Below are 57,671 nucleotides of genomic sequence, written 5' to 3' on the forward strand. Positions count from 1 at the left end.
ATATCATTATTTTACTTAAAAATTATTTACATTTAAAATTAGTTTTATAACATTTAAAATATTCAAACATTATGACGAAAATCGAAAAATGAAAGGGGAAACTTATGGTAACAACGCAGGAAGAGAAATTAGAGGTACTTCAAGCAAAGTTGCAGGATTTCATTCAGGATGAATTGCTTCCATATGAACAGGAGCAAGGATTGAACGCTGAAGAGGATATCCCGATGGAAGCCATTAAATGGGCAAGAAAACGATCCAGTGAATTGGGTTTTTACGGAATTAACCTCCCTGAAAAGTATGGTGGACAAGATGTTAGCTTAAAAGGATTATGCATGTTCAAGGAAGAATTGGCCCGTTCCGGAGCAGTGTTATGGGGGCAGGTTATCGGCGAGATTGGCGGGCCGCTAAGAATTGGTCAGATGTTGGAAAGCTTTACACCGGAGCAAATAGAAAAATATGTGATGCCCGTCGTGAAGGGGGAAGCGAGCTGCTGCTTTGCCCTTACAGAACCAAATGCCGGATCGGACGCCTTTGCTATCGAAACAACAGCCGTTAAAGAAGGAAATGATTATATATTAAATGGAAAAAAACATTTTATCAGTGCTGCACCCTATGCTGATTTCGCCATTGTCATAGCGAAAGAATCTCAGGAAGGAGAAAAAGAAAGAATCACTGCTTTCTTAGTAGATAAAAAAACACCCCAACATTCGGGGTTCGAACTAGGAGATATTCAAGTTCCCCTATCAGGAGAGCGCATACATGCTGAATTGAATTTCAATCAATGTCGAGTGCCTGCCGCCAATATAATTGGAGAACCAGGAAAAGGGTTGCTGCTCGGATTGAAGAGAATAAACACAAATCGCGCTTCCCATGCGGCTGGCTTTATCGGAATGGCTCAACACCTTCTCACTTTATCTATTGAGCATGCTAAAACGCGAATCCAACACGGCCGGCCCATTTGTGATTTTCAGGCAATTCAGCATATGCTCGCAGAAATGGCGACGGAAATCTATGCAGCAAGGTGCATGGTCTATGATGTGGTAGAAAAAATTGATCAAGGAAAAGAGGATCGCGCCGGTACGTCCATGGCAAAGCTGTTTGCTTCAGAAGTAAATAGCCGTGTGGCTGACAAGGCCATCCAAATTTTTGGCTCCAAAGGCTTGGTAAAAGGTCATCCAGTAGAAAAAATGTACAGGAGCGCACGGATGTATCGGATATTGAGCGGAACCTCGGAAATTCAAAAAAATACAATTGCCAAAGCATTATTAAAAGGGTAAAACCTTTTTCGAAGGAGGAAAAAATGCATGCTGCATAAGTTGACATTTCAGTCACTGTTGAATAAAGGAATGAAACGATTCGGCGAACTGCCCGCAATTACTTTGTTGCCAACCGGTGAAACGATAACCTACGACGAGTTATGGAAGAAAACAAACCTTATCTCTTCTTATTTACTTCGCTTAGGTGCGGGAAGGGGTGTCCGCATAGCGACCATCATTCCAAACAGTTTGGAAAGTGTGATGTTTGGTTTGGCCATCCAGCAATGTGGAGCTACCTTAGTGCCATTAAGTGAAAAACTGGGGAAACGAGAAATACAATTCATCCTTAAGGAAGCAAAACCAGAAGTGGTCATAATAGCTACAAAGACGCACTTTGACACCTTCTTTGAGTATTTGGAAGAAATGAAGAAGGAAGATGTCCATATCATTGGGCTTCCTGGCTTTACTATTAATTATCCAGAGGAGTTTGAACGGTTTCAATGGCCCGATGAAATAAATAATTTAGACTTGCCTTTAGCTGAAGCGGAAGACATTGCCCTTCTGTCATATACAGGCGGGACAACGGGTACACCGAAAGGCGTCATGCATTCCCAGAAGGGACTCGGCGCCGCCATACTTTCTGCCGCTATCGAAGACCCACTTGACGACCGAGACCGAGTATTACTAAGTACGCCTATTGTGCATTCAGCCGGTTCATTACTTTGGAGATCCCTTGTTTCGGGCGTCCATGTCTATGTGATGAGATCATTCGACGCTGCAGAATTCATACGGGCGATAAAGGAACATGAAATTACGACGACATTCATGGTACCGACCATGTTATACAGACTACTTGATCAGACAAAGAAGATGGAATATGATATGAGCACCATGCGCAATATTTTCTACGGCGCGTCACCAATTTCACAAAAGCGCCTTAAAGAAGCCTTTGAAGTATTCGGGCCCATCATGCGCCAGCAATACGGCATGACAGAATGTAATATTGTCATTACAAGACTATCGAAAAGCGCTCATGTATGGGCTTATCATAATAATCCGGAAATTTTGAAAAGTTGTGGAAAACCGTGCATGCTTACCGAAGTTCGATTGATTGATGAAGAAGGAAATGATGTAAAACCTTCCGAGCTTGGCGAAATTATCGTAAAATCGCCAGCGATGATGACAGGCTATTATCAAAGACCTGATCTTACCCAGGAATCCATCCGTGATGGCTGGTTCTACACTGGTGATATTGGCAAATGGGATGAAAGCGGTTACCTTTTTATTGTGGATAGAAAGAAAGATATGATCATTTCAGGTGGGATGAACGTATATTCTTCAGAAGTTGAGCGGGTGATGAACCTCCACCCTTCTGTTGCATTAAGTGCTTGCATAGGTGTTCCCCATCCAGATTGGGGAGAAGTAGTGTGTGTCGTTGCATCACTGCAAGAAGGGGTGAACTGTACTAGTGAGGAATTAATTGATTTCTGCAAACAAAAAACCTCAAAGTATATGGTTCCTAAGGTAGTCTATTTTCTAGATAAGTTTCCATTAACGCCGATTGGAAAAATTGATAAGAAAGAATTAAGAAAGATGTTTGCACAAGGTATACTAACCATCTAGGAGAGGCAGAAAAAAGGATATCCTAAAAGATTTGATTTCAACATTGAGACCAACAGCTAACCAGAATATAAGAGAGAAAGGAATGCAAAATAAGCCTCGCACTTTATTCTGGAAACAGGTCGTGTGAGGCTTTGCTATATCCAGGTTGTTTTGATTAGGAATTTAAATAACGTTGCAGTGAATGTAAAATGAAGTGAGGAAGAAAGATTTTTATCCAAAGGAAATAATATCGAAATAGTATATATTTCGATAGATTACACTAATTCATGAATGAAAAAAATAGAGTGTTAGGATATAATATATAATTGTATTGGAGATTCATTACGGAATTTCCTTTTTTTTATGGCTTCATTTGTTTATCTCCCCAATGAATAGGGGAATAAATTATAGCTGTATATGTTTTTATAATAATAATTAGCGTGAAGTAGAGGGGTTTGTTTTAATGGAGATCTTAGAAAATTTTATTAGTGAGACAAATGATGTGTTATGGTCTTCCATATTGATCATCATGTTGATTGGATTGGGTCTTTATTTTTCCGTCCGCACGAAGTTTGTTCAATTCAGAATGATAAGGGAAATGTTCCGGCTATTGGGCGAAGGGGCCACTGCGGAAAAAAAAGGTGTGACATCCTTTCAGGCATTTTGTATTAGTACGGCTTCCCGGGTAGGAACGGGTAACCTTGCAGGTGTTGCCATAGCGATCACGACGGGCGGCCCTGGAGCCGTTTTCTGGATGTGGTTAATAGCACTGATCGGATCTGCTTCGGCTTTCATTGAAAGTACACTTGCTCAAATCTATAAGGTCAAGGATGGGGATGCATTCCGCGGCGGTCCTGCGTATTATATGGAAAAAGCATTGAATGCCCGCTGGATGGGCATCACTTTCGCTGTGTTGATTTCGCTGACATTTGGACTAGCTTTCAATTCGGTACAAGCCAATACTATTACAAGCGCATTCAACGAATCGTTTGGGATTGAAAAGTGGGTTACGGCTGTCATCCTGGCAATCGTCACGGCTGTCATCATTTTTGGCGGGATCAAATTGGTTGCAAAGGTCTCTGAGGTCATCGTTCCGATCATGGCAGGAGCCTATGTGATAGTGGCGTTGATTATCATCATCATGAATATTACCGAGTTACCGGGTGTTTTTGTTCTGATCTTTGAAAGTGCATTTAATGGCATAAAAGAAGTGGCTGGTGGAGTACTGGGAGCAGCCATGATGCAGGGAATCAAGCGCGGCCTATTTTCAAATGAAGCCGGGATGGGTAGTGCACCTAATGCTGGCGCGACGGCAGATGTCAGTCATCCCGTCAAGCAAGGGCTCATTCAGTCACTGGGTGTTTTTGTCGATACGCTCATCATTTGCAGTTCAACTGCCTTCATCATTTTGTTTTCAGGTCTTTATACATCGAAGGAAACGGATGGAATCGTCCTTACCCAGAATGCCCTTGGAACGGCATTGGGATCTTGGGCGGGTATTTTCCTTGCCATCATTGTACTGTTATTCGCTTTTAGCTCCATTGTGGGCAACTATTATTATGGAGAGTCGAACATTGGCTTCATCAATGAAAATAAGGTTTGGTTAAACATCTATCGCATCGCAGTCGTAGGGATGGTGATATTCGGTTCTCTAGCCTCACTGGATTTTGTTTGGGGATTGGCTGACTTGCTGATGGCCCTTATGGCCATTATCAACCTAATCGCCATAGCGTTACTAGGGAAGATTGCATTTGCTGCATTGGCGGATTATCAAAAGCAAAAGAAAAGTGGGAAAAATCCTGTCTTCCATGTGAACAATATTAAAGGCTTGAAGAATGTGGAATGTTGGGGTGACCCATCCGATAATGTGGATGTGAAGAAGGAAGCCTAAGCTCTCAATAGCTTACATGTAGAGCCCTTGAAAGGGGATTTTACTTGTAAGCTTTTTTTGCCTTTTTTTATCATTATTGAATATTGCTTCAGTTTTTACACAAAATACCTTTGTCTTAATACAGCTGTCAATGGATGATTGGACAATTTAAAACTAGGAGTGAAAAAAATGGATAGCAAGCAATCAAAAAATGAATCTTCAGAAATTGCCGGAAGAATATATGATGTTAGTGATTATAAACGGGAAGATCATTTATCTTCTGGACTGGCTACAACCCACGAACAAGTTTCGGATACTTATGCGGAAGGGGAGGTAAAAGCAGTCGTTGATGATGTGAACGGAAGAGATATTGAGCTTGCAAAAGAAAGAACCGAGGAAGAAAAGTAATAAATAATAAGATTTTTGGTTTTTAGGAACAAAAATGATCGCCTGCTATTTTAAAGACCCCCTAGCTTTTGGAAAGAGGAAACAATAGCTAGGGGATGCTTAATTAATAAATCCTTTCAGTCTCCAACATTTGAAGCAATTCTTCCTTCGTTCTTGGGAAAAGGTCCCGTACTAAAGGTTCCCTTGATTGAAGAAGGGCTTGAAACATTTCAAAAACCCACGGCTTCTCCAGATGTGCCTGCAGCAAAACGTCTTCATCATGGAAAACGGATACGAGATCCCCTTGGTATATGACCATACCATCGTTCATGACAACGACTTCATCAGCCCATTGATATGCTAAATTAACATCATGAGTTGATAGGATTATCGTTCTGTGATGGTGGTGGATACTGTCCAGCAGAGCCATGATCTGTCTTGAGAAATAAGGATCCAATCCAGCTGTAGGCTCATCCAAGAGCCAGACATCAGGTTCCATGGCGAGTACCCCTGCAATGGCGACACGTTTTTTTTGCCCAAGGCTCAAAAAATGGGTGGGTCTGTCTTTCAGTTCCGTTATTTCCGTTTCAGCCATCGCCCAATTTACTTTCTCCTGGACTGCATTTCTATCCCATCCTAAATTCATCGGTCCAAACGATATATCCTGTTGTACATTAGCGGAAAAGAGCTGCGAGTCGGGATCTTGAAAAACAATCCCCACTTGCTTTCGTAATGATAATAATGCTTTACGGTCATATTTCATTTTCTTGCCCTTAAATCTGATCTTTCCTGCCGTAGGTTGTAAAAGACCATTTAAATGGAGGAATAAAGTCGATTTGCCGGCACCATTATTGCCTAATAATGCTATCTTTTTACCGTGTTGGATCGTTAGCGAAAGATCGTTTAAAGCAAACGTTCCATCCGCGAATTGATGGGTGAGGCCTTCTATATGAAAAATATGCTCGTCCATTCTTGGGTTGCCTCCAATTTACAAATATCCATTAATAAAGATTAAGCTTCCTAGTATTACAATCGCGATCAGCCAATTGCGTGAGGAGTAAGTGTAAGTATCCTCGATATAGGAAAGGTTCTCCTGATAGCCTCTTGCGTTCATTGCCATCGTCAAATGTCCAGAGCGCTGCAATACTCCTAAAAATAATGATGAGGTTAGTAATCCGAGAGAGCGAATGCCTTTCCTTAACGAACCATACCCCAGCCGTGAAGCTTGTGATTGGTGAATGGCCAAAGCTGTTTCTAAAAAAATAAAGATGAAGCGATAGGTCAATTCTATTAAATCGACCAATAAGGAAGGCACTTTAAGTTTTCGCATCACCGATAGAATGACGGTAATGGGTGTAGTTAAGGTGAGAAAATATAAACAGCTGATGCTGCCTATTACGACAGTGATCAAATTGATCACTGTTCCTATGCTGTCATCGCTGATGAATATTTGCCAGTTCCCGACCTTCCAGGACCACCATATATTCGAAAACGAAGTAAATTTGCTTGTAAAAGAAAAAAGGATGGTAATGGTTCCTGATAGTATAAAAAATCCCGGTAATAGAAGTAATTTAAAATAATAAGAAACCGGGATTTTTGCCGCAAAAATGATTAAAGCGCTCATCACCGTAAAAGTGATGAGTGAAACGGTCATATCCCTTACCGTTAACGAAAATAGCAAAAGGGAGATTGCAAAAACCATCTTTTCTAACGGATGTACATCCTTTAGCCCATTGAAATAGGCATATTTATCAATGAGTAACATGCTTCGATTTTCCGGGAATTTCCTGTTTGGTTTGCTTATTCCTTTGTTTCGTTACACCTATGAAATAACCAATGAAACCGGCTCCGATTGCAGCTTGCAGCGCAAATAATAAACTTTCGGTTTCCGCACCTGGCGGCTCCCAAATACTGTTGAACCATGGCTTGTATTCCGGCTGGATTTTAGTGATGGCTTCTTCAGCTTCTCCATCGGCACCGCCAAATTCCGTTCCTTGTTGCGTGATTAACGGTATGGTAGCAAGAACGACCACCAGGAAAAGCAGCAGTAAACTTTTTTTCATGTTAACGGGCCTCCTTAGATAAAACTCGCAGCAACTTCAATTCGCCTAGATTGTATTTTTTTAAGAAATTCATCACGACGACTGTCAGTAGCCCCTCACTGATTGCCAAGGGAATTTGGGTCAGGGCAAAAATCCCTGCAAATTTACTGAAAGAGGCCATGAATCCTCCTACCTCGGATGGAAAAGCAAGAGCAAGTTGAATGGAAGTTACTACATAGGTTCCCAAATCTCCAAAAGCAGCAGCCAAGAACACGGCAAGTGAAAAGGACCAACCCAATTTAGTTGCGCCCTTGAAGACGAAGTAAGCAATGAGCGGTCCGCAAACGGCCATGGAAAATGCATTGGCCCCTAATGTCGTCAATCCTCCGTGAGCCAGTAAAACGGCTTGAAATAATAGAACGATGGAGCCAACGACACTCATGGCCAATGGACCGAATAAAATGGAGCCCAAACCAACTCCGGTAGGGTGTGAAGAACTTCCCGTAACAGAAGGAATCTTTAGGGCGGATAAAATGAATACAAATGCACCCGATAGGCCAAGCATCATTTTTGTTTCTGGGTTTTCCCTTACTTTGGTTCTAATGGACCGGTAACCTAGGATTAAAAATGGAAGCGTCACGGCCCACCAGAATATAGCCCATTCAATGGGTAAAAAGCCCTCCATGATATGCATGGCCATTGCCCGTTTTGGGACGAAAAGCAGTAAAATGACAAAATAAATGGTCTTCCAATTGGTTCTTTTCATTCTTTCTCCTTTCAAAACTTTTAATTTTTCTGAACAATCTTGAGAAGAAAGGCGGCCCAACATAAAAAGCACTTCTCTCAAAGGAAAGAAGTGCGTAATGAACAGGAATTTTGCAGCATAAACCAACCATGGGCCTTTCTGCCTGATCCGCACACCCATCCTCGTAGGTTGAAACAGTTTCACGCTTCATGGCAGGTCTCCTGGCTTTGGTTCATCATCCCATTACATCCTTCCCATCTCATTTGACAGTGGAATTGTTAAAGTAATAGGACTCCCCTTTACAGTGGCGGGACCGCTCCGGATTTTCACCGGCTTCCCTTTTAAGCTGAATTCCGAAAAATTCAACACCATAAAACTTATGTAATTATTTAGAAAATTCTCGTATAGTGTACCATAAAGAAATAATTCCAGCTATACTATCTTTTTTTTTTGACTAAGTTTGTTGCAAGGAAAGGCTTGTTGACAGGATATACACTATTAAACTTTTCTAAACAGTCGGAATAAACTATTGAATTTTGATAAAGTTGTTATATGATAGATAAAGTTAGTTAGAAATGTATAATAAAACCAAATATTTCATTTTAAAAGTGCCCTTGTGTGAATATGCAAGGGATAATAGGGAAATCGGTGAAAGTCCGATGCAGCCCCCGCTACTGTAAACGCTGATGAAATTGTCGATAGCCACTGGCATTGTTGCCGGGAAGGGACAAGGTAAAATGAAGCGTAAGCCAGGAAACCTGCTTTTAAAATTGCATGATACTTTTCGGAGGGAAAGGTAGAAGGACTATGACGATTTCGGGAGATTGGGCATTCTTGCCTGGGGCTCCTCATCCATATAGTTTTTTTAAACCTTGACTCTTATGTTAAGGTTTTTTATTTTGCCTTTTCCCTGAACGCAGGAGGAAGAAGATGACTACTTGGAACTTAATGGGTACAAATACACATCTGTTGATTTGTAATGGAAGCAGCTGTATGAAAAAGGGCGGGGAAGAAGTAACCCAGGCGATTCGCGATGAAATTACTTCCAAAGGACTGGACATGAAAATCCATACAACGAGGACACGGTGTAACGGAAGATGTAAGGATGCCTGCGTTGTGATTGCCTATCCTCAAGGAAACTGGTATCGAGTGGAGACGCCTGATTTCGGCCGCCAAATTGTCAGCCATATCGATGATGGGGAGTTTGTTCCACAAATGATCTACCAATTCAATGATGGGGAAATGGCACCCAATCCAAATTTTCCTGCTCATACGGGTATTTCAAAGAACAAAGCGTAAAAGGAGATGTCTTAATGAGTACAAACGGTAAATTATTCGTCGTGGGCTTTGGACCAGGGAATTTTGAACACATTACCAAACGTGCTGTCGAAGCCCTTCAAGAAAGTGACTACATCATTGGTTATAAAACTTATGTTGAACTCATTCAGGGACTGCTTACAGATCAAACGATTATTAGTACGGGGATGACTGAAGAGGTATCGCGTGCTCAGGAAGCAGTGAAACAAGCGGAGCTGGGTAAGAAAGTTGCGGTAATCTCCAGCGGGGATGCTGGGGTTTACGGGATGGCTGGGTTGGTTTATGAAGTATTGATTGAAAAAGGCTGGAAAGAAGAAACTGGAGTGGGTATTGAAGTCATTCCTGGCATTTCTGCAATCAACTCTTGTGCATCTTTACTTGGGGCACCAGTCATGCACGATTCGTGTACAATCAGCCTCAGTGATCATCTAACTCCTTGGGAACTGATCGCTAAAAGGGTTGAAGCAGCTGCAATGGCAGACTTTGTCATTGCCCTGTATAATCCGCGCAGCGGCAGGCGGACGAGGCAAATTGTTGAAACACAGAAGATTCTCCTTCGCTACCGTTCACCCGATACACCTGTCGGGTTGGTGAAAAGTGCCTATCGCGATAGGCAAGATATTGTCATAACCAATTTAAAAGAGATGTTGAACCACGATATTGGAATGTTGACCACTGTCATTATTGGTAATTCCTCCACCTTTTTATATGATGACAAAATCATTACACCAAGAGGCTATCAGAGGAAATATACTTTGAATTCGGAAAAGCAACCATTGAAGCCGCATCAGCGTCTGCAAAAAGAAGCGGAACCGTGGGCATTAGATCAAGAAGCCTTCACCGAATCCTCTGGAGGAGTTGGATTACTTACAAAAGCACCTGAAAAGAAGCCAGCTTCCTTTGAAATGGCAATGGAAGCACTGTCAAGAGTCAAAGGTCAAACCGTTCAGCAATCCATTGAGCCGATTGTTCAGCAAAAAATGGAGTCGGTATTCGAACTTGCCGTTAGTCCAGGTGTGGCGAATAAACAATTCACTCCCAAACAAATGATGACACTTGCGGAAGTTGTCGGGGAAAAGGGCACGATGGAATACACGCCAAATCATAAAATCGTATTAAAGATACCGACAATGGATCCGGAAGTCATTACGGGGAAATTGCAGTCAGCAAACTTTCTATTATCACCGATTGGAGATGTACTGACATTAAAAGCATGTGATTTCTGTGATGGCGAAAAAACCGAATCCATTCCTTATGCGGATGAAATACATCGGGTGCTTGGCGGAATGAAAATGCCAAAGGAACTAAACATCGGTTTTAATGGGTGTGGGATGGCTTGTTATAGTGCTGTGATGGATGATATCGGGATTGTCTTCCGAAAAGGGAAGTTTGACTTATTTCTTGGAGCTAAACCGGTTGGAAGAACAGCCCATCCAGGTCAGCCTGTTGCAGAAGGCATTGAACCGGAACAGCTTGTTGAACTGATTACGGACATTGTCGCGGAGTATAAGCAAAATGCCCATCCAAATGAGCGGCTTTTTAAATACTTCAAACGTTCGAAAAAGATACAGAATTTTTCTTATCAGGACATCGCTCCCAAAATAAACATAGAGCCTGCGCCTTGTGAAGACTAATCAAGAGGGGGAAAGTAAATGAAAGCAGTTTTGTTCGTAGGACACGGAAGCCGTTTGGCTTCGGGAAACGAAGAAGTCCTTCAATTTATTGAAAATATGGTTCCGGCATTGGATGGGCGCTTCCTTGTTGAAACGTGCTTCTTGGAATTTGCGGCACCGAATATATCCAAAGGCATTGATAATTGTGTAAAACGAGGGGCTTCTGAAGTTATCGTCATACCAATCATTTTGTTGCATGCAGGACATTCGAAATTACATATCCCAGCTGAAATAGAGGATGGGAAAACAAAGTATCCAGAAGTGAAATTCACATATGGCCAAACGATCGGGGTCCACCATGATATATTGACAATCCTGACAGACCGTCTTGAGGAAGCGGGATTCGATACAGCTTCTGAACAGGCAGAGACAGCAATATTGCTGATTGGCCGAGGTGGCAGTGATCCTGATGCAAATAGTGATATATATAAAATTTCACGATTATTATGGGAAAAATTGAACGTAAAATGGGTCGAAGCAGCTTTCATGGGTGTAACGGACCCGCACGTTGACGAAGGTATTGAACGATGCATCCGCTTAGGGGCAAAAAAAGTAGTGATGCTGCCATATTTCCTGTTCACAGGTGTGTTGATGGAAAGAATGGAGGATATGCTGAAAGGCTATCAAGAGCAATATCAAGATCAAGAATTCATTTTGGCTAAGTATTTTGGATATCATCCAACATTACAGAACATTCTGCAAGAACGTGTAATTGAAGCTAGTGAGGGCAGATCAAGCGGGGCACGTGATTTGGAAAACTATCGTAAACATGTCGAGAAATATGGACATGCCCACCATCATCACCATCATGACCACGATCACGACCATCATCACGATCACGTTGGGCAAGTGGTGGGGACGTCAAAATGATTTTGTTTTTGGCGGGTACAAGTGATGCAAGGGAATTAGCGATTGAGATGCAGCAGGTGGGATTCAAGGTTTTGGCAACTGTTGTAACCGGGTCGGCAGCTAAAAGTTTGCAAGATGCAGGCATAACCACCCGGATTGGCCGATTAACTGCAGAGGATATGACATCTTTAATCTCGGAAAAAGGTCTCCAGGCAGTAGTTGATGCAAGTCACCCATTTGCCGAAGAAGCATCCAAGAACGCCCTTAACGGAGCAAAGGCAGCAAATGTCCCTTATATTCGTTATGAGCGTGAAAGTCAACGGTTTCAGAATGATAAATTGATAGTTGTCCGTGATTATGAGGAAGCTGCTAAGCTTGCTGCTGTGAGACGGGGAGTCATCATGCTTACGACAGGAAGTAAAACCCTGGCGGTGTTCGCAAAAGAATTGGTAGGGCTAGAGAATACAAGAGTCATAGCGAGAATGCTGCCACGCATGGATAATATGGAAAAATGTGCTCAGCTGGGCATTGAGCAAAAAAATATCGTTGCGATTCAAGGGCCATTTTCCAAAGAATTAAATAAAGCTCTATATGAACAGTATGGGGTCACATTGATGATTACGAAAGAAAGTGGCAAGGTCGGTGCGGTTGATGAGAAATTGGAAGCAGCGTTGGAATGTGGAATAGAGACGATCATGATATCGCGACCGGATGTTGACTATCAAAATGTTCATTCCAGTTTTGATCATGTCATCGCCGAGTTGAATAAACAACTAAATGAAAAATAGGAGGAATGCAAGATGGATTTTAAAACGGATTTTAAACCACTAACGGTAGACCCAGACAAAATATATGATTATAGCTTCTCAATCATTGCTGAAGAAATGGGCAATCATGATTTTTCTGAAGATGAATGGAAGATCGTCCGCCGGGTCATTCATGCTTCAGCGGATTTTGAATTGGGAAGAAGTGTCATCATCCATCCAAATGCCATTCAAGCTGGTGTGGAAGCCATTCGCAAAGGTAGACATGTCATTGCGGATGTGCAAATGATCGAGAGCGGTACAGGCAAAAAAAGATTTCAAAAACACGGCGGGGACGTTCATTGCTATATTTCAGATCCGGATGTGATGGTCGAAGCAAAACGTTTGAATACGACAAGGGCGATCATTTCGATGCAAAAAGCCGTTAAGGAAAATGAAGGGGGCATTTATGCCATTGGCAATGCACCTACAGCTTTACTTGAGCTCATTCGCCTTATTAAAGAAGGGATTGCAAAACCGGACTTAATCATTGGAATGCCTGTTGGGTTTGTTTCTGCAGCGGAATCTAAAGAGGAACTCGCTAAGATCACGGAGGTTCCATTCATTACGAATATTGGCCGAAAAGGTGGAAGTACTGTCACTGTTGCTGCATTGAACGCGATTTCCCTTTTAGCTGATAGTTAAAATCATGGAAAAGAAAGTAAAAAAAGACCCCTCACAAATGCGTCATGGGTATACGACAGGGGCATGTTCGACTGCCGTGACTAAAGCGGCATTGACTGCATTGATCACGGGGGATGCACTTGAGGAAGCGACGATTTCCTTGCCCATCGGGCGAGATGCCACTTTCACTATTGAGAAATATGCTATTTCGGAAAATGCGGTTAGTGCTGAAACGATCAAAGATGCCGGAGATGATCCCGATGCTACCCATCTGGCACATATTATCTCTACGGTCAGCTGGTCGGAGGCACCTGGGATTATCCTGGATGGAGGGATAGGTGTGGGGCGTGTGACCAAACCCGGGCTTCCTGTCCCTGTAGGAGAAGCGGCCATTAATCCTGTACCGCGCAAAATGATTTTAACCACTGTGGAACAAACATTGGAAGAATTTAAGATCAATAGAGGAGTGAAAGTCGTCATCTCCGTGCCAGCAGGTGAAGAAATAGCGAAAAAAACATTAAATGGCCGCTTGGGGATTGTGGGGGGCATTTCCATTTTAGGAACAAGGGGCACTGTCGTCCCTTTTTCCAGTTCAGCCTATATGGCAAGCATCGTCCAGGCTATAAGTGTCGCCAAAGCGAGTGGCTGTGAGCATCTTGTCTTAACTACTGGCGGGCGCAGTGAAAAGTATGCGATGGGCCTTATCCAGGATTTGCCTGAGGAAGCCTTTATTGAAATGGGTGACTTTGTGGGCTTCTCACTTAAGCAATGTAAGAGACAGGGAATTAAAAAGGTATCATTGGTCGGCATGATGGGGAAATTCTCCAAAGTGGCCCAAGGTGTGATGATGGTGCATTCAAAAAGTGCCCCGGTCGACTTCGGTTTTCTATCGGAAATAGCCCAAAGCGTCGGAGCTGAAGATGATCTTGTTCTTGAAATCAAGAATGCAAACACGGCGTCCCAAGTCGGGGACATGATGTCAGCGATAAATAATGTTGATTTTTTTAATAAACTATGTGAATCCTGCTGTCACTCTGCCATAAAGCAAGTGAAGGGCGGAATTGAAATGGAAACGGCGATTTATTCGTTGAAGGGACAATTACTGGGAAGGGCTGTTGGAATTGAGTCAATCGATTAAATTAATCGGGATAGGGGATAACGGTCAGGAGAGCTTGCTGCCCCAATATGCCCAATGGATAGAAGAAAGTGAAGTGCTGGTCGGAGGTGAACGGGTCTTATCGTTTTTTCCGAACTATTCTGGCAAGAAGATTGTCATAAAGGGCGGTTTGAAAAAGGTGGTGGAACAACTGCGGGATGAAACTCATCCAACAGTTGTCTTAGCTTCCGGTGACCCATTGTTTTATGGGATGGGAGGCTATCTTTCAAGCAAAATCAACATAGAGGTTTACCCATATTTCAGTTCAATTCAGCTTGCTTTTGCAAAAATGGGTGAAAGCTGGCAAGATGCCTTCCTAGTCAGTGTTCATGGCCGCAGTATGAAAGGTCTGGCCCAAAGGATAGATGGGAAAGCGAAAGTAGCTTTGCTTACTGACATCGAAAATAGTCCCAATCAACTTGCTAAATATCTCATTTCATTCGGAATGACTGAATACCGGGCATTTGTGGCTGAAAATCTTCAAGGAGAAACCGAAGACTCTGGCTGGTATGAACTTGAAGAAATGGCGGAGCGGGAATTCTCGCCGTTGAATGTCGTCATTTTGAAAAGAAAATCAGAAGGTCCAAGCTGGTCCTTGGGGATAGAAGATGAAGAATTTTCGCAGCGGAAACCCGACAAAGGCCTCATAACCAAAAAGGAAATTCGGGTATTAAGCCTGCAAGCGTTGAAACTCAGGAAAAACAGCACCGTTTGGGATGTTGGGACGTGTACGGGCTCAATGGCAATTGAAGCGGCCAAGCTTGCATCCGAAGGCCAAATTTTCGCAATTGAAAAAAATGAGCCTGATTTAGAAAACTGTTATCAAAACCAGCGTAAATTCCGTACAGATATAACGGCCATTCATGGAAAAGCTCCGCAAGGACTGGAAACTTTTCCGGATCCTGATGCGATCTTCATTGGCGGGACCGGCGGCGAAATGGCAGATCTCATCCATACATGCTGCAAACGATTGAAAGAAGGCGGCAGAATCGTTCTGAATGCTGCGACGATTGAGAATCTTTACAGGGCTAATGAGGCATTTGCTGAAGCTGGTTTTCACACTTCCATCATGCATGCCCAAATCTCCAGAAGTAAGCCAATATTGGGAATGAACAGATTTGTTCCGCTTAATCCTGTGTATATCATTACTGCACAACGAAAGGAAGACATGAATGAGTAATCTTGGTACATTATTTGGCCTTGGCGTGGGCCCGGGCGATCCAGAGCTTATTACAGTAAAGGCATTTCGCGTGATTCAGGAATCTCCGGTCATTGCGTATCCAAAAAAAAGAAAAGGGAGTAAAAGCTACGCCCATCGCATTGTTGAAGTTTACATTCGTCCTGAAGAGAAGGATATGCTGGGGCTGGTTTTTCCGATGACGAAAGATCAAGCGATTTTGGATCGGGAATGGAAGGGAACGGTCGAAAAAGTTTGGCAAAAATTAAATGAAGGTAAAGATGTTGCTTTCGTTACGGAAGGCGATCCGCTTTTATATAGTACGTTCATACATATGATGAAATTGATGCAGGAGTTGCATCCCGAAGTCGAAATCAAGACAGTCCCGGGCATTTCTTCTTTTAATGGGTCAGCGTCAAGACTGGGCATCGCTTTGGCTGATGGTGATGACCATGTGGCGATAGTTCCTGCAAGGGATGACTATGAAGCGATGAAGAAGGCGATCGAAGATCATGATGCCGTGGTGTTCATAAAAGTGGCAAAGGTCATCGATTTAATGATTACCGTTTTAAAAGATTTGGACCTGCTTGAAAAGGCCTCGGTCGTAACCAAAGTCACTTCCGATGAAGAAGTGATTTGGAAAGTAAGTGAATTGGAAGGACTTGAACTAGAATACTTAACATTGATGGTGGTGAGAAAATGAAGATATATATTGTAGGTGCTGGCCCGGGTGACCCGGATTTGATAACTGTAAAAGGATTGAACATTCTCCAAACGGCTGATGTGATTTTATATACGGATTCATTAGTGAATGAAGAATTGATTGCTAAGGCAAAACCCGATGCCGAGGTGCTAAAAACGGCAGGTATGCATTTGGAGGAAATTGTTGGCATCATGGTTGAGCGTGTTAGAGAAGGAAAGATGGTTGCTAGAATCCATACAGGGGATCCTGCCATGTACGGTGCAATCATGGAACAAATTGTCCTTTTGAAGAAAGAGGGTATTGGTTATGAGGTGATCCCGGGCGTAAGTTCGGTTTTCGCCTCGGCAGCTGCAATAGGAGCAGAGCTGACTATCCCTGATTTAACTCAGACACTCATTTTGACGAGGGCTGAAGGACGTACGCCTGTTCCGGAATTTGAGAAGTTACGTGATTTGGCAAGTCACCACTGTACGATTGCCCTTTTCTTGAGTGCGACCTTGACTAAAAAAATCGTTAAAGAACTCCAGGAGGCCGGTTGGAAGGATGATACTCCGATAGCAGTCATTCAAAGGGCAACATGGCCGGACCAAAAAATCGTCCGTACCACGTTAGTGAACTTAGATGATGATATGCGTCGAAATGGTATCCGCAAGCATGCGATGATTTTGGCTGGATGGGCGTTGGACCCTGCCATCCATGATAAAGATGAATACCGATCCAAATTATATGATGCGAGTTTTACCCACGGTTTCAGAAAAGGTGTTAAGCCATGATCATTGAACTGAAAGAAGCGGAACTTGCTCCCATTAAACGGTCTCATACTTATGCAATCGTGGCGATTACAAAGCATGGTGTCGAGCTGGCACGAAAATTACATACCGTTTTTTCGAATTCCGATCTATATTACATGAGCAAGTTTGAAAAAGGGGACGAAGAGCATAAACAGGTCCAGCTTTTTTCGGGCAGTGTCCGTATGCTATTACCCGCTTTATTCAAGGAATATAAAGGAATCATATTAATTATTTCACTCGGTGCGGTAGTCAGAATGATTGCACCAATTTTGAAGGATAAGAAAACGGATCCGGGTGTCGTTGTCATTGACGATAAAGGGGAAAATGTCATCAGTGTACTGTCAGGGCATCTGGGAGGAGCGAATGAACTGACTAAGGAAGTTGCTGCAGCCCTTGACGCAAGAGCTATAATCACTACGGCTTCGGATGTTCAAAAAACGATTCCTGTCGACTTATTCGGACAGCGCTTCGGCTGGATTTGGGATTCTGCAGAAAAATTGACGCCAGTGAGTGCGTCCGTTGTCAATGAAGAGCATGTTGCCGTTGTACAGGAATCAGGTGAACGGAATTGGTGGACTTATGAAACGGCATTACCCGAACGCATAATCGTATACCCATCCATTGAAGAAGCGCTTCAAGCAAAGCCGCAAGCAGCGCTGGTCGTAACTCACCGTATTCTTAGCCAGTCGGAAAATGGGATCCTTGAAAATGGGATCGTATATCGGCCAAAAGTCATTGCCCTCGGTATCGGGTGCAATAGGGGAACAGCGGCAGCTGAAATTGAGCAGGTGATTGCAGAAACACTAGCGGAATTATCGTTTTCATTAAAAAGCGTTAAAGCGATCTGTACAATTTCCTTAAAGAAAGACGAAATCGGCTTGATTGAAGTAGTTGAAAAATACGGCTGGGAATTCGTGCATTATGAACCGGAGGAGCTTAATCAAGCCAAAATCGAAGCGCCATCGGAAACAGTATTTAAATACACGGGTGCATATGGAGTGAGTGAACCGGCTGTGAGGATTTATGCTAAAGCTGAACAATTGGAGCTGGTTAAGAAAAAATCGGGTAACGTAACCATTTCAGTTGGCATCATACCTTTTTAAGGAGGAGAAGCAAATATGAACGATAGAAGATTGGTAATTGCGGGTACCGGAAGCGGTGTCGGTAAAACAACGTTGACCATCGGAATCATGGCAGCCCTCCAGAAGAAAGGCTATACTGTCCAAGGGTTCAAATGTGGTCCTGACTATATTGACCCTACTTATCATACAGCGGTTACAGGACGGATTTCACGCAATCTTGACAGTTGGATGTTCGAACATGACACTGTCCGGGAAATTCTTACCAAAGCAGGTACCGGATCTGATATATCGATCATCGAAGGAGTCATGGGCTTCTTCGATGGCAAAAGTCCTTTATCCAATACAGGATCGACAGCTGAAATCAGCATCATCACGCAAAGTCCTGTCCTGTTGGTAGTCAACTGTGCCAGCATGGCACGGAGTGCAGCTGCCATTGTAAAAGGATTTCAGGCCTTTTCGACCGGTCCGAACATCATTGGTGTCATTGCCAATCAAGTGGGAAGTGCGGGGCATTACAAAATTGTCAAATCAGCCATTGAGCAAGAATGCGATGTACCGGTGCTTGGTTATATGAAGCGGGAAATGGATATAGATATTCCAAGCCGTCATTTGGGTTTAATTCCAGCTATTGAACGCGGGGAACTAAATCCGTTTTTCGATAAGCTTGAACAATTAGTCATGGAAACGATCGATATCGATCAGTTGTACCATTTATCCAAGACAAGCCCCGTTTCCAGTGGAAACTCAAATATATTTCAACCCCAAAATGAAAAGGAAGTGTGCATTGCCGTCGCAAAAGATGCAGCCTTCAATTTTTATTATCAGGAAAACCTTGAGTTGCTTGAAGCATTTGGGGCGACCATCAAGTATTTTTCTCCATTGAAAGGGGATGAAGTTCCATTGGATGCTGATGGTTTATACCTAGGAGGCGGTTTTCCTGAGGAGTTTGCAGCTGAACTTTCCGGTAATGTGGGTGCTATCAAATCCATCAGAAGCTCCATTGAAAAAGGGATGCCGACTCTAGCGGAATGTGGCGGTTTCATGTTTTTGAGCAAATCGATTGAAACGACTTCCGGAGAAACGCATCAGATGGCAGGTATTATTCCGGGCAGGATTAAAATGCAGAAAAAACTTGCAGCACTAGGGTATCGAGAAATTACAGGAACTCCAGTCAATTTTTTGATCAATGAAATGGAGCAGGCCAAAGGACATGAATTCCACTACTCGACATTTGAAGCGGATGATGAACTTACACATGCTTATGAAGCTAAAGGCAGATTCGGTTCGAAACAAGAGGGGTGTGTATTGGGTAACCTTGTTGCTGGGTATACGCACTTTCATTTTGCTTCCAATCCAACACTTGCAAAGAACTGGATCGATGCTTGCTTAAAACAAAAAAACAGATCTGCCCATGAAACTATCGACAAGTAAAAGATATTTTTTGAAGATTAAGAGGAGGCGCGAGCATGAAACCGGGAAAAGTTCATCTGGTCGGTGCGGGTCCCGGAGATCCGAAACTGATTACGGTATATGGACTGGAATGTATCCAAAAGGCGGATGTCATTGCATATGACAGGCTTGTCAATCCAGAATTATTAACGTATGCAAAAGAAGATGCAGAGCTGGTGTATTGCGGGAAATCACCAGGGAAACATCATCTCATTCAAAATGAAATACATGAACTTTTAGTGGAAAAAGCCTTACAGGGGAAAAACGTCACCCGTCTGAAGGGTGGAGATCCGTTTGTCTTTGGGCGGGGCGGTGAGGAAGCGGAGATACTGGCTGCTAATGGGATTGAATATGATATCGTCCCAGGAATCACAGCGGGAATCGCAGCACCGGCTTATGCGGGCATCCCGGTGACCCACCGTGATCATGCCTCAAGTTATGCGATTGTGACAGGCCATGGCCGTGATTACAAGGGGCAGGATAACTTGAATTGGCAGGCATTGGCTCAGGGCATCGATACCATCGCCTTTTATATGGGAATAGGTAATATGCCGTTTATCTGTGAAAAATTGATGGAGCATGGAAGGGACGGCAATACGCCAGTGGCTGTCATTGAATGGGGCACGACAGAAAATCAAAGGACGATTACCGGTACTTTGAGTTCGATTTCTATGAAGGCTATAAAAGAAGAAATTCAAAATCCATCAATCTTTCTAGTAGGGGATGTCGTCCAATTAAGAGAAAAAATCCAATGGTTTGAAAGAGTGATTGAATCAGAGTCCATTATTGAAGGGAATGAGTCGGAATGTCCATCATTCAAGAACTGAAGGAACGCCGGGCAATAAGGAATTACGAAGAAAAAGAAGTGGAAGACCAAAAAATCAGGCAGCTATTGGAAGCGGCTACCTATGCCCCTAACGATCGATTGCGTGAGCCTTGGAGTTTTTATGTAATCAAGGGAGAGGCGAAGCAGCGTTATGAAAGATTGGCAGAAAGGTATTTACATGAACGCTTCCCGACCAAACCGAAATTGATTGAAAGTTCACTGGAAGTTGTAAAGACGACACCGCTTATCATCGTCGTGACTTCCGATATTTTGCCTGATGATCCGGATTCATCCGAAGACAATGTATTCGCTTCTTGTTGTGCCGTCCATTCGATGTGGCTTGCCGCAAAAGAACTTGGTCTCGGATTCGTTTGGCGCACTAGAGGAGTGGGTCTTGTCAGGGATAAACGTCTGCACGAATTTATCGGTTCACCGGAAAACAAAAAAGTGATCGGCACCATTTTTGTCGGATACCCTAAAGGCGATCAACCGGTTCCTGCTACTAAAAGGACTTCATACATAGAAAAAACAGTTTGGCTATGAAGGTAGGTGAGTGAGTGGCACGCAGAGGATTAATGCTTATTTATACAGGTAACGGGAAAGGGAAGACGACTGCCTCATTAGGGGTGACTTTAAGGGCAATCGGCAGAGGAATGAATGTCAAATACCTTCAGTTCATAAAATCTCCAGAGCGTACCTATGGGGAAGCATTGGCTTTGAAAAAATTAGGAGTTGAAATGGAACAGCTAGGAATTGGTTTTACATGGACCAAAACTCCAGAAGAGCATCGCAACGCATTATCGTTAGCTTGGGAAAAGGCGAGACTGGCCCTTAGTGATCCCGGCATTGATTTACTTGTTTTGGATGAGTTGAACAATGCATTGGCGATTTCCAAATTCCCGATCGAAGACGTCTTGCCATTGACTGAAGTCATCGATGCGATTCGAAGTCGTCCCGCTCATATGCACATAGTCATTACCGGCAGGGATGCCAAGCCAGAGCTTATGGAAATGGCCGATTTGGTTTCATCGATTGAGGCGACCAAGCATTATTATGACGAGGGCATCGGCGCTGTCAAAGGATTAGAGTTTTAAGGGGGTGAATGTAATGAAGGCACGATCCATCATGATACAAGGGACGTCATCTGATGTAGGGAAAAGTTTGATTTGTACGGCATTTTGCCGGGTATTTGCCAATAAAGGGTTACGTGTCGTCCCATTCAAATCACAAAACATGGCTTTAAATTCTTATGTAACCTTGGATGGCGGTGAAATCGGACGGGCTCAGGGAGTACAGGCGGAAGCAGCAAGGATCACGGCAACGACCGATATGAATCCGATATTACTGAAACCAAAGCAGGATATGGTTTCAGAAGTCATCGTGCATGGAAAGCATTTTCTTGATATGAATGCAAAAAGCTATCGGTCCCAATTTGTCCAGGAAGCCATGCCGATCATCCGTAAATCGGTCGAAAAACTTCAAGAAGACTATGACATCATCGTACTCGAAGGGGCAGGAAGTCCGGCTGAAATTAACCTTAAGGACCGGGATATCGCGAATATGCGAATGGCTAAACTCACGGATGCGGCAGTCATTTTGGTGGCCGATATTGATCGTGGTGGAGTATTTGCCTCCATCATCGGCACACTTGCTTTATTGGATCAAGATGAACGAGATAGTGTAAAGGGGATCATCATCAATAAATTTCGTGGCATGCGTGAATTGTTGGACGATGGCATTGAATGGGTGGAAAAGGAAACCGGGATTCCGGTTCTCGGGGTACTGCCCTATCTAGACGTGAATATTGAAGCGGAAGATTCACTTGCCCTCTCTTCCTTACGTTTTAAAAAACCTAAAAAGGCTGAGTTCCCGATCGATGTAGCCGTCTTGAGATTTCCGCGGATCTCCAATTTTACTGATGTGGATCCTTTTTTTGATGAACCCGGAGTAGGTGTCCGCCTAGTAAACAGTGTTCATGAGTTAGGTAATCCCGATCTGGTAATTTTGCCTGGTACAAAAAACACGATGGAAGATTTAGAATGGTTGAATCGTATGGGGTTGGATCGGGAAATCAAAGAACTGCGGAAACAAGGAACGATGATCTTTGGCATATGCGGCGGTTTTCAAATGCTAGGGACTAAACTTTTCGATCCTGATGCGGTCGAAGGTGACGGTGAGAACGCGTACGGGCTCTCGCTTCTTCCGGTGGAAACCGTTTTTCAGGCAGAAAAGAAAACGGTACAAATGGAAGGTGTCCTTTCTGCCGGTATAATGGAAGGTCAAATGAATCTTAACGGTTTCGAAATACATTTAGGCAGAACGACATTGAAGTTGCAAGTAAGGCCCTTTCTTTTATTGAAGGATGGAAGAGAGGATGGAGCCATTTCCAATGACAACAAGGTAATGGGAACATATCTTCATGGGATATTCCATAATCGCCTGTTCACTAGATTGCTAGTAAACCAAATTCGACGGAACAAGGGGTTGGAAGAAGTGAAGGAGAATGTCCAAAGCGACTCGGAGCGTAGGGAAGAAGCCTACAATCTCTTGGCTTCCCATTTGGAGGAAAACATTGATATGGATACCATCTATCAATGGCTGCATCTGGAAACTGCAGGAAGTTAATGTTAATCAAAGCCCTTTTATCTTCAAAAAAGCTCGATTTAGAGCTGCAATTCCTTTTATTTAGCCATAATAAGTGACAGGGGCATACAAGATATGTTATGTTGTCTTCTCTACATACTTTATACAAAATAAAAGGATGAGGTGTTCATATGAATAAAACAGAATTAGTGAGCAGTGTTGCAGCACAAGCTGAACTGACAAAAGACGAAGCAAAAAAAGTAGTGGATGCGTTGTTTGAAACAATCACGGCTACACTTGCTAAAGAAGAAAAAATCCAATTAGTTGGTTTTGGTACATTTGAAGTGCGCGACCGTGCTGCCCGTACAGGAAGAAACCCGCAAACTGGCGAAGAAATACAAATTGCAGCTAGTAAAGTACCGGCATTTAAAGCAGGTAAGGAATTAAAAGACGCAGTAAAATAAATGATGAACGACGAAAAAACCTGGCGAAGCAATGCTCGCCAGGTTTTTTATGTTTACAGTCATTTCAACTTACCCGTTGATCTTTAATGGAAAGATTAAAAAACGTTTTATCATCTGGTAAGCATGAAATTGTTTATATAGCACAAAAATTATAGTACTTATTAATAAGGTTTATACTTTGACTATGTTAGGCTAAATGAATAACAAGCTTTAAACCATAATAAAAGAGGTGAAAGATATGCTAAAGAAAATAATGAAAAAAATCAAACAACTTTCCCAAGGAAGCAGTGAGAGAAGACATGGTCATTATCGCCGAGGCAGCAGCAGCAGCCGAGGGTATAAAAGGTATCCCATGAGTGGAAGTGACCGCTACAAGAGAAAGGGGCGTGGCAGCAGCAGTTAATTCAATTTCTGTGACTTCAATGCAGCCTGCAGGTCCATTGAGATTTCTTTAATATCTGAATAAGGTTCTTGGATGCTTAATAATCTTTTCAGTATATGCACGGTTTCTTTTTCTAACGAAAGCTCTTCTGTCCAAGGAAGGGCCTTTTTACTTTTGGAAGCGTAAGTCGTATAAAGTACATAAAGAAGTATTTCCCCCAAGTCGTAAAAATCCTGCCTTTTCAGCTCTAAAATGGAGTCTTTTGCGAGATCGGCCGTATTGATCGTTTTAGACAAACCAAAGTCTATCAAAATGGGCTGATGGTTCTTAAGTAAAATATTTGGTATACGTAAATCTTGATGGCAAATGTCATGGTCATGTAGATAAGCTACTAAACTGACCAGCTCAACCAGAAAAATTAGAGACTCTTTCTCTTTGTATGTTAATTGATTCAAGAAAATATGGTCTTCTAAATTATCCCCTTCTATAAAATCCATCACAAAATAAACATTTCCGTCATGTGAAAATTGCCCGTGAAATTTGGGGATGTTCGTGTGGTTTAACATTCGTAATATGATCATTTCATTTTCAAACTGTTTCAGCTCTTTTTTGCTGCGGCGTTTACTTTTCCGGAGCTGCTTGATCACTATATTTTCATTCATCTTCAAATCATTGCAAAGGTAAACAATACCGTAGCTTCCTTTACCGATTACAGCTTTCACCTCGTAACGGTCATTCAAAACCACGCCTTTCTTTAAAGGAATATCCACAAAAAATTGGTAGATCTTTCTTAAGGAACGCAAAATTGAAACTTCCCTCACCACTTTCATATATTCGAGTCGAAATGACCAAAGCTGGAAATACGAATGATCATGGATAGTTTAACACTGATTTTTGTTAATGCGGTAATGAAAGTCTTTTTACGATAATTCACAATTGAAACGAGTATTAAAAAAATTCCTTAAATTTCATAATATGAAATTATATGATTTTTAAAATTATTAAGTTTACTATAATGAATTCTAATGAAAGAGTAGGAGGTGATAAGATGGATGAGCGCGAGTTGAGAAATTGCTTCGGCAAATTCCCAACCGGAGTCACGATAGGAAGCTGGTTTGATGGGAAAGTTCAAAAGGGTATCACTATGAATTCATTTACCTAGGTTCCTTGGTTCCCCCGCTCGCTTTAGTATCAATTCATAATGAAGCAAAAGCCTGCACTAGCATGAAAGATAAATCTTTTACCATTTATAAATTGTCGGATGAACAAGAATCCATTGCAGGGCAATTTGCGGGCAATAAGCAGGGAACACTTTAAATTGACTGGGAGAACAAGGGAAGAGTTTGAGGCTGGTGATCATGTATTGTTCATCGGTGAGATCCAGGAGTTACATTTCGAAGATTTAGAAGCGCTTACTTTCATCGAGGGAAAATGGGGTCTGCTAAACAACTTGTAAAATAAGGGGGTTTCTTATGGGCATTAAAACCGGTGAAGAATATATTAATAGAATTAAATCCAGAAAGCCAGAAGTCTGGCTTTCTGGAAGAGTGGTTGAGGATATTTATAATGAGCCAATTTTTAAGCAGCCGATACAAGAAATTGCGCGGTTGTATGACATTCAACATGACCCGGAATATCAAGATGAAATCACTCACATTTGCAAAGAAACTGGGGAACGTGTCAATAATGCTTTCTTATTCCCGAAGACATCGGAGGATTTGCAAAAAAGAAGTAAATTATTTGAAGTGTATACAAGGATGACATATGGACTAATGGGGAGAACGCCGGACTTTTTAAATGTCGTGGTCACTTCCATGGCACATAACTCCTGGTTTCTTGATAAATACAACAAAGGCTGGTCAAAGAACATCATGGACTATTATGCCTATATTCGTGACAACGATTTATTCTTGACGCATGCAATCATTAATCCTCAAAATGATCGAAGCAAGCAATCTCATGAACAAAAAGAAACATATACCCACTTAGGGACCGTTGAGGAAAAAGAAGAAGGAATACTTGTACGCGGTGCAAAGGTGCTAGCAACCCTGGCACCGATTACAGATGAGGTGATTATCTATTCTTTCCCAGGATTCACACCAGGCGATGAACGTCACGCGGTAGCATTTGCACTGCCGATCGATACGCCTGGACTGCGCATTAATCTGCCGGGAACCAATGCAGGACGGAACACGCTCGATGTTTGACCATCCACTGGCCTCCCGCTATGAGGAAATGGATGCCCTGCTTGTATTCAATGATGTCCTGGTTCCTTGGAATCGTGTCTTCTTATACAACAATGTGGAGGCGGCAAACCGCTTGTATCCAATGACGGGAATCGCAGAACAGCCTGCTCACCAATCAGGCGTACGTGGATATATTAAACTGGCATTTGCCGTTGAAGTAGCTTGTAAAGTGGCAGACTCTATCGGAGTTGATGGATTCCTGCATGTACAGCGTGATTTGGGTGAACTTGTTCAATCCGTCGAAGTCATCCGTTCACTGCTTCGGGTAGCGGAATATGAGTACACGATTAATGATTACGGTGAGGCCCGGCCAAATCCCGATGCATTGGAAACGATTCGCGGCTTCCTTCCGGAGATGTATCCTCGTGCCATCGAAGTTATCCAGACCATTCCCTGACATATAGGCGATTTTTGGTAAATAAAACAATTCACGAGTAAAACCACAAACGAACTCCCATTTTATAGTATTTGATTGGAAAGTTATGTATAGTTAGTATTATATTAAAATTGAATATTCTGAAAAAACAAGGAGCGGTGTTATGAGTTTAACAATCACTGATTTGTTCATTGGCCAGGTTGCTAGTATGCAACGTACATTTAAAGAATCTGACGTAAAATTATGTAATGAATTAACAAAAGACTTCAGTCCGATTTATCAAGTGAATAAAGAAGCATGGAAAAGTAATTTCAGCAAGCCGGTTGTACCTGGTTTGTTAACGGAAGGCCTTATCACTCAAGTGATCAGTGAAAAGCTCCCTGGTAGTGCCTGTATACTTTTACAAAAGGAATTGGTCTTTTATCATCCAGTACATATAGGCGACATGATTTCAGCGGAACTTGAGGTTATCGATATTAATTTGAATAGAGATTGGGTTACGCAAAAGGTGACTTGCTTTAATCAGGCAGGAATTGAAGTCATTAAGGGTCAAGTTGTAATCTTTGTTTTAAGTAATCAAGGTATTAGGTGATGTGAATGGAAAATGTTAAAAACGTCATAAGGAATTGGGGATCAATTGAAGTTGATGAAAATGGAAGAATTATAGGCGCAACTGCTGATTTTTATGAATATTTCATGATGATGCCGACTGATTTGATAGGAAAGTCCATTAAGAGAGTCATTCATACTTCTTCCAACTTTTCTTTGAAAGGTCTTGCCCACAAACATGTGTTTTCTGGTGTGATCAGTGGACACTCTTGTTTTATAAGGGTATTTCGACAAGAAGGTATTACCATTTATACCATAATCATCAGACAAGACGAACTGGAATACAGTGATTTGGTGTATTTTTCCAAATCCTTGGAGAAGAATAAACCCAAGAAAAATTCCGTGGTTCAAAGTCGATATAGCTTCGAAGAGATTGTTGGAAAGAGTAAGGAGATAGAGAGGGTAAAAGAACTTGCCGCCAAAATTGCTACAAGCAGTTCAACAGTACTGCTTACAGGGGAAACGGGAACGGGAAAGGAACTTTTTGCCCAAGCGATCCATAGTTTGAGTACAAGAAAAGCACAGCCATTTGTGCCGGTAAATTGTGCCGCGATTCCAGATGAATTATTTGAATCGGAGATTTTTGGTTATGAAGCTGGCGCTTTTAGCGGGGCGAAAAAAGAAGGTAAGCCTGGAAAAATAGAATTAGCCCAAAATGGTACGTTGTTTTTAGATGAGATTTCTGAATTGCCTTATCAGGCTCAAGGAAAGCTATTACGAGTTTTACAGGAAAGGGAAGTGGAAAGACTAGGGGGGACGGGGACTAAAAATGTTGATATACGTATTATCGCGGCGACGAATAGAGATTTAAGAACCCTTATTCAAGAAGGGAAATTCCGCCAAGATTTATATTATCGACTTTATGTTTTTGAATTGAAAATTCCTACTTTAAGGGAGCGGCACGAAGATATTCTTCCTCTGGCATATCATTTCATCGAGCATTTCAATAACAAGTTAGGGTCCAATGTGAAAGAAATTGATCCTAAACTCCAAGATTGGCTTATCCAATATGATTGGCCTGGTAACATCCGTGAAATCAAAGCGATAATCGAACGCGGAATGAATATCGTAGATGGAGGGACTCTAACTCTGGATTCTTTATATTTTACACCTAATTTCATAATGGAGGTTCCCTCATCGATGGATAATTCTATGTCCGGTACGTTGGATGAAGTTGTAGGTAATGCTGAAAAATCCGCCATTCAGCGAGCATTGAAAGATTCGGAAGGTGATCGTTCTTTAGCAGCTCAAAAGCTGAAAATTCATGTTGCTAGTTTATATAGGAAAATTGCCAAATACAAATTGAAATAGCAGTATCATCCAATGAAATGTAATCAGGGTAACCATTAGGGCACACTTATAAAGTGTGTGTTTTTTTGTGAAGTTTCGCAAATTTGATTTGCAGAAATGAGAAAAAATGCAAAGATGCGAAAGGTTTTGGAAACTATAGCCAAATTTGTAGCGAATTCAAGTTGGCACACAACTTGCAATAATAGTTTGTCATGTAAGAGGTTTCATGTTTCGTAGAATGTTTTAAATATGGTTCAGATAAATTAGTAATTAATCAAGGGGGTAATGATGTGCTGAATTTTTCTTTTACGGAAGAGCAAGATTATTTTCGTAAAATATTGAAAGAATTTGCGAAGGAAGAGTTGCTTCCACATTATACAAAATGGGATCGCGAAGAGATTACTCCAAAACACTTGTGGAAAAATCTGGGAGAACTTGGCGTTAATGGCCTTCGGATTCCAGTGGAATATGGCGGAAGCGGTGCGGATTGTGTGACAACGGGGATAGCTGCTGAGGAGATAGGCCGTGGTGATTTCAATCTAACTTACGCGGTGATGTTGAATGCATTAATCGGTGAAATTATCAATAATCACGCTAGCGAGGAACTGAAAAAGGAGTGGCTTCCCCAAATTTCAAGTGGTGAAAAAATTGTTGGCATTGCCATTACGGAGCCTTCCGCCGGTACGGATGCGGGCGGAATTAAAACAACAGCTGTACATAAAGGAAATAAGTATGTGCTTAATGGAGAAAAGTCTGGAATAAGTGTAGCTATGTGTGGAGATGCCTTTGTTTTATTTGCAAAGACGGAACCTGAATGGGGAAATCGTGGGATAAGTGCTTTCATGGTGCCTGCCGATATTCCGGGTGTTGAATGTAGAGGGTACTCGGACATGGGGAATATCCCCATTGGAAGAGGTTCGATATATTTAACAGATGTCGAGATTCCGGAAGAGTATATGATCGGTCTTCAAAATAAAGGGTTTTCCCAAGTGATGAATGGGTTCGATTTAAGTCGGCTGTTAATAGGTCTGCAATGTGTGGGCACCGCTTCACAAAGTATTGATGAAACCATCGAATATGTGAAAATCAGGCATTCATTTGGTAAACCGTTGGCGACATATCAAGGGGTCTCCTTCCCACTTGTGACCCACCATACCCAATTAGAACTGGTGAAGTGGCAAGCCTACCGAGGCCTTTGGCTTCGTGACCAAGGGCTGAATCATAGTAAAGAATCGGCTTCCGTTAAGTGGTTAGGTCCTAAATATAGTGTAGAAGCTATCCATGAATGTTTACTGTTGAATGGTCATTATGCTTATACGAAGGAAATGCCTCTTGAGCAACGCTTGCGTGATGTGATTGGGTTGGAAATTGGTGATGGCACTGCTCAAGCCAATATGATGGTCATTGCAAAGGACATTATAGGAAAGGAGTTCCGTTCTCATTAATCCAATGGATTGGTATTTTTGCATTCTGTTGAAACGTAAACTATTACGAAGAAACTCAAATTATTCACAGTCGTATTGGGTACCGATTAAGTTCGTAATTAACAGTGAAATGATGGGATACAAGGCAAATCACTAAGATAATGAAGGGAATGAAAACGATGGAATTAACAGATGTAATCTATGAAAAAAATGGTGGGATTGCAAAGATAACAATGAACAGACCTAAAGTTTATAACGCTTTTCGTGCCAGAACCATTCAGGAATTAATTTGGGCTTTCCGCGACGCTTGGGATGATAATCGTGTTGGTATCGTGATTCTGACGGGAGCAGGTGAGAAGGCATTTTGTGTAGGTGGAGATCAAAAAGAAAAGGGAGAAGAAGGAGGATATAATCATTCGGGTGGTTTAGGAGGCGGAATGGGACTGGAAATCGAAACGCTGCACCAAACGATCCGCAACATTCCTAAGCCGGTCATTGCAGCGGTTAATGGGTTTGCCATCGGAGGCGGGCATGTCCTGCATGTCATTTGTGACCTAACCATTGCATCTGACACGGCAAAATTTGGCCAGAGTGGGCCAAAGGTCGGTAGTTATGATGCAGGTTTTGGTTCAGCTTATTTAGCACGAATTGTCGGAGAAAAGAAAGCAAGGGAAATCTGGTATTTATGTGAACAATATTCTGCACAAGAAGCAAAGGAAATGGGACTTGTGAACAAAATCGTTGCCTCGGAACAATTGCACGAGGCAGCAGAGGAGTGGGCAAGAAAGATCCTTGATAAGAGTCCTACTGCGCTAAAAATGCTCAAATATTCCTTTAATGCAGATAGTGCCAACATTCAAGGGATTTCTCAACTATCGATGGGCAGTTTAGCGATGTTTTACAATACAAAAGAATCGGAAGAAGGAAAGAACGCCTTCCTAGAAAAGAGGCCTGTAGATTTTAAAAAATTCAGAGGTTGATGAGGGGGATTAAAACTGGTGAAATTGGAGACGATTTTGACTCAGGAGTATGTGGGGGAATATAAAGGCGTTTGGCCAAATCGTACCATCTTGGATTATTTGAATGATGCTATAGTAAAGCATCCAGATAAGATGGCGATTATCGATAAAAAAAGCAGTTTTACTTACAAGCAGCTTGGTAAGTTGGTCGATCGGGTCGCTTTGGGTCTCTTGCATATAGGATTGGGTAAGGGGGATGTTGTCTCTTTTCAACTGCCTAACTGGAATGAATTTATAATCTTGCATTATGCTGTTACAAGAATCGGTGCCATTAGCAATCCATTGATACCAATTTATCGAGATAGGGAAATTGGCTATATGGTTGGGATGGCAGAATCTAAAATGATTGTTGTACCAGAGTATTTCCGTGGGTTTTATTACCCTGATATGATTGAAAGACTAAGTCATCAATGGCCATCAATGAAACATATATACGTGATGGGTGACAGAGCGCCGAATGGGATGAAACTGCTCTCCTCTTTATTTGAGGAACCTTGGGAAGACCGGATTGATTCATCCATTTTGGATGAAATCACACTTGACCCCAATGATGTGACTGAAATTATCTTTACCTCGGGAACCACAGGAAGTCCAAAAGGAGTTATGCATACCCATAATACTCTTTGTATATCAACGAATTATTGGATTGATCGCTTACATTTAACATCTGATGATGTTCTTTTCATGGCGTCAACGTTTGCCCATCAAACAGGTTTTGGTTATGGAGTTAGGCTCCCTACACATATTGGAGGTACGGGAGTCTATCAAGACATTTGGAATCCGAAAGAGTTTATTGAATGGGTAGAGAGGGAGAAAATAACGTTTACGGCCGGAGCTACTCCTTTTCTGCAGGATACGGTTCAAATGGAGGGGATAGAAAGGTATGACCTTAATTCGCTACGAGTCTTCGTAGCTTTAGGTGCCCCGATTCCCAGGCATTTAGTAAAGGAAGCCATGGAAAAAGTCCCGTTCAAGATATTGTCAGGGTGGGGTCAAACGGAAGATGGCTTGGTAACCTTGACGAGACTTGAAGATCCAGAAGAAAAACTGACGAATACCGACGGAATTCCGTTTCCGGGAATGGAACTAAAGGTCGTAGATTTTGAAGGGGAGGTCTGTGCCCCGAATATAGAAGGCTCTTTATTAGTAAGGGGTCCGGCTCTTTTTGTCGGCTATTTTAAACGGATCGAGGATACTTTAGCTGTATATAGTGACGGATGGTTCATTACCGGTGATCGGGCATTCATTGATGAAGAAGGATATATTCGAATTTCTGGAAGAAACAAAGACATAATCATACGTGGCGGTGAAAATATTCCAGTCGCTTATGTAGAAAATGTATTGTATGAACACCCGGATATTTCTAGCGCTCAGGTTATTGCAGTTCCAGATGCCCGTCTTCAGGAAAAAGCATGTGCATGTATCAGCATGAAAACGGGGAAGAGCCCGATCACGATGGATTCCATGCAGGAATTTCTCTCGCAAAAGGGTTTGGCCAAACAATATTGGCCTGAACTTCTTGAAATAATGGATGACTTTCCTCGTACGGCAAGCGGGAAAATCCAGAAATTCCGGCTCCGGGAAATGATAAATGAAAAGTTAGTCGACAAGATATAAGCAGTTTAAATAAATCCATATTGACTAAATGGTGAAAGTGGAGGGAAATACGATGAATAAAAGAATCGCATTTATTACCGGTGCCGGAAGCGGAATTGGCAGAGAGATTGCAAAAAAATTGGCTTCTCGCAATTTTAACATCATCGTGGCTGATATAAATCATAAAAATGCTGAGGAAACGGTTTCTTTAATCGAAAATTCGGGTTTTGAAGCCAGGGCGGTCCATTGTGATGTAACGAAATTAGAAAGTGTTAAAAAAGCCGTTGAAGAAACAGTGAATCATTATCATAAAATAGATATATTGGTTAATAATGCAGGCTGGGATAAGGTGGAACCTTTTTTAAAAAGCGATCCTAGCACTTGGAAAAGGATTATCGATATTAATTTACTTGGGCAGATCCATACTTGCAAGGAAATTTTACCTCTCATGATTGAAAATGGTTATGGAAAGGTAGTAAATATTGCATCTGATGCAGCTAGAGTAGGATCAAGTGGAGAGGCAGTTTATTCGGCTGCTAAGGGAGGGGTGATTGCCTTCACAAAAACGATAGCAAGAGAAATGGCACGTCACAAACTCAACATCAATTGTATTGCGCCAGGTCCTGCAGATACGCCCCTATTTCAAGAAATAGGCTCATACAATGAAGGTATAGCAGGTGCCTTGGAAAAAGCGATTCCATTTCGCCGGCTAGCTCAACCAGAGGACATTGCCAGTGCTGTTGCCTATTTCGTTTCGGAAGATGCAGGGTATATTACGGGGCAAACACTTTCCGTAAATGGTGGATTAACTATGGTCTAATCAATATAGTTGGGTGGTTATGCAAGATTGAAAGGCTAGTAAACTTAAAGCATTAGGTTGAAAACTTTTTCTAATACGTTTGACAATTGGATTTATCGTGTTAATATAAAGGCAAATGAAAATTAAATATACAATTTGTACCACTAGGGGTGCTTTATAGGTAAAAGTTGATTTTACCGCAGAAGCTGAGATTAGAGTATGACTTTAAGACCCTTAGAACCTGATCTGGTTTATACCAGCGTAGGGAAGTGGGGTCTGGAACGATACGTTTCTGTATTTTTTCAAGTACAACCACTTTCTTTACGTTTAAGAAAGTGGTTTTTTGTTTGCAAAAAAAGGGGTGATAAAAGTTTTTTTCTGTAAGATTCATTGAAAAATACTATTTGGAGGTAATGGACATGAAGTTTTCAGAGGAAATCCGTCGGGAAGTTGACCATATTTGGGAAGCTAGTTTTAATCACCCGTTTGTTGCAGGAATAGGAGATGGCACATTGCCATTGGAATGTTTTCGTTTTTATGTCATGCAAGATGCCTATTATTTATCTCATTTTGCCAGGGTTCAAGCTTTAGGGGCAGTCAAAGCTACAGATTTACATACAACAAGCAGGCTTGCCGGCCATGCACAAGGAACATATGAAGCGGAGTTGAAGCTTCATGAGAATTTTTCTGAGAGATTAGGCATCACAAAAGAAGAAAGGCAAAATTTCAAACCCGCCCCGACTGCTTATGCTTATACTTCCCATATGTATCGTGCAGCTTATTCGGGACATTTAGGTGATGTTATTGCAGCCATCTTGCCGTGTTACTGGCTGTATTATGAAATAGGTGAAAAGCTGCAAGGTAGCATACCCGAAGAGCCGATTTATCAAGAATGGATAGCGGCGTACGGAGGAGAGTGGTTCCGCACTTTGGTGGAAGAACAAATTGCGAGGCTTGATGAGATTGCTGAAAAAGTAACGGACGAAGATAAGGAGAGGATGAAAGAGCATTTTATCCTTAGCAGCCAATATGAATACTCATTTTGGGAAATGGCTTATCGTTTAGAGACATGGCCTGTGCACCAGGAAACACTGGAAGTATAAAGGAGAATGAAATAATGAAAAAAGGATTGAAATTAACGGATATATTAGTCACGATCGTGATTTCGGTAGCATTTGGAATCGTTTATATCCTTTGGGGTTCGATTTACTATTCTGTTAAACCATTAGGATTACATCTGGATCAACTTATTTATGGAATGTGGTTTATAGCTGGTCCCGTCGCCTTTTTAATTTTACGGAAACCGGGTGTGGCACTTTTGGCGGAGATTGCTGCAGCTTCCGGGGAATTCTTTCTAGGTTCTCCTTGGGGGCTGACCGTACTGTTATATGGGGTGGTCCAAGGTTTGTTCGCGGAACTGGTGTTCATGGGGTTCAAATATAAAAAATTCAATATGTCGGTGGCCGTTTTAGCTGCGGTAGCTTCCTGCTTTGCATCCGTACTAATGGATTTTGCATACGGGGAAATTGGTGCGCTTTCTACTTGGAATCTATCTTTATTCATGATAGCGAGGTTTGTGGGTTCCATTTTCTTTGCAGGTGTGACTGCCTATTATCTAGTTAAAGTCTTGGAAGCGACTGGAGTAACTAATCTTGTTCGTCCGGTTTCAAATAAAGATTATGCAGAACTGGATCAAAATTAGGTTGAGGGCCATGGAACCAATCATTTCAGTTGAGAAGTTAAGAATGAAATATCCCGGTGATGAATCTTTGGTTTTCAAGGACCTATCCTTATCGTTAGATATAGGAGAAAAGGTACTATTGTTGGGACCATCAGGATGTGGTAAGTCCACTCTTTTGCAAGTGTTAAGCGGATTGATTCCGAATTCCATCGAAGTCCCGATGAAAGTTGAAGAAATGAAATGCCCTTCTTCATGGGGGTATGTTTTTCAAGACCCTGATAGTCAGTTTTGCATGCCATTTGCCGATGAGGAAATCGCCTTCGTCCTTGAGAATCTTTCCGTCCCTAAAGGTGAAATGAAAGGGAAAATCCAATATCATCTCCGTAAAGTAGGATTGAACCTAGGCCATACAAGTATAGAAACATTATCAGGCGGGATGAAACAGCGTCTGGCAATCGCTTCAGTATTGGCCCTTGAACCAGAAGTGATATTTTTGGATGAACCAACCGCCATGCTTGATCCGGAAGGAACAAAAGAAATCTGGGACTTGTTGAAGGAAGTTGGTCGAGACAAAACGGTTATAATCGTCGAGCATAAAATTGACCATGTTTTAGAATTCATCGATCGAATCGTGCTTTTTAATGATGACGGTCAAATCATGGCTGATGGTCCAAGAGACACCATTCTTTCACAATATAAAAATGAAATGAAAGAATATGGAATATGGTTTCCAGGTGTTTGGGATGAATATGTAAATCAGCATGCACCCATTCGTGAACACCAATTTACAGATGATTCACTCCTTATGCATGTGCAAGGATTTAGCGGTTTTCGGAATAAAGAGGAAAAAATCAAGATTGAAGAGCTGAAGGTTCATTCAGGGGAATGGATTGTAATCAGGGGAGAAAATGGCGCGGGAAAGAGCACACTTTTGCAAGCACTGATGCAGTTCATAAAAACGGATGGTAAGTATGAATTAATGGGGACCCCCATTAAAAGGGTGAAAAATCCAACAAATCATATGACGTTTGTCTTTCAGAATCCTGAGTTTCAGTTCGTTGCAAATACTGTATATGAAGAGATTGCCTATTCATTGCGGATTGACAAACGGCCTCAACAAGAAATAGATGAGAGGGTCCGCACATTGCTTAAAGTGTTCGGCCTTATGGCACATCGGGATAAACATCCGTTTCAATTATCAATGGGTCAAAAGCGTCGCCTAAGCGTAGCTGCTTCAATCGTAATAGATAAAAAAATCATTCTCCTGGATGAGCCGACCTTTGGCCAAGATTCGAAAAATACCTTTGCATTACTGGAATGGTTTGAGGAATATCGAAGGCGCGGAATAACAGTGATCATGGTAACTCATGACGATCATATTTCAAAAAACTTTGCTACCAGGATCTGGATGGTTAAGGACGGAAACGTAATAAGTGATGAAAACATTGCGCAGGCCGGATTTTTGGAGACTGAAGTTTTATCACTTTAAAAGGAGTGTCATGTAGATGAATGTTTCAAATACAGAAACATGGCTCCATAGAATTAATCCAAGCGTTAAACTTGGTGTACTGATTGTGTTATGCATCGTGGCGTTATTCATTCATGACCTGAATTATATGATGAATATCACCATTGGCGTATTACTTTTATTTTTGTTTTTTACCGGGCATTCGATAAAACGAATCTTACTTTTATCGATTCCCTTTTGTTTCATTTTTATATCCACCTCTTCCGCAATGATATTATTCGGACAAGGTAAGACGCTTTGGTTCGAGTGGGGCCTAATATCGATAACGGAAGAAAGTTTCATGAGGGGAATACTTGTGGGCTTTCGAGCTTTGTTCTTTGCGGCCCTTGGATTAACTTTTTCCTTAACGACAAGGCCAGTGAACTTGTTTTATTCGTTAATGCAGCAAGTGAAGCTTAAACCGAAATATGCCTATAGTTTCATGGCGGCATTAAGGCTGATTCCCATCATGATGGAGGAGTTCCAAACGATACGAAACGCGATGAAGGTACGCGGTTTCGAAAGGGGAAAAGGGATAAGATCTGTATATTTTAAGATGAAAGCCTATTCCATCCCGTTGTTATCCGGAAGCATCAGACGTGCTCACCGAATCGCGGTTGCGATGGAGGCAAAGCGATTTACAGACACTCGGAATCGAACATACTATTATGAATTTGGGTTTTCAAAAAAGGATCATGGTTTCATTTTGTATTTTATCATCCTGCTGTTGGCCGGCTTTTATCTATCGATTCAATACCCGTTAGTATCTATTTGATTTTATGAGATGGTAATTTTACTAGTTAGGGGTTCTTAGTATGAATGCACATGAATTGCATATTATTTCTACTGGGAAACAGCCAATTGAAAAGTTTGTCGAGATCGCTTCAAACATTCAAGAACATGTTGATTTCTTTTATCTAAGGGAAAAGCAAATGAGTGCATCGGAACTCTATCGAGCAGTGACCCTATTACATGATAATAAGATTCCGCTTTCTAAGATCGTCATTAATGACCGGATGGATGTAGCCTGGGTACACAAAGTATTTGGTGTGCAATTGGCTTTTCATAGTTTAGATGCGGGAGTCGTAAAAGGAGCTTTTCCAGGGATGAATATTGGCTGTTCGATCCATTCCATGGATGAAGCGAAAGCCGCATTCAGCAAAGGAGCCAATTACGCGATTTATGGACATGTTTTTGAAACGGATTCAAAAATCGGACTTCCTCCTAAGGGAGTTAAGGAGCTTAATGCAATCACAAGAAATGTCAATCTTCCGATAATTGCGATAGGCGGAATAACACCTTTCAATTGCCAAGTCGTACTGGATGCGGGGGCACGCGGAATTGCCGTCATGTCAGGTGTGCTTGAAGCTGAAAATCCGATTAAAGCCGTTAAAGAATATTCGAGGTCTTTGGGAAAGGAGACATAAGATGAATTCCATATATGATGCAATCATTGTTGGGGGAGGAGTAATAGGTGGATCCATTGCTTTTCAATTAGCCAAACGAGGCAAAAAGGTCCTTTTATTGGAAAAAGATAGACTCGCCAGTAAAGCATCCAGTGCTGCAGCCGGGATGTTAGGGGCACAATCCGAGTTGGATGCTGATAACCCGCTTTTTACATTGGCAAGCCGAAGCAGAGGGATGTTTCCTGCACTGGCGGAAGAATTAAAAGACATAAGTGGAATAGACATCGAATTAGTGAACAAGGGCATGTTTAAGGTGGCGCTAACGAATGATCAGGTAGCCGATTTGAAGAACATGATCAGAGTCCAGCAAGATGCGGGACTTGAGGCTGAATGGCTATCGACTGCCGAAATGAGGAAAACGGAACCGCTTCTATCGGATGAGATTAAGGGGGCCATGTTCATTCCGAAGGATGGACAAGTTTCTGCCACTAGGCTATCGCTCGCTTTTACTGAATCTGCAGCTGCCCTTGGTGTAGACATAAAGGAATTCGTTCATGTCTCCGGTTTAGTTACGGAAAACGGATGTGTGACGGGAGTGGTCACGAACATAGGTGGATTTTCAAGTGAAAATGTCATCGTGGCAGGTGGGGCTTGGAGTGCTTTTCTCCTTGAAAAATCAGGGATGGGACTTGACAGTTATCCAGTAAAGGGTGAGTGCTTTTCCGTCCGGACCGATCGTCCATTGCTTGAAAAGACAATCTTCTCACATGGCTGTTATCTTGTACCAAAAATTGGCGGAAGGATCATTGTCGGGGCAACGGTTAAAGCGAACACTTTCGATCAAAAGGTAAGTCTTGACGGGATTTCTACGTTAATAGAAAAGGCAACGCAATTGCTTCCGGCGATTAAAGGAACCGAATTGGAAAAGACATGGGCAGGGATACGCCCCCAAACTGGGGACGGCTTGCCGTACTTTGGTGAACATCCAGGATGCAAAGGACTTTTCATTGCAACGGGGCACTACAGGAATGGCATTCTGCTTTCTCCAATTACAGGTGTACTTATTGCTGATCTTTTAGAAAGGAAGACAAATGCCGAATGGTCCGCTTTTCGATTGGATCGTTCGGTACAGACTCTTTTTTCATAATGGAGGTGGATGAATTGGAATTGATTATTAACGGGGAAAAAATAAGGATTCCTGCTGATGAATCAACAGTTTCAGGGCTTTTGCAACACTTTGATTTACATCAAAAAGTGGTGATCGTTGAATTGAATGATGAAATATTGGCAAAAGAAAGTCTAAGTGAAACACTTTTGTCAAATGGAGACAAGGTAGAGATTGTACATTTTGTAGGAGGCGGATGATATGTTAAAGATAGGTTCTTATGAATTTTCTTCAAGATTGTTACTAGGTACAGGAAAGTATCCAAACTTCGATGTTCAAAAGCAATCAGTGGAGGTTTCGGAGACGGAAATATTAACATTTGCGGTCCGGAGAATGAATATTTTTGAAGCCAGTCAGCCCAATTTTTTAGAAAAGCTTGATTTAAAAAAATACACACTCCTTCCCAATACAGCAGGAGCTAAAACTGCCAAAGAGGCAGTGCGCATAGCCCATCTTGCAAAGGCATCTGGCTTATGTGACATGATTAAGGTAGAAGTCATTGGCTGTCAAAAAACACTGTTGCCTGATCCGATTGAAACCTTAAAAGCTGCTGAAGAATTAGTGAAGCTGGGATTCACCGTATTACCCTATACTTCTGATGACGTGTTGCTCGCTAAGCGCCTGGAAGAAGTGGGGTGCCATGCAATCATGCCTGGCGCTTCACCAATTGGCTCTGGTCAAGGCATTATAAACCCACTGAACTTACGATTCATCATGGAACAATCTGAGGTACCTGTAATTGTCGATGCAGGGATTGGAACGCCCTCCGATGCGGCAATCGCCATGGAATTAGGGGCGGATGGCGTATTGCTTAACACTGCTGTTTCCGGAGCAAAAGACCCTGTCAAAATGGCGAAAGCAATGAAACTTGCCATTGAGGCAGGTCGATTAGGGTATGAAGCAGGAAGAATCGCAAAAAATGATTACGCGATAGCAAGCAGCCCAGTTGAAGGATTGAGCATTGGATGAATGAACGTTATTCACGTCAAGAACTTTTTGGCCCCATAGGGGAAGAAGGGCAATTGAAAATTCGCAAAAAACACGTTTTGGTGATTGGAGCGGGTGCTCTCGGTACGGGAAGTGCAGAAGGTCTTGTACGCGCAGGAATTGGGAAACTCACCATTGTGGACAGAGATTATGTAGAGTGGAGCAACCTTCAAAGACAACAGCTTTATTGTGAAGATGATGCTAAAAAAAGGATACCGAAAGCAGTGGCAGCAAAGAATCGTTTGAATGCGCTAAATTCGGACGTTATCGTAAAATCGCAAGTGGCGGATGTCTCGGTTGAGGAATTGGCGAAGCTTGTTGAAGGCGTGGATCTAATATTGGATGCCACAGATAATTTCGATACCAGGATGCTTATAAACGATACTGCGCAAAAATATAATATACCTTGGATTTACGGGGCCTGTGTAGGGAGTTATGGGATAAGTTACACGATGATCCCAAAGGCGACACCATGTTTGAATTGTTTGCTGGAAACGGTTCCAATTGGAGGACTGACATGTGATACGGCGGGAATCATCAGCCCTGCTGTTCAAACGGTCGTTGCCCATCAACTGGCGGAAGCATTGAAAATCCTTGTGGAAGATTTTGAATCACTAAGAAACAAAATCGTTTCATTTGATCTTTGGAAAAATGAATATTCATCCATAAATGTAGCGCAATTAAAAAAAGATTCTTGTTTGTCATGCGGGGTAAATCGAACGTACCCCCATCTCTCCTATTCAAATCGAACGAAAACAGCCGTTTTATGCGGAAGGGATTCTGTCCAGATTCGGCCGGCGATGAATCTTGAAAGAGACTTAGCGGAAATCGAAAAAAATCTTCTCGCACAAGGTGGTAAGATCGTCAGGAATCCTTATTTACTTTCATTTACGATTGGAACCCATCGGTTGGTCGTTTTTAAAGATGGGCGGGCGTTGATTCATGGAACGAAAGATATTTCCGAAGCAAAAACGTTATATCATCGTTATATTGGCTGAACTGTAATCATGGAATGCCAAAGACTTAAAACGCTAAAATCAGTAGCCCTTATAATAGGAAGAAATCGAAAATTCCTTTTGTGATTTATGTGCTTCAAAAACATAAAACGAAAGCGGTGTCTGCCTTTTCCGGGCGGCACCGCTTTTTTTTGGAACGATTATTTAAGCAGACTACATATCATGACTGCTATTATGCTTCTGACGGGAGTGCTGTCTGTTTTTCACCTTATGAGAACCGCTTAACGGTGCAGGTTGACCTGGGTTATTTCCTTTAGGTGCATTTTTTCGAATATCTTTACCATCGTTTTTGTTCATGTGCGATCCCTCCTATCTCTTAAGATAATCAGTCCGTGAAATTTTATTCACATACATATATTTGCAAACCTCGTACATGCTATGGATGGACACTAATTAAGGAGCTGAACCAAATGCAGGATAAACAAGATAAGCGAAGGACTTTCCAGGAAGCCCAGCAAAGTTATCAACAAGTATTTGATGTATACTCATCCATTGAGAAGAGCGCACCTAATTACGGAACGGAATTGAAACATGTGAAGCAGGAAGTGAACGAGGCCTATCAGCAAATACAATCTGCACTAGTCACCGCTTCCGAACACCAGAAAGAACAATTGAAAAAATTCGAACAGGATATTCAGGCAATCGTCAATGAGGTCAATTCAGAGGACTATTGAGTGGCAGGTTCCATCATCGTGAGTATTTCGCGTTTCACTTATGCGTTTCCTGATTTTAGAATAGAATAGGCTTTTTGAAAAATGCAGTACATCTGCTATTTCAAAAAGCCTATCCGATTTAAAGCCTAGAGGGAAATCATTGGTTTTTCTTTCTTTTTTTATTATTTTGCCTTTGCATTTCCGATAATGGAGGTTCATTTCCTAGTTCATCATTGTAACCTGCTCCATTACCTTGCGCTTTTGCAGCATTCATTCCTGGAATAACATGATTTGACTTTTGTTTTGTCATTTCGACACCTCCACCCATAGAATGCGATAATGTTGAATGATTATGTATGAAGAGCTAATATGTTTTGCTGGAATAATTTATCAGGCTGCAAATTGGGTTATTTTCATTAAAATGCATATGGGCAAGGCTTCCTAAATGCACTTTAATATGTGGGGAATTTTTTTCTATAAGAGAAACTTATCAAAAACAATAACTTTCTTGTTATTTACTTATACTCATTTCTATATTAGTATTAAGTTGAAGGAAGAGTTAGGGTGGGAGAAGAGAGAGAAAATTCGACAAACTAACTTTTTTACTTATATTTATAGTAAACATGGTTTCAGTGAACCAGGTTTTACTTTTATGTGCAGAATAAGTTCTGACAGTTTAATAGGGGGTAATATTCATGACGAAAAATGACGTATACCAAGCGCGTAAGTCCTTTGAGATTGATGGGCAACGCTACAACTACTACAGCTTAGACGCTATTGAAAAAGCAGGGGACGGCAAAGTATCACGCCTTCCATATTCCATTAAAGTATTACTTGAAGCGGTACTTCGCCAAGTGGACGGAAGAGTAATCACAAAAGAACACGTTGCGAACCTTGCTAAATGGGGAACAAGCGAGCAACAAGATATAGATGTTCCGTTCAAGCCATCACGTGTAATCCTACAAGATTTCACTGGTGTTCCTGTTGTTGTTGACTTAGCTTCTTTACGTAATGCTTTCGCAGCACTTGGTGGGGACCCTGACAAAATCAACCCGGAAATCCCGGTTGACCTTGTAATTGACCACTCTGTACAAGTTGATAAAGCAGGTACAATGGATTCCCTTGATGCCAATATGGATCTTGAATTCGAACGTAATGCAGAGCGTTACCAGTTCCTAAGCTGGGCTCAAAAATCATTCAACAACTATCGTGCAGTTCCACCGGCAACTGGTATCGTTCACCAAGTTAACCTAGAGTACCTTGCAAACGTGGTTCATGCTGTTGAAACTCCAAACGGCGACTTCGAAGTATTCCCTGATTCTGTTTTCGGTACAGATTCACATACTACAATGATCAACGGTATTGGTGTTCTTGGTTGGGGTGTCGGCGGTATCGAAGCAGAAGCAGGAATGCTTGGACAGCCTTCATACTTCCCAGTTCCAAAAGTGGTTGGTGTTAAACTGACTGGCGAACTTCCTAAAGGTACAACGGCTACTGACCTTGCATTGAAAGTAACACAAGTTCTTCGTGCACACGGCGTAGTTGGTAAATTCGTTGAGTTCTACGGCCCAGGAGTAGGATATCTTCCACTTGCTGACCGTGCAACAATCGCTAACATGGCTCCAGAATACGGTGCTACAGTTGGTTTCTTCCCTGTTGATGCAGAAGCGATCGATTACATGCGCTTAACAGGCCGTGATGAAAAACAAATTAAAGTGGTTGAATCATACTGCAAAGAAAATGGATTGTTCTACTCTCCTGAAAACGAAGATCCAGCATACAATGATGTTGTGGAAATCGACCTTTCAGCAATTGAACCAAACCTTTCAGGCCCTAAACGCCCGCAAGATTTGATTCCACTTTCTCAAATGAAAAAATCTTTCCATGACGCTATCAATGCACCTATGGGCAACCAAGGTTTCGGCATGGACAATTCTGAATTGGATAAAGAAGTAACTGTTAAATTTGCCGATGGTAAAGAAACGGTAATGAAAACAGGTGCGATTGCAATTGCTGCAATCACAAGCTGTACGAACACTTCTAACCCATATGTAATGCTTGGAGCGGGTCTTATTGCTAAAAAAGCAGTTGAAAAAGGCCTAACTGTTCCGGATTATGTAAAAACATCATTGGCACCAGGTTCTAAAGTTGTTACTGGTTACCTTCGTGATGCTGGTCTTCAACCATACCTTGACCAATTAGGATTCAACGTAGTTGGTTACGGTTGTACTACATGTATCGGTAACTCAGGTCCATTGGCCGACGAAATCGAAGCAGCTGTTGCTGAAGCAGATCTACTGGTAACATCAGTACTTTCAGGTAACCGTAACTTTGAAGGGCGTATTCACCCACTTGTGAAAGCAAACTATCTAGCTTCTCCTACTTTGGTTGTAGCTTATGCTCTTGCTGGAACTGTGGACTTTGATCTAAACAACGATTCACTTGGTAAAGACAAAGATGGTAACGATGTATACCTTGCTGACATCTGGCCTTCACAAGAAGAAGTTAACGCTGCTGTTAAATCAACAGTTACACCTGAGTTATTCCGTAAAGAATACGAAACAGTATTCAACGATAACAAACGTTGGAACGAAATCCAAACTAGCAACGAAGCGATTTATGCTTTCGATTCTAAATCAACATACATTCAAAATCCTCCATTCTTTGAAGGATTATCACCAGAACCTGGTTCAGTTAACCCACTTTCCGGTTTGCGTGTAGTTGGTAAATTCGGTGACTCAGTTACAACTGACCACATTTCTCCTGCAGGTGCAATCGGTAAAGATACACCAGCTGGTATCTACCTTCGTGAAAACGGTGTGAAACCGCGTGACTTTAACTCTTACGGTTCTCGTCGTGGTAACCATGAAGCGATGATGCGCGGAACGTTCGCAAACATCCGTATCCGTAACCAAGTTGCTCCAGGTACAGAAGGTGGATTCACAACTTACTGGCCAACAGGCGATGTAATGGCTATCTATGATGCTTGTATGAAATATAAAGCTGATGGAACAGGTCTTGCAGTCATCGCTGGTAAAGACTATGGTATGGGAAGCTCTCGTGACTGGGCTGCGAAAGGTACTAACCTTCTTGGCATCAAAACAGTCATCGCTGAAAGCTTTGAACGTATTCACCGTTCTAACCTTGCATTGATGGGTGTTCTTCCACTTCAATTCAAAGAAGGCGAAAACGCTGAAACGCTTGGATTGACTGGTAAAGAAGCGATCGCAGTTAAAATCGACGAAACAGTTAAACCTCGTGATATCGTAACAGTTACAGCTACTGATGAAGCTGGAAACGTAAAAGAATTTGATGTGCTTGTTCGTTTCGATTCCGAAATCGAAATCGACTACTACCGTCACGGTGGTATCCTTCAAATGGTATTACGTAATAAATTAAAAGGCTAATTTCAGCTTTTAGGAAGCGGTAAACCTACTTGTCAGGTTTACCGCTTTTTTTGTGTCAAGTTTTTGAAACAAAGCGATATCATGATATGATTTGAAGGAATTACACTTTTCCGGATGTCCTTTTATTGTTAAGATGGAATAGGGAAGTTGTTCTATTTCTGGAAAAGAACTAATATTTTTATTGTAATGGGACTAGGAGGACGAGTATGCTTAAAAAAATTATTGCTTCGGTGGCCTTACTGTCACTTATTACGGTAGCGATCGTGCAGGCAATGGATAATGAACCGAAGGGAAATGACGAAAAAGATGCTTTGGGCGGATTGGAAATTGGAGCTAAAGCACCGAATTTCTCCCTGAAAACTTTGGATGGGAAACAAGTTGAATTATCTGATTATAAGGGGAAAAAGGTAATGCTGAATTTTTGGGCAACGTGGTGTCCGCCTTGCAAGAAGGAAATGCCGGATATGGAGAAATATGCACAGCAAGCTGGTGATGATGTGGTCGTTCTAGCCGTCAATATTGACCCCGAAAACGATGTACAAGCATTTGTAGAGGATAATGGAATTACTTTTACAATTCCTCTGGACAGTCAAAGTGCAAAGAATCCAGTGAATGAGCGTTACAGGATTCTTAGCATTCCAACAACTTACTTCATCGACAAAGAAGGCATTATCAGGAATAAGGTAATTTCAGCCATGCAACTTAAAGATATGGAACGAAATATAAATAGCATGCAGTAAGAGAAACTTTATGAAGTACCATCAGAATGGAAGAAATTAGCGTCACTTGGCATAGACGGCGGTAAGGGAGCAAACGTTTTTTCAGAACAAAAAGGTGGGTCAATTGGCTTTTAACCGTAATTATACTACAGTTGGACGGGACCTTTATGAGGTTCCGTTTTATCGTATGTTAACAAAGTTGTCAAAATTTAATGAAAAAATCTAAAAATTTAAAAAATTACGGTTGTTGTTTATGAAAAAAGGGTTAAAGTATAAAGAGTGGAGAAATGGAACTTAATCGGATTTTAAAATCTGATAATTATGACAATTTTAAGGACGTAAACCATATAGTCATAATTTTACGTTAATTTGGCAATACTGAATAGTATATTAAAATAAGTAGGTGAAAAGCATGAAAAAAAGAAAAAGGACATTTGAAGAATTAATAAAAGAAAACAAAAAGGAATTATTGATGGACGTTAAACAAATGGAGAGAATTGAGGAACGTCTTGAAAAAAAACATATGCAAAAGGCTGAATAAGTTTTGCAAGATATATTAAAAAGAGCCAGTGCCATGAAGGTCCCTTCAAAGTGCTGGCTCTTTTTTCATGGCTTTTTCAAAAACTGGCATTCATGAATTTCCTCTTTTTTATCCATGATAAGAGAAGGAGGCGATAGAATGGGTAATCCAAAAAAAGATTCCAAACACTTTAGACCGAGCCATCTAGGGACACAACCAATAGCAGCGGGTGGGAATAACGGTAAGAAAATGCAGGACAAATCCGGGAAACATCCTCAGGTCATTCAAACTAAAGGCGAATAATCAAGTTATACTAAAGTGATCGTAATAATATTATGTAAATAAAAAATCATGAGGTGAAAATAATGGGCTCATATAAACACAATCAGGATAACCGTTTGGATAATGTTGAAAAAATTCAGGATGCAATTCAAAATACAGAAGAAAACATAACCGCTGCAAATGAAACGTTATCATTTTCTTCAGGTGTGGAGAAACAGGCAATTGAGGCCAAAAATGAACGAAGAAGAAAGAGCATTGAAGGAATGAAGGAAGAAATGCAAGATGAGCAAGAAGCACGGGAAAGCGGTTATAGTAACGATAATATGTAAACAACTAAGTAAAGGGGAGAAAGAGGCGCAAAATCTTTCTCCTCTTTATTTTTAGTTTTTCATGGCAGGGAAGCAGTCAATCAAGACAGCTTAAATGAAAATTGCACATTTGTTATGGTAGAATGTTTATTGCAATAGAAATGAAAGTGGGGAAACAAAATGTTCATAGCTGAAAACGAAATTGAAGTGCGGTATGCAGAGACAGATCAAATGGGTGTTGTTTACCATGCGAATTATTTGATATGGATGGAACTGGGCAGGACAAAGTTGATAAATGATTTAGGATTTCATTATGCTGATATGGAAGCGGATGGCATCATCTCACCTGTTATGGATATTCAGGCTTCGTATAAAACCCCGGTTAGATATGGTGATAAGGTAAAAGTTAAAACCTGGATTGAAAAGTATGACGGCTTACGGGTCATTTATGGGTATGAGATCGTTAATGGGAAAAATGAAGTGGCGGCTACAGGTCATTCTTCTCACGTATGCGTTAAAAAGGAGAGCTTCCGCCCGATATCCATTAAACGCATGTATCCTGAATGGCATGAGGCCTATGAGAAAAATAAAAAGCAGGATGAATTGGATTAATAATATTTATTGAGGTGATCAAGAAATGGCTTTTGGGATTAAACGGGGAGACGTAGTAGCCTGGAAGCAGAAAATAGATCAAGGTCAAATAGCTTTTTTAACTCATTATTGGTTGGATGACCGATTTCCTGGTTGTAAGACGGTTACTAAAGTGGGATGCAAAGATTTACTGCGTTTATCGGAGTGGGGTAAGAAATACGGGCTAAAAAAAGAATGGATTCACCACAGGAAGGATGGCTATTCTCATTTCGATCTTTTAGGGGACAAGCAAGCGGAAATTTTAAGGGCGGAAAATATAAAAGAGCGCCTGCTCGATTGAACAAGAAAAAACAGCAGTTAACACCGCTGCTTTATTGTCAGGCACTTTTTTCATAGTGGAATTCTGGTTCAGTCAGTTTTTCATTAAAAGTAATGAGTAAATCATGATCATCAAAGTACCATAAATCTTTTTCTTCTACATAAAAATTAATTTCATTCATAGTTGTTACTGCTGCTGCTGTTTCAGGTTCTTCTTGCATGATACCTAATGAAAAGCCGCTTTGGACGGTACTATGCCCGCCATATCTTACATAAAAGCGCAAATGAGAGCCTTCTTGAAGCCCCAGCTCATCGATATACCACTTGGCTGCTTGATCGGAAATGGTCAGTTTCATACTAATTCTCCTTCCTAGAGGTTCGTTATTAAAGTATAAAGTAATTATGAAGTAGATGCGAATAATGTGCGTTTCAGAAAGGAAACAACCATGGATATTATATATAATATTTGTTTCATAACTCGAAAAAGATCCAACGAAGTTGAAGTGTTGATGCTATTTCGCCAAAAGAATCCGAATAGGCATAAATGGAATGGTATAGGTGGGAAAATAGAGCAAGGTGAAACCATCGATGAATCGATGGAACGGGAAATTCTTGAAGAAACTGGATTGAAGGTAAAGGGGATGGCCTTTCGAGGGATCGTGACATGGAATCAAACGGGCGGAATGTATGTTTACCGAGCTGAAGATGCTGGGGGCGGACTATCTGCCTGTGATGAAGGGGAACTTGCCTGGAAGCCATTTAAATGGGTTTTGGAGTCAAATGAAGTTGTGTCCAACATAAAGCATTATCTAAAAGATATATTACAGGATGAACCATCACTAGAATTTGCCTGTACCTATGAAAATGAACACTTAATATCAGTCAAAAAGAAGCCATTGCCTGATTTTGCAAAAGAATTGATCTTTACCAATTGAAACCGCCCAAGTGCGGTTTTTTGCCTATTTTGATTCCTGGAATATCCGGGGAATTGGTATAGGGTAAGCAAAATACAGGAAATTTTAAAGCTAAAAGCAAAATACCATCTGGAGATGCTGATTTGTGGAAACGGAGCTGTAAAAGGGAGTACGGAGATGGGGCCCCTTTCATTTTTAGTTCATATAGGACATGTATGGGTATGAGATGTTTCGATCAGCTCAAACTGATGGTTAATTACATTATAAAAGATAGCGGCAAGTTTCCTTAGAAGGACTGAAAAGGAAATATTTATGCGGTGAAATTGGGTATTGCTCAGTTTCAAGATCAATGGGCAGGATGGAGCGCCTTTTAAGATATACTCCGAAAGGCCGTTTCGCACACATATGAGTACGTACAAAAATAGCTGCAGATTCCTCTGCAGCTATTTTGTATTTTCTTTTGCTTCCGCTTCGGCAAGCTTTCTCAGCAAGACGGGTGTAGGCATATGCATGATTTGCTCTAAAGGCAAATTTAGTGACTTGGATAACTTTAATGCGGTTTCCGGTGATATTTGCAATGGCTTCATGGCACTTTCTCCTAACGATATTTAATAGTTAGTTCCAGTGTAGCCTCTGTTCTACAATTATTCAATCCTTACTTGACCATTCATCCATTACTTCCGTTAAGCAATGGATAGAAAGCGGTCAATATGTCAAAATGTAGATCGCAACGAGCGCTGAACAATCACTTTGTTCCAAAACATTGGCTGAAGAGGGGCAGAATCATATGCAGATCTTAACGGAAAAGATACAAACCTTGTTATCTTCATGAAAAATGTTGATGAAAATCGCGTTTTATTAAACCAATTTTTCCTAAGCATTACCGAGTTTGTTAAGCTTGTACAGGGAATAGACTACCAGGCAAATTTACTATCATTGAACTCAGCCATCAAGGCACCACGGGCAGGCGAACATGATGGATTTGTTTCAAATGAGGTCAGGAAACTTGCAGAACAGACTAAAAAATCGATAGCTGAAATAGATGCAATCGTGCAAACATCAAATGAATATATGAAAGATTTTGTTGATTCCATCCCAAGGGTCAATGAAGCGGTACAAGCAGGAGAGAAAGAATTGGAGTCAACAGAAAATATTTTTAATGAAATGATCGGGGTTATCAAAGGGAATATGACCGATTCTGCAGAAAAGGAAATGGAAATTCAGGGATTAGTGTCAAACATCCAGGAAATCGGAAACGATACTGAAAAGGTTTCAAGGCATGCCGGTATCCTGAATCCTGAATAACACGGCTAATGAATTGCAGAATGGAAAATAGGCCCATGCATAAGGGCCTATTTTCACTTTGATCTTACAACCACTTTACCTTCGGTTCAGTTTTATCGATAATTCGCTTGATGTTAGCTCGATGCCGGTAAAAAATGAAGATCGTTATTAAACTGATTACAATAATGAGCGCCGGATCATCAATATGGAAAACTAAACTGTAGATGAGAGCAAGAAGACAAGCAATCATGGATGAAAGCGAGACATATTTGGATATGTATAAGGATATAAAGAAAATGATGACGGCAAAGACAAAAAACCATGGTTCATAAGCAAGAATGACACCAGCAGAAGTTGCCACCGCTTTTCCGCCCCGAAAATTTGCAAAAATGGGAAACATATGACCGATGACCGCAATAACTCCGGCTAGCAATAAATGCATGTCCACGCCTAGCATATACGGCAGATAAGTTGCTAGGGTACCCTTAAGTATATCCATAATAGTAACGGTTAGCCCTGCCTTGACACCAAGTGTCCTGAAGGTATTTGTCCCGCCCAGATTTTTACTGCCATGCTCCCGGATGTCGATTTTGTAAAATGTTTTACCAATTATTAAACCGGAAGGAATCGAGCCGATCAGGTAGGCAGCCAGTATAGTGATAAATGTAAGCATTCTATTACCCTTTCTTTTAAGAAAAATCTTCTTTTTTTATCACGTTTAAGGGTCGATTAATCCCTTTTTCAAAATAAACGTGTAGAAATAGCTAAAAACAGCCTTAAAATCCCTGTTAAGCTTCTCTTATTGTAACATTTTCGTGACAAAATGGTACGGTTGTCCAAAAAAAATCCACTAAAAAAATGAATTTTCCTTGATGAACTTACATCTTTTGATATACGTTAAGTTCATGAAGGGTGAAAGGTTTAGCCTTCCTTATTTTCGTCAATATAAATGAAGGATGCCTCTTTGTATAAATTGTTACAATACGTGGTAGTCTGTATGAACATAAGAAAGTTAAGTGAGTCATGCCTTTTCGAAACTTTTTCTTTCTTGTATAATGGTTTTTCTTAATAATGGTAATAAACAGCTTTTGTCTGTAGATACCTTTGTTAGGAATACTCTTTAGTCAAATATTACATTTTATTATAAAGGGGATTGAAAAAAATGATAGAAAATCCAAGCAGGGAAGAAATGGGAAAGATGTTGAAAAAATCGAAGCGCATCGCTGTCGTTGGCTTATCTAATAACCCTGAGCGTACTTCTTATATGGTATCAAAGGCCATGCAGGAAAGCGGATATGAAATCATCCCGGTAAACCCTGCTATCTCTGAAGTGCTGGGTGTCAAGGCAGTTAAAGCTCTGAAAGATATTGAAGGTCACGTCGATATCGTCAATGTTTTCCGCCGTTCAGAGTTCCTTCCGGAGATAGCCAAGGAATTTGCAGAAATCGATGCAGATATCTTTTGGGCGCAGCTTGGGGTGGAAAATGAAGAAGCCTATAATTTTTTGAAAGAAAAAGGATATACTGTCATCATGAATCGATGCATAAAAGTCGAACACGCCCTTACCAAGTAATATGAAGAGCGGAACTTCCGCTCTTTTTTTAGGCATCGCTGTATCTCAATCGGAGAAAAAACTAAAAGGCAGCCATAGCGGGCACCGAGCGATCGGGAAATTTGGGCCATTAAAGCTAAATTTGATTAAAATAATAAAAGTATATTTGCCAAATGAAAATTTACCGCTACAATTAGAATGGTAGCTATGATACGTTTTGTTCCACACAAATGTGCAAACGCTAATAAAAAGGATAAAAAAATAGAACACTTGTTCTTTGTTCGGGAAAGTATTATACTTTTTATATGATATTAACGTATTAATGAATTTGTTAAGCTAGTGAGTCATTTCATTGCAGTATGATTTGGCCCGGAAATTGTGTTTAGTAAGGAAAGGGGAATTTCTGTGGCAAAGAAAGTAAAAACAATCGAGTACAATGATGATGCAATTCAGGTACTGGAAGGACTCGAAGCGGTCAGAAAACGTCCCGGTATGTATATCGGCAGTACTGATGCACGCGGACTTCATCATTTAGTGTACGAGATTGTAGATAACTCCGTAGATGAGGCTTTAGCTGGATATGGAGACCAAATTAGTGTGAAAATACATAAAGATAACAGTGTAAGTGTGTCGGATAAAGGGCGCGGAATGCCTATTGGCATGCATAAATTAGGTAAGCCGACGCCTGAAGTCATTTTGACGATTCTTCATGCTGGAGGGAAATTTGGACAAGGCGGATATAAAACGAGTGGAGGCCTTCATGGAGTAGGTGCTTCGGTCGTTAACGCGTTGTCTGAATGGCTTGTCGTGACCATCAAACGGGACGGGTTCATTTACGAACAACGTTTTTTCAATGGCGGAAAGCCAGAGACCACACTGGAGAAAATCGGTAAAACGAATCAAGCTGGGACCAAAATCCACTTCAAGCCCGATCCAAAAATATTTTCGGTGACGACTTTTAATTATGATATCTTATGTGAACGTCTTCGCGAATCGGCTTTTCTTTTAAAAGGCATGAAGATAGAATTGACGGATGAGCGTAACGACCATAATGAAATTTTTCACTATGAAAATGGAATTGAAGCGTTTGTTGATTATTTAAATGAAGAAAAAGAGACCCTTCATAGTGTAGTCAGCTTGGAAGGGGAACAAAATGGGATAGAGGTCGAACTCGCCTTTCAATTCAATGATGGTTATTCAGAAAATATTTTAAGCTTTGTAAATAACGTTCGTACAAAAGACGGAGGCACCCATGAGATTGGTGCAAAAACGGCCATGACAAGGGCATTTAATGATTATGCCAGAAAAATGGGGCTCTTAAAGGAAAAAGATAAAAACCTCGAAGGTACCGATATACGTGAAGGCTTGTCTTCAATCATTTCAGTACGTATCCCTGAAGAACTTCTTCAATTCGAAGGACAAACCAAGAGCAAGCTTGGAACCAGTGAAGCCCGTTCTGCAGTCGATTCCATCGTATCAGAGCACTTAGCCTACTTTTTTGAAGAAGATCCGACAACGAGTACCCTATTGGTTAAAAAAGCGATTAAAGCGTTCCAAGCAAGGGAAGCTGCACGCAAAGCTCGTGAGGACGCAAGAAGCGGGAAGAAACGGAAGAAATCCGATGCAATCCTTTCTGGGAAATTAACACCAGCTCAATCGAAGAATCCCGAACGGAATGAATTGTATCTTGTGGAAGGGGACTCTGCTGGGGGATCCGCTAAGCAAGGCCGGGATCGCCGTTTTCAAGCAGTACTGCCATTACGGGGTAAAGTTATCAATACGGAAAAGGCGAAACTAGCCGATATTTTTAAAAACGAGGAAATAAATACGATCATCCATGCCATCGGCGGAGGTGTCGGGGCGGAGTTCAACACGCCGGACACTAACTATGATAAAGTGATCATCATGACTGATGCCGATACGGATGGTGCCCATATCCAAGTGCTGCTGCTGACTTTCTTTTATCGCTATATGAAGCCGTTAATAGAGTCAGGGAAGGTTTACATTGCCTTGCCCCCTTTATATAAAGTGAGCAAAGGGACCGGGAAGAAAGAAGTAATTGAATATGCATGGAGTGACGAAGAACTTCAGGGAGCGATAGACAAGGTGGGGAAAGGCTATATGATTCAGCGCTATAAAGGGCTGGGTGAGATGAATGCCGACCAATTATGGGATACCACCATGAACCCGGAAACAAGGACATTGATACGTGTGAAGATCGATGATGGTGCCCGTGCAGAAAGACGTGTGACAACGTTGATGGGAGATAAGGTTGAACCGCGTCGTAAGTGGATTGAAGCCAATGTCGCTTTTGGTCTCGAAGAGGAATCGAATATTTTAGATAATGAAAATATGTCGATTGAAGAGGAGGTCATTAACGATGGTATTTGAAGAAACGTTTCGAGATTTGCCGCTTGAAGAGGTAATTGGTGACCGCTTCGGGCGTTATAGTAAATATATTATCCAAGACCGGGCACTTCCGGATGCTAGGGACGGTTTAAAACCGGTGCAGCGCAGGATATTGTATGCGATGCATGTCGAAGGAAATACTCAGGAAAAAGGATTCAGGAAATCCGCAAAAACGGTCGGTAATGTAATTGGTAACTATCACCCTCACGGAGATTCGTCCGTTTATGAGGCAATGGTTCGGATGAGCCAAGACTGGAAGCTGCGGAAGGTCATGGTCCAAATGCACGGAAACAATGGCAGTATCGATGGTGATCCTCCTGCTGCGATGCGGTATACGGAAGCAAGGCTTTCATCGATTGCCTCCGAGATGCTGCGGGATATAGAAAAAAGGACGGTCGATTTCGTACCGAACTTTGATGATACATCTGAAGAGCCCATTGTATTACCTGCAATGTTCCCTAACCTGCTTGTAAACGGCTCTACAGGAATTTCAGCCGGCTATGCCACTGAAATCCCGCCACATCAACTTGGTGAAGTCATTGATGCTGCCATTATGCGAATCGATAAACCGGAAGCGACAGTCGCTGATTTAATGACGGTCATTAAAGGGCCGGATTTTCCTACTGGCGGTATCATTCAAGGAATTGAAGGCATTCGTAAGGCCTATGAAACAGGTAAAGGGAAAATAATCATTCGCGGGTTGGCGGAAGTGGAAACGATTCGGGGCGGCAAGCAGCAAATCGTCATCACTGAAATCCCATATGAAGTCAATAAAGCAAACCTTGTCAAGAAGATGGATGAGTTCCGTCTAGACCGGAAAGTGGAAGGCATTGCCGAAGTAAGGGATGAAACCGACCGTACAGGACTGCGCATTGTCATTGAACTGAAAAAAGAAGCAGATGCAAATGGAGTCCTGCATTATTTATACAAAAATTCCGATCTCCAAATCGCTTACAATTTCAATATGGTTGCGATTTATAAAAAACGTCCAACATTGATGAGCCTGCCTAAAATGCTCGATGCATATATCGAACACCGTAAAGAGGTAATCGTGAACCGTTCACGTTATGAGTTGCAAAAGGCACATGACAGGGCACATATCGTCGATGGTTTAGTGAAGGCTTTATCCATATTAGATGAGGTCATCGCTGTCATCCGGGCATCTAAAGACAAACGGAATGCTAAAGATAACCTCATTGCTAAATTCGCTTTTACAGAAGCGCAAGCTGAAGCCATTGTCTCCTTGCAGTTATATAGGCTGACAAATACGGATATTACAGCACTTGAAGCAGAGGCAGCGGAATTGAAGAACAAAATAGAGGAATTGACAAAGATTCTTGGCAGTGAAAGAGTTCTTCTTCAAGTAATTAAAAAAGAACTTAGATTCATTAAAAAGGGCTTTGATGACGGACGGCGTTCCAAAATCGAAAAAGAAATTGAAGAAATCAAAATCAATCTTGAAGTCTTGATTGCTAGTGAAGACGTGATGGTTACCGTGACGAAAGAAGGCTATGTCAAACGGACATCGTTACGATCATATGCAGCATCAGGAGGTCTTGATTTTGGCATGAAGGATTCCGATCGCCTGCTCCAGAGGCTGGAGATGAATACAACAGATGTCCTGTTGCTGTTCACATCCAAAGGGAACTACCTATACTGTCCAGTTCATCAGCTTCCTGATATTCGCTGGAAGGAAACCGGTCAGCATATCGCGAACATCATTCCAATCGACAGGGAAGAACAAATCATAAAAGCTATTCCAATCAAAGATTTTACCATGCCGGAATTCTTAGTGTTCATTACGAAAAATGGTATGGTGAAAAAGACAGAATTAGCTTCTTATAAAGCCCAGCGTCATTCAAAACCGCTGGTTGGTGTCAATTTAAAAGGTGACGATGAACTGGTAGATGTCCACCATACCGATGGCCAGGCTGACCTTTTCCTAGTTACTCATAACGGATACGGTTTATGGTTTGATGAAGAAGAAGTAAGTGTTGTCGGTGTCCGGGCGGCGGGAGTCAAAGGGATTAATTTGAAAGAAGATGATTATGTCATTGGCGGAAAGGTTTTGGCCAAGGATAGTAAAGAATCGATCTTTATCGTTACACAGCGCGGGGCCATAAAGAAAATGAAATTAACCGAGTTTGAAAAAACGAGCCGGGCAAAACGCGGTGTCGTGGTCTTGAGGGAATTGAAATCGAATCCTCATAGGGTCATTGGTTTCGATATCATTAACAAAACCGACAGTCTATTCATTCTTTCTGAAAAGGGAACCATTGAAACGATTCATGCCGCTTCATTAAAAAATCATGATCGGTATACGAATGGGTCATTTGTTTTTGATGAAACGGTTAGTGGGAAAGCGAAAGAATTATGGAAAATATCATTGGAAGATGACTCCGCCATAGAGCAGTGAATCATTTTTTGAACGGGATGCTGATCTTATCAGCATCCCGTTTATTTTCCTTTAAATGACTAGTCATATCCTTCCAGAAAATAATCCGCACCTGCCCCGCACTACAAGTTGATTTCTTTTACGAAGTTAATCAATCAATTCAAAAATGACTTATTGAGTCAAATTTAAATTCTAGTATTATGAACCGAATATTATTAAGAGGACAGCAAATAATTCAATTTTGAATTTTACCATTCATAGAACCCATGAAACATAACGATTTATTTTTGGCACACTCCTTGCATATTGTTTAGTATGACTTCTTTATTTTTTGAATGAAGAAAGGGGAGGACCAATGGATAGACCTTGGAAAAAGCATATCCCGCAAGGAAATCCAATTGAGATTGATATTCCTGAAATGTCTTTGACAGAACTATTTTATCAATCAGTCGAACAATATTCGAATAAAACAGCGGTTACGTACATGGAGCAGAGGTATACATATTCAGAGTTGGGGAAGTTAGTGAAAAGATGTGCACGCGTGCTTGCTGATGAGGGTGTTGGAAAGGGAGATCGTGTGGCTCTTATGCTTCCCAATTGTCCCCAATATCCAATTGGTTTTTTTGGAACCCTTTTGATTGGAGCCATTGTTGTCCAAGTCAATCCAATGTATAAGGCGAACGAATTAATACATGTCCTGAAAGATTCAGGTGCAAGGCACATCATTGTCCTCGACGATTTATTGCCAATAGTTGAAGCCATTATAGCTGAAACCGATGTTGAAAAGGTGCTGAGCGTGTCTCTGGAAATGGGCAAATGTGAAATGACAGAAAAGCTACTATCTGTAACAGAGGCGGATTTCACTGTGGAGATTGAACCTGCCGAAGATGTCGCCGTTCTCCAATATACAGGAGGAACGACAGGGCGTTCTAAAGGGGCGATGCTAACCCATCGTAATATTGTTGCCAATACGCTGCAGAGTGCAGCCACTTCAAGAATCAATACTCAAAAGGGGAAGGAAAGGGTACTTGGCGTTTCCCCATTATTTCATGTTTACGGCATGACTTCAGGAATGAACCTGACGTTTTATAATGGCGGGGAATTAATTCTTGTATCACGGTTTCAGGTGACGGAGATCGTCGATATCATCAATAATCTTAAACCGACTATTTTTCCAGGGGTACCGACGATGTATATTGCGTTATTACAATATTACCAGTCCCATCCATTTAATTTGGATACATTGAGATCTTGCGTTTCGGGTTCGTCACCATTGCCATTGAATGTACTGTCAAGATTCAACGAATTGAGTGGAACAAAGATTGCAGAGGGCTATGGCCTGTCTGAGGCGTCACCAGTCACGCACCGGAATCCAGTTAGCGGCCTGCAAAAATCCGGAAGTATCGGGATTCCTATA

The 57,671-nt window shown here is 41.5% G+C and carries 61 protein-coding genes, 1 pseudogene and 3 riboswitches (1 of these 65 running past the window's edge); of the genes and pseudogenes, 52 read left to right on the top strand and 10 right to left on the bottom strand.

Translation table 11 applies throughout. The annotated features are described in order from the left end of the window. The first annotated feature begins 104 nt into the window (after positions 1-104). From ACFRAK_RS19930 to ACFRAK_RS19945, 4 genes are all read left to right on the top strand, one after another. Positions 105-1,277, top strand: a complete 1,173-nt coding sequence (locus ACFRAK_RS19930; RefSeq protein ID WP_387708481.1) for an acyl-CoA dehydrogenase family protein — start codon at positions 105-107, stop codon at positions 1,275-1,277. Between the two features lie 27 nt (positions 1,278-1,304). Next, positions 1,305-2,879, top strand: a complete 1,575-nt coding sequence (locus ACFRAK_RS19935) for a class I adenylate-forming enzyme family protein (protein WP_394572307.1) — start codon at positions 1,305-1,307, stop codon at positions 2,877-2,879. A 442-nt stretch (positions 2,880-3,321) separates the two neighbouring features. Beyond that, positions 3,322-4,749, top strand: coding sequence for an alanine/glycine:cation symporter family protein (locus tag ACFRAK_RS19940; RefSeq protein WP_387595792.1), 1,428 nt, complete (start codon positions 3,322-3,324; stop codon positions 4,747-4,749). Positions 4,750-4,917: 168 nt separating this feature from the next. Then, on the top strand, positions 4,918-5,136 hold the full coding sequence (locus tag ACFRAK_RS19945; RefSeq protein WP_387706995.1) for a YozQ family protein: 219 nt from the start codon (positions 4,918-4,920) through the stop codon (positions 5,134-5,136). A gap of 103 nt (positions 5,137-5,239) precedes the next feature. Here ACFRAK_RS19945 and ACFRAK_RS19950 read toward each other — a convergent pair whose 3' ends face one another. From ACFRAK_RS19950 to ACFRAK_RS19965, 4 genes are read right to left on the bottom strand one after another with little or no spacing between them, the layout of a single operon-like run. Further along, entirely contained in the window at positions 5,240-6,085 is an 846-nt protein-coding gene (locus ACFRAK_RS19950) for an energy-coupling factor ABC transporter ATP-binding protein (protein ID WP_394572308.1), read from the bottom strand. 18 nt (positions 6,086-6,103) lie between these two features. Next, positions 6,104-6,880, bottom strand: coding sequence for a cobalt ECF transporter T component CbiQ (gene cbiQ, locus ACFRAK_RS19955; protein ID WP_387706991.1), 777 nt, complete (start codon positions 6,878-6,880; stop codon positions 6,104-6,106). Further along, positions 6,867-7,178, bottom strand: a complete 312-nt coding sequence (locus tag ACFRAK_RS19960) for an energy-coupling factor ABC transporter substrate-binding protein (protein WP_260286199.1) — start codon at positions 7,176-7,178, stop codon at positions 6,867-6,869. Before ACFRAK_RS19960 ends, cbiQ begins: the two co-directional genes overlap by 14 nt. A 1-nt stretch (position 7,179) precedes the next feature. Then, on the bottom strand, positions 7,180-7,923 hold the full coding sequence (locus ACFRAK_RS19965) for an energy-coupling factor ABC transporter permease (RefSeq protein WP_387706988.1): 744 nt from the start codon (positions 7,921-7,923) through the stop codon (positions 7,180-7,182). A gap of 173 nt (positions 7,924-8,096) precedes the next feature. Beyond that, a riboswitch (cobalamin riboswitch) is annotated at positions 8,097-8,290 on the bottom strand. Positions 8,291-8,491: 201 nt separating this feature from the next. Beyond that, a riboswitch (cobalamin riboswitch) is annotated at positions 8,492-8,682 on the top strand. Positions 8,683-8,832: 150 nt separating this feature from the next. On the opposite strand from ACFRAK_RS19965, the gene ACFRAK_RS19970 reads away from it, so the two are divergent. The 17 genes from ACFRAK_RS19970 to ACFRAK_RS20050 all read left to right on the top strand — a co-directional run bounded on the left by ACFRAK_RS19970 (position 8,833) and on the right by ACFRAK_RS20050 (position 23,802). Next, positions 8,833-9,201: a (2Fe-2S) ferredoxin domain-containing protein gene (locus tag ACFRAK_RS19970; protein ID WP_192204532.1), complete on the top strand. Its 369-nt coding sequence runs from the start codon at positions 8,833-8,835 to the stop codon at positions 9,199-9,201. Between the two features lie 14 nt (positions 9,202-9,215). Then, on the top strand, positions 9,216-10,853 hold the full coding sequence (gene cobJ / locus ACFRAK_RS19975) for a precorrin-3B C(17)-methyltransferase (protein WP_387595808.1): 1,638 nt from the start codon (positions 9,216-9,218) through the stop codon (positions 10,851-10,853). Positions 10,854-10,871: 18 nt separating this feature from the next. After that, entirely contained in the window at positions 10,872-11,762 is an 891-nt protein-coding gene (locus tag ACFRAK_RS19980) for a sirohydrochlorin chelatase (RefSeq protein WP_394572309.1), read from the top strand. After that, positions 11,759-12,529, top strand: coding sequence for a precorrin-6A reductase (gene cobK, locus ACFRAK_RS19985; protein ID WP_387706982.1), 771 nt, complete (start codon positions 11,759-11,761; stop codon positions 12,527-12,529). The genes ACFRAK_RS19980 and cobK overlap by 4 nt, the downstream gene beginning before the upstream one ends. Before the next feature lie 12 nt (positions 12,530-12,541). Next, positions 12,542-13,189 carry a precorrin-8X methylmutase gene (locus ACFRAK_RS19990; RefSeq protein ID WP_034312499.1) on the top strand — a complete coding sequence of 216 codons (648 nt, stop codon included), beginning with the start codon at positions 12,542-12,544 and terminating at the stop codon, positions 13,187-13,189. Positions 13,190-13,193: 4 nt separating this feature from the next. Beyond that, positions 13,194-14,306 carry a cobalt-precorrin-5B (C(1))-methyltransferase gene (locus tag ACFRAK_RS19995; protein WP_387706978.1) on the top strand — a complete coding sequence of 371 codons (1,113 nt, stop codon included), beginning with the start codon at positions 13,194-13,196 and terminating at the stop codon, positions 14,304-14,306. Then, positions 14,290-15,504 (top strand): precorrin-6y C5,15-methyltransferase (decarboxylating) subunit CbiE, encoded by a 1,215-nt coding sequence (gene cbiE, locus ACFRAK_RS20000; RefSeq protein ID WP_387706997.1) that lies wholly within the window; start codon positions 14,290-14,292, stop codon positions 15,502-15,504. The genes ACFRAK_RS19995 and cbiE overlap by 17 nt, the downstream gene beginning before the upstream one ends. Beyond that, positions 15,497-16,204 (top strand): precorrin-2 C(20)-methyltransferase, encoded by a 708-nt coding sequence (gene cobI / locus ACFRAK_RS20005; protein ID WP_394572312.1) that lies wholly within the window; start codon positions 15,497-15,499, stop codon positions 16,202-16,204. Before cbiE ends, cobI begins: the two co-directional genes overlap by 8 nt. After that, positions 16,201-16,977 (top strand): precorrin-4 C(11)-methyltransferase, encoded by a 777-nt coding sequence (cobM, locus tag ACFRAK_RS20010; protein WP_387595825.1) that lies wholly within the window; start codon positions 16,201-16,203, stop codon positions 16,975-16,977. Before cobI ends, cobM begins: the two co-directional genes overlap by 4 nt. Further along, positions 16,974-18,098, top strand: coding sequence for a cobalt-precorrin 5A hydrolase (locus tag ACFRAK_RS20015; protein ID WP_394572314.1), 1,125 nt, complete (start codon positions 16,974-16,976; stop codon positions 18,096-18,098). The genes cobM and ACFRAK_RS20015 overlap by 4 nt, the downstream gene beginning before the upstream one ends. A gap of 15 nt (positions 18,099-18,113) precedes the next feature. Continuing rightward, positions 18,114-19,508 carry a cobyrinic acid a,c-diamide synthase CobB gene (locus tag ACFRAK_RS20020; protein WP_387708189.1) on the top strand — a complete coding sequence of 465 codons (1,395 nt, stop codon included), beginning with the start codon at positions 18,114-18,116 and terminating at the stop codon, positions 19,506-19,508. A 35-nt stretch (positions 19,509-19,543) separates the two neighbouring features. Next, positions 19,544-20,353 carry a uroporphyrinogen-III C-methyltransferase gene (cobA, locus tag ACFRAK_RS20025; protein ID WP_387595834.1) on the top strand — a complete coding sequence of 270 codons (810 nt, stop codon included), beginning with the start codon at positions 19,544-19,546 and terminating at the stop codon, positions 20,351-20,353. After that, positions 20,332-20,895, top strand: coding sequence for a nitroreductase family protein (locus ACFRAK_RS20030; protein ID WP_394572315.1), 564 nt, complete (start codon positions 20,332-20,334; stop codon positions 20,893-20,895). Before cobA ends, ACFRAK_RS20030 begins: the two co-directional genes overlap by 22 nt. A gap of 14 nt (positions 20,896-20,909) precedes the next feature. Further along, a complete protein-coding gene (locus ACFRAK_RS20035) occupies positions 20,910-21,446 on the top strand; it encodes a cob(I)yrinic acid a,c-diamide adenosyltransferase (RefSeq protein ID WP_353871961.1) in 537 nt (178 codons plus the stop codon). Positions 21,447-21,459: 13 nt separating this feature from the next. Then, positions 21,460-22,977, top strand: coding sequence for a cobyric acid synthase (locus ACFRAK_RS20040; RefSeq protein WP_387708520.1), 1,518 nt, complete (start codon positions 21,460-21,462; stop codon positions 22,975-22,977). Positions 22,978-23,126: 149 nt separating this feature from the next. Further along, positions 23,127-23,399 (top strand): HU family DNA-binding protein, encoded by a 273-nt coding sequence (locus ACFRAK_RS20045; RefSeq protein WP_076371466.1) that lies wholly within the window; start codon positions 23,127-23,129, stop codon positions 23,397-23,399. 238 nt (positions 23,400-23,637) lie between these two features. Then, positions 23,638-23,802, top strand: a complete 165-nt coding sequence (locus ACFRAK_RS20050; RefSeq protein ID WP_170974019.1) for a hypothetical protein — start codon at positions 23,638-23,640, stop codon at positions 23,800-23,802. On the opposite strand, the gene ACFRAK_RS20055 is transcribed toward ACFRAK_RS20050, so the two are convergent. Next, positions 23,799-24,584 carry a serine/threonine protein kinase gene (locus tag ACFRAK_RS20055; RefSeq protein ID WP_387595847.1) on the bottom strand — a complete coding sequence of 262 codons (786 nt, stop codon included), beginning with the start codon at positions 24,582-24,584 and terminating at the stop codon, positions 23,799-23,801. The genes ACFRAK_RS20050 and ACFRAK_RS20055 overlap by 4 nt on opposite strands. A 515-nt stretch (positions 24,585-25,099) precedes the next feature. Between ACFRAK_RS20055 and ACFRAK_RS20060 the strand changes: the two genes are divergently transcribed. The 17 genes and pseudogenes from ACFRAK_RS20060 to ACFRAK_RS20140 all read left to right on the top strand — a co-directional run bounded on the left by ACFRAK_RS20060 (position 25,100) and on the right by ACFRAK_RS20140 (position 40,884). Continuing rightward, a complete protein-coding gene (locus ACFRAK_RS20060) occupies positions 25,100-25,237 on the top strand; it encodes a flavin reductase family protein (RefSeq protein ID WP_387708868.1) in 138 nt (45 codons plus the stop codon). A gap of 16 nt (positions 25,238-25,253) precedes the next feature. Then, positions 25,254-26,418: pseudogene (locus tag ACFRAK_RS20065) on the top strand (4-hydroxyphenylacetate 3-hydroxylase family protein); the annotation flags it as partial. A 148-nt stretch (positions 26,419-26,566) separates the two neighbouring features. Continuing rightward, a complete protein-coding gene (locus tag ACFRAK_RS20070; protein WP_387708500.1) occupies positions 26,567-26,995 on the top strand; it encodes a MaoC/PaaZ C-terminal domain-containing protein in 429 nt (142 codons plus the stop codon). A 5-nt stretch (positions 26,996-27,000) separates the two neighbouring features. After that, positions 27,001-28,323, top strand: a complete 1,323-nt coding sequence (locus ACFRAK_RS20075) for a sigma-54 interaction domain-containing protein (RefSeq protein WP_387595856.1) — start codon at positions 27,001-27,003, stop codon at positions 28,321-28,323. 269 nt (positions 28,324-28,592) lie between these two features. Next, positions 28,593-29,747 carry an acyl-CoA dehydrogenase family protein gene (locus ACFRAK_RS20080; protein ID WP_387708555.1) on the top strand — a complete coding sequence of 385 codons (1,155 nt, stop codon included), beginning with the start codon at positions 28,593-28,595 and terminating at the stop codon, positions 29,745-29,747. A gap of 158 nt (positions 29,748-29,905) precedes the next feature. Continuing rightward, entirely contained in the window at positions 29,906-30,706 is an 801-nt protein-coding gene (gene menB, locus ACFRAK_RS20085) for a 1,4-dihydroxy-2-naphthoyl-CoA synthase (RefSeq protein ID WP_260286159.1), read from the top strand. Positions 30,707-30,724: 18 nt separating this feature from the next. Continuing rightward, a complete protein-coding gene (locus ACFRAK_RS20090; protein WP_394572316.1) occupies positions 30,725-32,362 on the top strand; it encodes an AMP-binding protein in 1,638 nt (545 codons plus the stop codon). A gap of 52 nt (positions 32,363-32,414) precedes the next feature. Next, positions 32,415-33,161: an SDR family NAD(P)-dependent oxidoreductase gene (locus ACFRAK_RS20095; protein WP_387595868.1), complete on the top strand. Its 747-nt coding sequence runs from the start codon at positions 32,415-32,417 to the stop codon at positions 33,159-33,161. 135 nt (positions 33,162-33,296) lie between these two features. After that, positions 33,297-33,425: riboswitch (TPP riboswitch) on the top strand. 134 nt (positions 33,426-33,559) lie between these two features. Next, on the top strand, positions 33,560-34,243 hold the full coding sequence (gene tenA / locus ACFRAK_RS20100; RefSeq protein WP_387595871.1) for a thiaminase II: 684 nt from the start codon (positions 33,560-33,562) through the stop codon (positions 34,241-34,243). A gap of 14 nt (positions 34,244-34,257) precedes the next feature. After that, positions 34,258-34,842: an ECF transporter S component gene (locus ACFRAK_RS20105; RefSeq protein WP_394572317.1), complete on the top strand. Its 585-nt coding sequence runs from the start codon at positions 34,258-34,260 to the stop codon at positions 34,840-34,842. A 10-nt stretch (positions 34,843-34,852) separates the two neighbouring features. Then, positions 34,853-36,310, top strand: a complete 1,458-nt coding sequence (locus ACFRAK_RS20110; protein WP_387707556.1) for an ABC transporter ATP-binding protein — start codon at positions 34,853-34,855, stop codon at positions 36,308-36,310. Between the two features lie 16 nt (positions 36,311-36,326). Continuing rightward, the gene (locus ACFRAK_RS20115; RefSeq protein ID WP_387595880.1) at positions 36,327-37,103 is read left to right on the top strand and encodes an energy-coupling factor transporter transmembrane component T family protein; all 777 of its coding nucleotides are present in this window, start codon (positions 36,327-36,329) and stop codon (positions 37,101-37,103) included. Between the two features lie 40 nt (positions 37,104-37,143). Continuing rightward, entirely contained in the window at positions 37,144-37,755 is a 612-nt protein-coding gene (locus ACFRAK_RS20120) for a thiamine phosphate synthase (RefSeq protein WP_387707557.1), read from the top strand. A 1-nt stretch (position 37,756) separates the two neighbouring features. Next, positions 37,757-38,881, top strand: a complete 1,125-nt coding sequence (thiO, locus tag ACFRAK_RS20125) for a glycine oxidase ThiO (RefSeq protein WP_387595886.1) — start codon at positions 37,757-37,759, stop codon at positions 38,879-38,881. A 14-nt stretch (positions 38,882-38,895) separates the two neighbouring features. Next, a complete protein-coding gene (gene thiS / locus ACFRAK_RS20130; RefSeq protein WP_387595889.1) occupies positions 38,896-39,099 on the top strand; it encodes a sulfur carrier protein ThiS in 204 nt (67 codons plus the stop codon). A 1-nt stretch (position 39,100) separates the two neighbouring features. Next, complete coding sequence (locus ACFRAK_RS20135) at positions 39,101-39,868, top strand: thiazole synthase (RefSeq protein ID WP_076371424.1); 768 nt, start codon at positions 39,101-39,103, stop codon at positions 39,866-39,868. Continuing rightward, positions 39,865-40,884 carry a thiazole biosynthesis adenylyltransferase ThiF gene (locus ACFRAK_RS20140; protein WP_394572319.1) on the top strand — a complete coding sequence of 340 codons (1,020 nt, stop codon included), beginning with the start codon at positions 39,865-39,867 and terminating at the stop codon, positions 40,882-40,884. Before ACFRAK_RS20135 ends, ACFRAK_RS20140 begins: the two co-directional genes overlap by 4 nt. A 171-nt stretch (positions 40,885-41,055) precedes the next feature. On the opposite strand, the gene ACFRAK_RS20145 is transcribed toward ACFRAK_RS20140, so the two are convergent. Next, entirely contained in the window at positions 41,056-41,199 is a 144-nt protein-coding gene (locus ACFRAK_RS20145; protein ID WP_083450736.1) for a small acid-soluble spore protein P, read from the bottom strand. 113 nt (positions 41,200-41,312) lie between these two features. On the opposite strand from ACFRAK_RS20145, the gene ACFRAK_RS20150 reads away from it, so the two are divergent. Further along, positions 41,313-41,576, top strand: coding sequence for a hypothetical protein (locus ACFRAK_RS20150; protein ID WP_048678629.1), 264 nt, complete (start codon positions 41,313-41,315; stop codon positions 41,574-41,576). Positions 41,577-41,712: 136 nt separating this feature from the next. On the opposite strand, the gene sspO is transcribed toward ACFRAK_RS20150, so the two are convergent. Further along, positions 41,713-41,865: a small acid-soluble spore protein O gene (gene sspO / locus ACFRAK_RS20155; protein ID WP_260286141.1), complete on the bottom strand. Its 153-nt coding sequence runs from the start codon at positions 41,863-41,865 to the stop codon at positions 41,713-41,715. Positions 41,866-42,250: 385 nt separating this feature from the next. Between sspO and acnA the strand changes: the two genes are divergently transcribed. The 7 genes from acnA to ACFRAK_RS20190 all read left to right on the top strand — a co-directional run bounded on the left by acnA (position 42,251) and on the right by ACFRAK_RS20190 (position 47,722). Then, entirely contained in the window at positions 42,251-44,962 is a 2,712-nt protein-coding gene (acnA, locus tag ACFRAK_RS20160; RefSeq protein ID WP_387595897.1) for an aconitate hydratase AcnA, read from the top strand. A gap of 206 nt (positions 44,963-45,168) precedes the next feature. Further along, positions 45,169-45,702, top strand: coding sequence for a TlpA disulfide reductase family protein (locus ACFRAK_RS20165; protein ID WP_260286139.1), 534 nt, complete (start codon positions 45,169-45,171; stop codon positions 45,700-45,702). Positions 45,703-46,093: 391 nt separating this feature from the next. Beyond that, positions 46,094-46,222, top strand: coding sequence for an FbpB family small basic protein (locus ACFRAK_RS20170; protein ID WP_192204573.1), 129 nt, complete (start codon positions 46,094-46,096; stop codon positions 46,220-46,222). Positions 46,223-46,360: 138 nt separating this feature from the next. Then, positions 46,361-46,504 carry an acid-soluble spore protein N gene (locus ACFRAK_RS20175; protein ID WP_057275900.1) on the top strand — a complete coding sequence of 48 codons (144 nt, stop codon included), beginning with the start codon at positions 46,361-46,363 and terminating at the stop codon, positions 46,502-46,504. A 62-nt stretch (positions 46,505-46,566) separates the two neighbouring features. Next, complete coding sequence (gene tlp / locus ACFRAK_RS20180) at positions 46,567-46,812, top strand: small acid-soluble spore protein Tlp (protein ID WP_192204574.1); 246 nt, start codon at positions 46,567-46,569, stop codon at positions 46,810-46,812. A 159-nt stretch (positions 46,813-46,971) separates the two neighbouring features. Next, positions 46,972-47,403, top strand: coding sequence for an acyl-CoA thioesterase (locus tag ACFRAK_RS20185; RefSeq protein ID WP_260286136.1), 432 nt, complete (start codon positions 46,972-46,974; stop codon positions 47,401-47,403). A 25-nt stretch (positions 47,404-47,428) separates the two neighbouring features. Then, entirely contained in the window at positions 47,429-47,722 is a 294-nt protein-coding gene (locus ACFRAK_RS20190) for a hypothetical protein (RefSeq protein WP_387595903.1), read from the top strand. Positions 47,723-47,759: 37 nt separating this feature from the next. Here the strand turns inward: ACFRAK_RS20190 and ACFRAK_RS20195 are convergent, their stop codons facing one another. Then, the gene (locus ACFRAK_RS20195) at positions 47,760-48,056 is read right to left on the bottom strand and encodes a HesB/YadR/YfhF family protein (RefSeq protein ID WP_098371891.1); all 297 of its coding nucleotides are present in this window, start codon (positions 48,054-48,056) and stop codon (positions 47,760-47,762) included. A 90-nt stretch (positions 48,057-48,146) separates the two neighbouring features. Between ACFRAK_RS20195 and ACFRAK_RS20200 the strand changes: the two genes are divergently transcribed. After that, the gene (locus ACFRAK_RS20200) at positions 48,147-48,635 is read left to right on the top strand and encodes an NUDIX hydrolase (RefSeq protein WP_394572322.1); all 489 of its coding nucleotides are present in this window, start codon (positions 48,147-48,149) and stop codon (positions 48,633-48,635) included. A gap of 422 nt (positions 48,636-49,057) precedes the next feature. Here the strand turns inward: ACFRAK_RS20200 and ACFRAK_RS20205 are convergent, their stop codons facing one another. After that, positions 49,058-49,201 (bottom strand): YycC family protein, encoded by a 144-nt coding sequence (locus ACFRAK_RS20205; RefSeq protein ID WP_098371894.1) that lies wholly within the window; start codon positions 49,199-49,201, stop codon positions 49,058-49,060. 241 nt (positions 49,202-49,442) lie between these two features. Here ACFRAK_RS20205 and ACFRAK_RS20210 point away from each other — a divergent pair, with 241 nt between their 5' ends. Next, positions 49,443-49,919: a methyl-accepting chemotaxis protein gene (locus ACFRAK_RS20210; RefSeq protein WP_394572324.1), complete on the top strand. Its 477-nt coding sequence runs from the start codon at positions 49,443-49,445 to the stop codon at positions 49,917-49,919. Positions 49,920-49,983: 64 nt separating this feature from the next. Here the strand turns inward: ACFRAK_RS20210 and plsY are convergent, their stop codons facing one another. Further along, complete coding sequence (plsY, locus tag ACFRAK_RS20215) at positions 49,984-50,571, bottom strand: glycerol-3-phosphate 1-O-acyltransferase PlsY (protein WP_260286133.1); 588 nt, start codon at positions 50,569-50,571, stop codon at positions 49,984-49,986. Positions 50,572-51,060: 489 nt separating this feature from the next. Here plsY and ACFRAK_RS20220 point away from each other — a divergent pair, with 489 nt between their 5' ends. The 4 genes from ACFRAK_RS20220 to ACFRAK_RS20235 form a co-directional block, all read left to right on the top strand. Then, complete coding sequence (locus ACFRAK_RS20220; protein ID WP_098371897.1) at positions 51,061-51,471, top strand: CoA-binding protein; 411 nt, start codon at positions 51,061-51,063, stop codon at positions 51,469-51,471. A 384-nt stretch (positions 51,472-51,855) separates the two neighbouring features. Further along, a complete protein-coding gene (gene parE / locus ACFRAK_RS20225; protein ID WP_141994290.1) occupies positions 51,856-53,841 on the top strand; it encodes a DNA topoisomerase IV subunit B in 1,986 nt (661 codons plus the stop codon). Next, complete coding sequence (gene parC, locus ACFRAK_RS20230; protein ID WP_387595915.1) at positions 53,831-56,275, top strand: DNA topoisomerase IV subunit A; 2,445 nt, start codon at positions 53,831-53,833, stop codon at positions 56,273-56,275. Before parE ends, parC begins: the two co-directional genes overlap by 11 nt. A 334-nt stretch (positions 56,276-56,609) precedes the next feature. Next, positions 56,610-57,671, top strand: the 5' portion of a protein-coding gene (locus ACFRAK_RS20235; protein WP_387708065.1) for a long-chain-fatty-acid--CoA ligase. 540 nt of this gene lie beyond the right edge of the window; only the first 1,062 of its 1,602 coding nucleotides appear in the window; the start codon lies at positions 56,610-56,612; its stop codon lies beyond the right edge, outside the window.

Source organism: Peribacillus sp. NPDC056705, assembly GCF_043656335.1.

Bases quoted from the DNA above. Each gene is read 5' to 3' on its own strand.
- ACFRAK_RS19930 (WP_387708481.1), top strand. From the start codon at position 105: ATGGTAACAACGCAGGAAGAGAAATTAGAGGTACTTCAAGCAAAGTTG.
- ACFRAK_RS19935 (WP_394572307.1), top strand. From the start codon at position 1,305: ATGCTGCATAAGTTGACATTTCAGTCACTGTTGAATAAAGGAATGAAA.
- ACFRAK_RS19940 (WP_387595792.1), top strand. From the start codon at position 3,322: ATGGAGATCTTAGAAAATTTTATTAGTGAGACAAATGATGTGTTATGG.
- ACFRAK_RS19945 (WP_387706995.1), top strand. From the start codon at position 4,918: ATGGATAGCAAGCAATCAAAAAATGAATCTTCAGAAATTGCCGGAAGA.
- ACFRAK_RS19950 (WP_394572308.1), bottom strand. From the start codon at position 6,085: ATGGACGAGCATATTTTTCATATAGAAGGCCTCACCCATCAATTCGCG.
- cbiQ (WP_387706991.1), bottom strand. From the start codon at position 6,880: ATGTTACTCATTGATAAATATGCCTATTTCAATGGGCTAAAGGATGTA.
- ACFRAK_RS19960 (WP_260286199.1), bottom strand. From the start codon at position 7,178: ATGAAAAAAAGTTTACTGCTGCTTTTCCTGGTGGTCGTTCTTGCTACC.
- ACFRAK_RS19965 (WP_387706988.1), bottom strand. From the start codon at position 7,923: ATGAAAAGAACCAATTGGAAGACCATTTATTTTGTCATTTTACTGCTT.
- ACFRAK_RS19970 (WP_192204532.1), top strand. From the start codon at position 8,833: ATGACTACTTGGAACTTAATGGGTACAAATACACATCTGTTGATTTGT.
- cobJ (WP_387595808.1), top strand. From the start codon at position 9,216: ATGAGTACAAACGGTAAATTATTCGTCGTGGGCTTTGGACCAGGGAAT.
- ACFRAK_RS19980 (WP_394572309.1), top strand. From the start codon at position 10,872: ATGAAAGCAGTTTTGTTCGTAGGACACGGAAGCCGTTTGGCTTCGGGA.
- cobK (WP_387706982.1), top strand. From the start codon at position 11,759: ATGATTTTGTTTTTGGCGGGTACAAGTGATGCAAGGGAATTAGCGATT.
- ACFRAK_RS19990 (WP_034312499.1), top strand. From the start codon at position 12,542: ATGGATTTTAAAACGGATTTTAAACCACTAACGGTAGACCCAGACAAA.
- ACFRAK_RS19995 (WP_387706978.1), top strand. From the start codon at position 13,194: ATGGAAAAGAAAGTAAAAAAAGACCCCTCACAAATGCGTCATGGGTAT.
- cobI (WP_394572312.1), top strand. From the start codon at position 15,497: ATGAGTAATCTTGGTACATTATTTGGCCTTGGCGTGGGCCCGGGCGAT.
- cobM (WP_387595825.1), top strand. From the start codon at position 16,201: ATGAAGATATATATTGTAGGTGCTGGCCCGGGTGACCCGGATTTGATA.
- ACFRAK_RS20015 (WP_394572314.1), top strand. From the start codon at position 16,974: ATGATCATTGAACTGAAAGAAGCGGAACTTGCTCCCATTAAACGGTCT.
- ACFRAK_RS20020 (WP_387708189.1), top strand. From the start codon at position 18,114: ATGAACGATAGAAGATTGGTAATTGCGGGTACCGGAAGCGGTGTCGGT.
- cobA (WP_387595834.1), top strand. From the start codon at position 19,544: ATGAAACCGGGAAAAGTTCATCTGGTCGGTGCGGGTCCCGGAGATCCG.
- ACFRAK_RS20030 (WP_394572315.1), top strand. From the start codon at position 20,332: ATGTCCATCATTCAAGAACTGAAGGAACGCCGGGCAATAAGGAATTAC.
- ACFRAK_RS20040 (WP_387708520.1), top strand. From the start codon at position 21,460: ATGAAGGCACGATCCATCATGATACAAGGGACGTCATCTGATGTAGGG.
- ACFRAK_RS20045 (WP_076371466.1), top strand. From the start codon at position 23,127: ATGAATAAAACAGAATTAGTGAGCAGTGTTGCAGCACAAGCTGAACTG.
- ACFRAK_RS20050 (WP_170974019.1), top strand. From the start codon at position 23,638: ATGCTAAAGAAAATAATGAAAAAAATCAAACAACTTTCCCAAGGAAGC.
- ACFRAK_RS20070 (WP_387708500.1), top strand. From the start codon at position 26,567: ATGAGTTTAACAATCACTGATTTGTTCATTGGCCAGGTTGCTAGTATG.
- ACFRAK_RS20075 (WP_387595856.1), top strand. From the start codon at position 27,001: ATGGAAAATGTTAAAAACGTCATAAGGAATTGGGGATCAATTGAAGTT.
- menB (WP_260286159.1), top strand. From the start codon at position 29,906: ATGGAATTAACAGATGTAATCTATGAAAAAAATGGTGGGATTGCAAAG.
- ACFRAK_RS20095 (WP_387595868.1), top strand. From the start codon at position 32,415: ATGAATAAAAGAATCGCATTTATTACCGGTGCCGGAAGCGGAATTGGC.
- tenA (WP_387595871.1), top strand. From the start codon at position 33,560: ATGAAGTTTTCAGAGGAAATCCGTCGGGAAGTTGACCATATTTGGGAA.
- ACFRAK_RS20105 (WP_394572317.1), top strand. From the start codon at position 34,258: ATGAAAAAAGGATTGAAATTAACGGATATATTAGTCACGATCGTGATT.
- ACFRAK_RS20110 (WP_387707556.1), top strand. From the start codon at position 34,853: ATGGAACCAATCATTTCAGTTGAGAAGTTAAGAATGAAATATCCCGGT.
- ACFRAK_RS20115 (WP_387595880.1), top strand. From the start codon at position 36,327: ATGAATGTTTCAAATACAGAAACATGGCTCCATAGAATTAATCCAAGC.
- ACFRAK_RS20120 (WP_387707557.1), top strand. From the start codon at position 37,144: ATGAATGCACATGAATTGCATATTATTTCTACTGGGAAACAGCCAATT.
- thiO (WP_387595886.1), top strand. From the start codon at position 37,757: ATGAATTCCATATATGATGCAATCATTGTTGGGGGAGGAGTAATAGGT.
- ACFRAK_RS20135 (WP_076371424.1), top strand. From the start codon at position 39,101: ATGTTAAAGATAGGTTCTTATGAATTTTCTTCAAGATTGTTACTAGGT.
- ACFRAK_RS20140 (WP_394572319.1), top strand. From the start codon at position 39,865: ATGAATGAACGTTATTCACGTCAAGAACTTTTTGGCCCCATAGGGGAA.
- ACFRAK_RS20145 (WP_083450736.1), bottom strand. From the start codon at position 41,199: ATGAACAAAAACGATGGTAAAGATATTCGAAAAAATGCACCTAAAGGA.
- ACFRAK_RS20150 (WP_048678629.1), top strand. From the start codon at position 41,313: ATGCAGGATAAACAAGATAAGCGAAGGACTTTCCAGGAAGCCCAGCAA.
- sspO (WP_260286141.1), bottom strand. From the start codon at position 41,865: ATGACAAAACAAAAGTCAAATCATGTTATTCCAGGAATGAATGCTGCA.
- acnA (WP_387595897.1), top strand. From the start codon at position 42,251: ATGACGAAAAATGACGTATACCAAGCGCGTAAGTCCTTTGAGATTGAT.
- ACFRAK_RS20165 (WP_260286139.1), top strand. From the start codon at position 45,169: ATGCTTAAAAAAATTATTGCTTCGGTGGCCTTACTGTCACTTATTACG.
- ACFRAK_RS20170 (WP_192204573.1), top strand. From the start codon at position 46,094: ATGAAAAAAAGAAAAAGGACATTTGAAGAATTAATAAAAGAAAACAAA.
- ACFRAK_RS20175 (WP_057275900.1), top strand. From the start codon at position 46,361: ATGGGTAATCCAAAAAAAGATTCCAAACACTTTAGACCGAGCCATCTA.
- tlp (WP_192204574.1), top strand. From the start codon at position 46,567: ATGGGCTCATATAAACACAATCAGGATAACCGTTTGGATAATGTTGAA.
- ACFRAK_RS20185 (WP_260286136.1), top strand. From the start codon at position 46,972: ATGTTCATAGCTGAAAACGAAATTGAAGTGCGGTATGCAGAGACAGAT.
- ACFRAK_RS20190 (WP_387595903.1), top strand. From the start codon at position 47,429: ATGGCTTTTGGGATTAAACGGGGAGACGTAGTAGCCTGGAAGCAGAAA.
- ACFRAK_RS20195 (WP_098371891.1), bottom strand. From the start codon at position 48,056: ATGAAACTGACCATTTCCGATCAAGCAGCCAAGTGGTATATCGATGAG.
- ACFRAK_RS20200 (WP_394572322.1), top strand. From the start codon at position 48,147: ATGGATATTATATATAATATTTGTTTCATAACTCGAAAAAGATCCAAC.
- ACFRAK_RS20205 (WP_098371894.1), bottom strand. From the start codon at position 49,201: ATGAAGCCATTGCAAATATCACCGGAAACCGCATTAAAGTTATCCAAG.
- ACFRAK_RS20210 (WP_394572324.1), top strand. From the start codon at position 49,443: ATGAAAAATGTTGATGAAAATCGCGTTTTATTAAACCAATTTTTCCTA.
- plsY (WP_260286133.1), bottom strand. From the start codon at position 50,571: ATGCTTACATTTATCACTATACTGGCTGCCTACCTGATCGGCTCGATT.
- ACFRAK_RS20220 (WP_098371897.1), top strand. From the start codon at position 51,061: ATGATAGAAAATCCAAGCAGGGAAGAAATGGGAAAGATGTTGAAAAAA.
- parC (WP_387595915.1), top strand. From the start codon at position 53,831: ATGGTATTTGAAGAAACGTTTCGAGATTTGCCGCTTGAAGAGGTAATT.